Origin of the sequence: Tistrella bauzanensis (genome assembly GCF_014636235.1) — a bacterium.
GTDB lineage: Bacteria > Pseudomonadota > Alphaproteobacteria > Tistrellales > Tistrellaceae > Tistrella > Tistrella bauzanensis.
Map to the genome: position 1 here is coordinate 1 of NZ_BMDZ01000008.1, position 56,485 is coordinate 56,485.

The 56,485-nt window shown below is 66.8% G+C and carries 55 protein-coding genes and 1 pseudogene (1 of these 56 cut by a window edge); 25 read left to right on the forward strand and 31 right to left on the reverse strand.

The genetic code is table 11. The features are described 5' to 3' along the window. Positions 1–78: 78 nt before the first annotated feature. The 4 genes and pseudogenes from IEW15_RS05270 to IEW15_RS05285 form a co-directional block, all read right to left on the reverse strand. Positions 79–1,002: pseudogene (locus IEW15_RS05270) on the reverse strand (ATP-dependent nuclease); the annotation flags it as partial. 7 nt (positions 1,003–1,009) lie between these two features. Beyond that, entirely contained in the window at positions 1,010–1,693 is a 684-nt protein-coding gene (locus IEW15_RS05275; RefSeq protein WP_188575676.1) for a DUF4391 domain-containing protein, read from the reverse strand. Then, entirely contained in the window at positions 1,690–4,980 is a 3,291-nt protein-coding gene (locus IEW15_RS05280) for a helicase-related protein (RefSeq protein WP_188575678.1), read from the reverse strand. The genes IEW15_RS05275 and IEW15_RS05280 overlap by 4 nt, the downstream gene beginning before the upstream one ends. A gap of 10 nt (positions 4,981–4,990) precedes the next feature. After that, on the reverse strand, positions 4,991–6,037 hold the full coding sequence (locus IEW15_RS05285; RefSeq protein ID WP_003146062.1) for a Fic family protein: 1,047 nt from the start codon (positions 6,035–6,037) through the stop codon (positions 4,991–4,993). Positions 6,038–6,077: 40 nt separating this feature from the next. On the opposite strand from IEW15_RS05285, the gene IEW15_RS05290 reads away from it, so the two are divergent. After that, complete coding sequence (locus IEW15_RS05290) at positions 6,078–6,440, forward strand: hypothetical protein (RefSeq protein WP_188575680.1); 363 nt, start codon at positions 6,078–6,080, stop codon at positions 6,438–6,440. Here IEW15_RS05290 and IEW15_RS05295 read toward each other — a convergent pair. From IEW15_RS05295 to lgt, 11 genes are all read right to left on the reverse strand, one after another. After that, on the reverse strand, positions 6,404–7,615 hold the full coding sequence (locus IEW15_RS05295; protein WP_188575681.1) for a tyrosine-type recombinase/integrase: 1,212 nt from the start codon (positions 7,613–7,615) through the stop codon (positions 6,404–6,406). The two genes, IEW15_RS05290 and IEW15_RS05295, sit on opposite strands and share 37 nt — an antisense overlap. A 196-nt stretch (positions 7,616–7,811) precedes the next feature. Beyond that, positions 7,812–8,912, reverse strand: a complete 1,101-nt coding sequence (gene ychF / locus IEW15_RS05300; protein WP_188575683.1) for a redox-regulated ATPase YchF — start codon at positions 8,910–8,912, stop codon at positions 7,812–7,814. Positions 8,913–8,916: 4 nt separating this feature from the next. Further along, positions 8,917–9,567, reverse strand: coding sequence for an aminoacyl-tRNA hydrolase (gene pth / locus IEW15_RS05305; RefSeq protein ID WP_188575685.1), 651 nt, complete (start codon positions 9,565–9,567; stop codon positions 8,917–8,919). Between the two features lie 6 nt (positions 9,568–9,573). After that, entirely contained in the window at positions 9,574–10,188 is a 615-nt protein-coding gene (locus IEW15_RS05310; protein ID WP_188575687.1) for a 50S ribosomal protein L25/general stress protein Ctc, read from the reverse strand. A 145-nt stretch (positions 10,189–10,333) separates the two neighbouring features. Continuing rightward, positions 10,334–11,266 (reverse strand): ribose-phosphate pyrophosphokinase, encoded by a 933-nt coding sequence (locus IEW15_RS05315; protein ID WP_188575689.1) that lies wholly within the window; start codon positions 11,264–11,266, stop codon positions 10,334–10,336. A gap of 383 nt (positions 11,267–11,649) precedes the next feature. Beyond that, the gene (locus tag IEW15_RS05320; protein ID WP_188575832.1) at positions 11,650–12,138 is read right to left on the reverse strand and encodes a DUF2165 family protein; all 489 of its coding nucleotides are present in this window, start codon (positions 12,136–12,138) and stop codon (positions 11,650–11,652) included. Between the two features lie 56 nt (positions 12,139–12,194). Beyond that, positions 12,195–12,338, reverse strand: coding sequence for a hypothetical protein (locus IEW15_RS05325; RefSeq protein ID WP_188575691.1), 144 nt, complete (start codon positions 12,336–12,338; stop codon positions 12,195–12,197). After that, on the reverse strand, positions 12,307–14,034 hold the full coding sequence (ade, locus tag IEW15_RS05330; RefSeq protein ID WP_188575693.1) for an adenine deaminase: 1,728 nt from the start codon (positions 14,032–14,034) through the stop codon (positions 12,307–12,309). Before ade ends, IEW15_RS05325 begins: the two co-directional genes overlap by 32 nt. Before the next feature lie 100 nt (positions 14,035–14,134). Further along, positions 14,135–14,947, reverse strand: coding sequence for a peptidoglycan editing factor PgeF (gene pgeF, locus IEW15_RS05335; protein ID WP_188575695.1), 813 nt, complete (start codon positions 14,945–14,947; stop codon positions 14,135–14,137). 64 nt (positions 14,948–15,011) lie between these two features. Next, the gene (locus tag IEW15_RS05340; RefSeq protein WP_188575698.1) at positions 15,012–16,217 is read right to left on the reverse strand and encodes a class I SAM-dependent methyltransferase; all 1,206 of its coding nucleotides are present in this window, start codon (positions 16,215–16,217) and stop codon (positions 15,012–15,014) included. Between the two features lie 5 nt (positions 16,218–16,222). After that, positions 16,223–17,044, reverse strand: coding sequence for a prolipoprotein diacylglyceryl transferase (lgt, locus tag IEW15_RS05345; protein WP_188575700.1), 822 nt, complete (start codon positions 17,042–17,044; stop codon positions 16,223–16,225). Positions 17,045–17,419: 375 nt separating this feature from the next. Between lgt and IEW15_RS05350 the strand changes: the two genes are divergently transcribed. The 5 genes from IEW15_RS05350 to IEW15_RS05370 all read left to right on the forward strand — a co-directional run bounded on the left by IEW15_RS05350 (position 17,420) and on the right by IEW15_RS05370 (position 21,022). Continuing rightward, entirely contained in the window at positions 17,420–17,737 is a 318-nt protein-coding gene (locus IEW15_RS05350) for an accessory factor UbiK family protein (RefSeq protein WP_188575701.1), read from the forward strand. Next, positions 17,734–18,660: a DMT family transporter gene (locus IEW15_RS05355; RefSeq protein WP_188575704.1), complete on the forward strand. Its 927-nt coding sequence runs from the start codon at positions 17,734–17,736 to the stop codon at positions 18,658–18,660. Before IEW15_RS05350 ends, IEW15_RS05355 begins: the two co-directional genes overlap by 4 nt. A gap of 148 nt (positions 18,661–18,808) precedes the next feature. After that, a complete protein-coding gene (locus IEW15_RS05360) occupies positions 18,809–19,630 on the forward strand; it encodes an ArsR/SmtB family transcription factor (RefSeq protein WP_188575705.1) in 822 nt (273 codons plus the stop codon). A gap of 267 nt (positions 19,631–19,897) precedes the next feature. Next, entirely contained in the window at positions 19,898–20,209 is a 312-nt protein-coding gene (gene rpmB / locus IEW15_RS05365; protein ID WP_188575707.1) for a 50S ribosomal protein L28, read from the forward strand. Positions 20,210–20,452: 243 nt separating this feature from the next. Further along, complete coding sequence (locus tag IEW15_RS05370; protein ID WP_188575710.1) at positions 20,453–21,022, forward strand: queuosine precursor transporter; 570 nt, start codon at positions 20,453–20,455, stop codon at positions 21,020–21,022. 1 nt (position 21,023) lies between these two features. Here the strand turns inward: IEW15_RS05370 and IEW15_RS05375 are convergent, their stop codons facing one another. Then, on the reverse strand, positions 21,024–23,009 hold the full coding sequence (locus IEW15_RS05375; RefSeq protein WP_188575711.1) for a sigma 54-interacting transcriptional regulator: 1,986 nt from the start codon (positions 23,007–23,009) through the stop codon (positions 21,024–21,026). A gap of 288 nt (positions 23,010–23,297) precedes the next feature. On the opposite strand from IEW15_RS05375, the gene IEW15_RS05380 reads away from it, so the two are divergent. The 4 genes from IEW15_RS05380 to cynS all read left to right on the forward strand — a co-directional run bounded on the left by IEW15_RS05380 (position 23,298) and on the right by cynS (position 27,039). Continuing rightward, a complete protein-coding gene (locus IEW15_RS05380; RefSeq protein ID WP_188575713.1) occupies positions 23,298–24,701 on the forward strand; it encodes a CmpA/NrtA family ABC transporter substrate-binding protein in 1,404 nt (467 codons plus the stop codon). Positions 24,702–24,710: 9 nt separating this feature from the next. After that, positions 24,711–25,538, forward strand: coding sequence for a nitrate ABC transporter permease (ntrB, locus tag IEW15_RS05385; protein ID WP_188575715.1), 828 nt, complete (start codon positions 24,711–24,713; stop codon positions 25,536–25,538). Between the two features lie 12 nt (positions 25,539–25,550). Continuing rightward, entirely contained in the window at positions 25,551–26,510 is a 960-nt protein-coding gene (locus IEW15_RS05390; protein WP_188575717.1) for an ABC transporter ATP-binding protein, read from the forward strand. 70 nt (positions 26,511–26,580) lie between these two features. Further along, positions 26,581–27,039, forward strand: coding sequence for a cyanase (gene cynS, locus IEW15_RS05395; protein WP_188575718.1), 459 nt, complete (start codon positions 26,581–26,583; stop codon positions 27,037–27,039). On the opposite strand, the gene IEW15_RS05400 is transcribed toward cynS, so the two are convergent. Further along, the gene (locus tag IEW15_RS05400) at positions 27,024–28,022 is read right to left on the reverse strand and encodes a MerR family transcriptional regulator (RefSeq protein WP_188575720.1); all 999 of its coding nucleotides are present in this window, start codon (positions 28,020–28,022) and stop codon (positions 27,024–27,026) included. The two genes, cynS and IEW15_RS05400, sit on opposite strands and share 16 nt — an antisense overlap. Before the next feature lie 191 nt (positions 28,023–28,213). On the opposite strand from IEW15_RS05400, the gene IEW15_RS05405 reads away from it, so the two are divergent. The 9 genes from IEW15_RS05405 to IEW15_RS05445 all read left to right on the forward strand — a co-directional run bounded on the left by IEW15_RS05405 (position 28,214) and on the right by IEW15_RS05445 (position 36,502). Beyond that, a complete protein-coding gene (locus IEW15_RS05405; protein ID WP_229707843.1) occupies positions 28,214–28,876 on the forward strand; it encodes a TetR/AcrR family transcriptional regulator in 663 nt (220 codons plus the stop codon). A gap of 146 nt (positions 28,877–29,022) precedes the next feature. Next, on the forward strand, positions 29,023–30,270 hold the full coding sequence (locus tag IEW15_RS05410; RefSeq protein WP_229707844.1) for an ABC transporter substrate-binding protein: 1,248 nt from the start codon (positions 29,023–29,025) through the stop codon (positions 30,268–30,270). 83 nt (positions 30,271–30,353) lie between these two features. Continuing rightward, positions 30,354–31,226, forward strand: coding sequence for a branched-chain amino acid ABC transporter permease (locus IEW15_RS05415; RefSeq protein WP_188575722.1), 873 nt, complete (start codon positions 30,354–30,356; stop codon positions 31,224–31,226). A gap of 32 nt (positions 31,227–31,258) precedes the next feature. After that, positions 31,259–32,152, forward strand: a complete 894-nt coding sequence (locus IEW15_RS05420; RefSeq protein ID WP_188575724.1) for a branched-chain amino acid ABC transporter permease — start codon at positions 31,259–31,261, stop codon at positions 32,150–32,152. 18 nt (positions 32,153–32,170) lie between these two features. Further along, complete coding sequence (locus IEW15_RS05425) at positions 32,171–32,974, forward strand: ABC transporter ATP-binding protein (protein WP_188575726.1); 804 nt, start codon at positions 32,171–32,173, stop codon at positions 32,972–32,974. Further along, positions 32,971–33,672 carry an ABC transporter ATP-binding protein gene (locus IEW15_RS05430; RefSeq protein WP_188575729.1) on the forward strand — a complete coding sequence of 234 codons (702 nt, stop codon included), beginning with the start codon at positions 32,971–32,973 and terminating at the stop codon, positions 33,670–33,672. Before IEW15_RS05425 ends, IEW15_RS05430 begins: the two co-directional genes overlap by 4 nt. 45 nt (positions 33,673–33,717) lie before the next feature. Further along, positions 33,718–34,947 (forward strand): metal-dependent hydrolase family protein, encoded by a 1,230-nt coding sequence (locus IEW15_RS05435; RefSeq protein WP_188575731.1) that lies wholly within the window; start codon positions 33,718–33,720, stop codon positions 34,945–34,947. 45 nt (positions 34,948–34,992) lie between these two features. Then, the gene (locus IEW15_RS05440) at positions 34,993–35,628 is read left to right on the forward strand and encodes a LysE family translocator (protein ID WP_188575734.1); all 636 of its coding nucleotides are present in this window, start codon (positions 34,993–34,995) and stop codon (positions 35,626–35,628) included. Positions 35,629–35,743: 115 nt separating this feature from the next. Continuing rightward, on the forward strand, positions 35,744–36,502 hold the full coding sequence (locus IEW15_RS05445; protein ID WP_188575736.1) for an SDR family NAD(P)-dependent oxidoreductase: 759 nt from the start codon (positions 35,744–35,746) through the stop codon (positions 36,500–36,502). A 92-nt stretch (positions 36,503–36,594) separates the two neighbouring features. Here the strand turns inward: IEW15_RS05445 and cobT are convergent, their stop codons facing one another. From cobT to IEW15_RS05465, 4 genes are all read right to left on the reverse strand, one after another. Further along, the gene (gene cobT, locus IEW15_RS05450; RefSeq protein WP_188575738.1) at positions 36,595–38,463 is read right to left on the reverse strand and encodes a cobaltochelatase subunit CobT; all 1,869 of its coding nucleotides are present in this window, start codon (positions 38,461–38,463) and stop codon (positions 36,595–36,597) included. Positions 38,464–38,468: 5 nt separating this feature from the next. Next, positions 38,469–39,467: a cobaltochelatase subunit CobS gene (gene cobS / locus IEW15_RS05455; RefSeq protein WP_188575740.1), complete on the reverse strand. Its 999-nt coding sequence runs from the start codon at positions 39,465–39,467 to the stop codon at positions 38,469–38,471. Between the two features lie 189 nt (positions 39,468–39,656). After that, positions 39,657–40,268: a J domain-containing protein gene (locus IEW15_RS05460; RefSeq protein WP_188575741.1), complete on the reverse strand. Its 612-nt coding sequence runs from the start codon at positions 40,266–40,268 to the stop codon at positions 39,657–39,659. Positions 40,269–40,447: 179 nt separating this feature from the next. Then, positions 40,448–40,816: a helix-turn-helix domain-containing protein gene (locus tag IEW15_RS05465; protein WP_014743857.1), complete on the reverse strand. Its 369-nt coding sequence runs from the start codon at positions 40,814–40,816 to the stop codon at positions 40,448–40,450. A gap of 567 nt (positions 40,817–41,383) precedes the next feature. On the opposite strand from IEW15_RS05465, the gene IEW15_RS05470 reads away from it, so the two are divergent. Further along, positions 41,384–41,665 (forward strand): BolA family protein, encoded by a 282-nt coding sequence (locus IEW15_RS05470; RefSeq protein ID WP_188575743.1) that lies wholly within the window; start codon positions 41,384–41,386, stop codon positions 41,663–41,665. A 163-nt stretch (positions 41,666–41,828) separates the two neighbouring features. Further along, on the forward strand, positions 41,829–42,215 hold the full coding sequence (locus IEW15_RS05475; RefSeq protein WP_188575745.1) for a ribbon-helix-helix domain-containing protein: 387 nt from the start codon (positions 41,829–41,831) through the stop codon (positions 42,213–42,215). On the opposite strand, the gene IEW15_RS05480 is transcribed toward IEW15_RS05475, so the two are convergent. The 5 genes from IEW15_RS05480 to IEW15_RS05500 all read right to left on the reverse strand — a co-directional run bounded on the left by IEW15_RS05480 (position 42,178) and on the right by IEW15_RS05500 (position 47,338). After that, the gene (locus IEW15_RS05480) at positions 42,178–42,798 is read right to left on the reverse strand and encodes a DUF2889 domain-containing protein (protein WP_188575747.1); all 621 of its coding nucleotides are present in this window, start codon (positions 42,796–42,798) and stop codon (positions 42,178–42,180) included. The genes IEW15_RS05475 and IEW15_RS05480 overlap by 38 nt on opposite strands. 160 nt (positions 42,799–42,958) lie before the next feature. Continuing rightward, the gene (locus IEW15_RS05485; RefSeq protein WP_188575749.1) at positions 42,959–43,858 is read right to left on the reverse strand and encodes an AEC family transporter; all 900 of its coding nucleotides are present in this window, start codon (positions 43,856–43,858) and stop codon (positions 42,959–42,961) included. A 31-nt stretch (positions 43,859–43,889) separates the two neighbouring features. Then, positions 43,890–45,209: an HlyC/CorC family transporter gene (locus IEW15_RS05490; protein WP_188575751.1), complete on the reverse strand. Its 1,320-nt coding sequence runs from the start codon at positions 45,207–45,209 to the stop codon at positions 43,890–43,892. A 40-nt stretch (positions 45,210–45,249) separates the two neighbouring features. Continuing rightward, positions 45,250–46,485 carry a 3-dehydroquinate synthase gene (aroB, locus tag IEW15_RS05495; protein WP_188575753.1) on the reverse strand — a complete coding sequence of 412 codons (1,236 nt, stop codon included), beginning with the start codon at positions 46,483–46,485 and terminating at the stop codon, positions 45,250–45,252. Between the two features lie 58 nt (positions 46,486–46,543). Then, a complete protein-coding gene (locus tag IEW15_RS05500; RefSeq protein ID WP_229707845.1) occupies positions 46,544–47,338 on the reverse strand; it encodes a shikimate kinase in 795 nt (264 codons plus the stop codon). Positions 47,339–47,660: 322 nt separating this feature from the next. On the opposite strand from IEW15_RS05500, the gene IEW15_RS26310 reads away from it, so the two are divergent. The 3 genes from IEW15_RS26310 to IEW15_RS05510 all read left to right on the forward strand — a co-directional run bounded on the left by IEW15_RS26310 (position 47,661) and on the right by IEW15_RS05510 (position 50,852). After that, positions 47,661–47,795 (forward strand): hypothetical protein, encoded by a 135-nt coding sequence (locus IEW15_RS26310; RefSeq protein ID WP_268237138.1) that lies wholly within the window; start codon positions 47,661–47,663, stop codon positions 47,793–47,795. Between the two features lie 442 nt (positions 47,796–48,237). Then, positions 48,238–49,821: a hypothetical protein gene (locus IEW15_RS05505; protein WP_188575755.1), complete on the forward strand. Its 1,584-nt coding sequence runs from the start codon at positions 48,238–48,240 to the stop codon at positions 49,819–49,821. 2 nt (positions 49,822–49,823) lie between these two features. Then, positions 49,824–50,852 (forward strand): tyrosine recombinase, encoded by a 1,029-nt coding sequence (locus IEW15_RS05510; protein ID WP_188575841.1) that lies wholly within the window; start codon positions 49,824–49,826, stop codon positions 50,850–50,852. Positions 50,853–50,883: 31 nt separating this feature from the next. Here the strand turns inward: IEW15_RS05510 and IEW15_RS05515 are convergent, their stop codons facing one another. The 5 genes from IEW15_RS05515 to IEW15_RS05535 all read right to left on the reverse strand — a co-directional run bounded on the left by IEW15_RS05515 (position 50,884) and on the right by IEW15_RS05535 (position 55,959). Next, positions 50,884–51,492 (reverse strand): SAM-dependent methyltransferase, encoded by a 609-nt coding sequence (locus IEW15_RS05515; RefSeq protein ID WP_188575757.1) that lies wholly within the window; start codon positions 51,490–51,492, stop codon positions 50,884–50,886. Further along, positions 51,489–52,283: a PIG-L deacetylase family protein gene (locus IEW15_RS05520; RefSeq protein ID WP_188575758.1), complete on the reverse strand. Its 795-nt coding sequence runs from the start codon at positions 52,281–52,283 to the stop codon at positions 51,489–51,491. Before IEW15_RS05520 ends, IEW15_RS05515 begins: the two co-directional genes overlap by 4 nt. Next, positions 52,280–53,461: a hypothetical protein gene (locus tag IEW15_RS05525; protein WP_229707847.1), complete on the reverse strand. Its 1,182-nt coding sequence runs from the start codon at positions 53,459–53,461 to the stop codon at positions 52,280–52,282. Before IEW15_RS05525 ends, IEW15_RS05520 begins: the two co-directional genes overlap by 4 nt. Next, entirely contained in the window at positions 53,458–54,534 is a 1,077-nt protein-coding gene (locus IEW15_RS05530; RefSeq protein ID WP_188575760.1) for a glycosyltransferase, read from the reverse strand. The genes IEW15_RS05525 and IEW15_RS05530 overlap by 4 nt, the downstream gene beginning before the upstream one ends. Before the next feature lie 681 nt (positions 54,535–55,215). Beyond that, entirely contained in the window at positions 55,216–55,959 is a 744-nt protein-coding gene (locus IEW15_RS05535; RefSeq protein ID WP_229707848.1) for an IclR family transcriptional regulator, read from the reverse strand. A gap of 194 nt (positions 55,960–56,153) precedes the next feature. Between IEW15_RS05535 and IEW15_RS05540 the strand changes: the two genes are divergently transcribed. Then, positions 56,154–56,485: the start of an HpcH/HpaI aldolase/citrate lyase family protein gene (locus tag IEW15_RS05540; RefSeq protein ID WP_188575764.1), read on the forward strand. Its footprint extends 652 nt past the window's final position; the window shows 332 of its 984 coding nt (coding positions 1–332); its start codon is at positions 56,154–56,156; its stop codon lies off the right edge, out of view.

The window sequence follows — 56,485 nt, forward strand, 5'->3', positions numbered from 1 at the left end:
AGGAGGACGGGCCGCCTCACGCCGTCCCAGGCGACGGTGACGCTCTAAACCAGCCCGCCGCGCTCATTGCGCGACAGCCTCTACAGCAGTCTCGGTTGCGCCATCAAGTACAGCTACTTCGAATGTCGTCTTAGGGGCCTTAAGCTCTACGTCTGCGGGAGAAACGGTAACGGAGCGCCCCGGCGAATACGACGCGACAACCTCATTTAGCTGAGTCGTGATGGCATCAAGCTGTTCTTTGAACTTCTCTTCATAGACTTGCTGTTGCTTGGCACGCGACTCTTCGACAATTTTCGCAATTTCCTCGTCTGCGGCAGCACGATCAACTGAACGCTCAAGAATTCTGCCAATGATGCTCGACTTGCCATCGATCGACTCTTCGCTTGCGCGAAGGTCGGCAGTAACAAGGACGAAGTCGAAGAGGCCGCTCATCTTGCCACCGCTGTTGAAACCAAAGAAGTTGGTTTGCAGTGCTTCAGGAGCATCGATCAATTGATCCGTGTGAGCGGCTTCCCATGCTGTCATTGCCTGTTCAATAGCAGTAGCCGTATTAGCCGATGGCAAACCCAATTCCGGATTATCTGTACGCAGCTTGGAATAAAGTTCTTTCTTGGCAGCAGCACCGCTAGCCGCCTTGATTGCATTGAATTCTGGAAACCCTTTTGCATTAGCGGAGAGAACATCGGAACCGTCTGATGAACGGCGCTTCCATGCAGTGAACGTAACCGCCCCTTCTGGGGTGTACTTTCCAAGCGCCTCTCGATCCTTTTCAGTGAGATCGGCGAATGTGATCTGAACCTCGATATCTTCGTCAATCGCTCCAAAAGAGCAGTCTTTCTCTGTCAGTGAGCCAGGCTTACCGTTGAAGAACCAATCAAGCGCACGAAGCACAGTGGACTTACCAGCCCCGTTCGGCCCGATGAAGGTCGTGACGGAGTCGAAGGGAATCGTAACGTCTTTCAACGTGCGGAAGTTTTTGATGCGGGCGGATTGGATCTTCATTTCGGTTTCAACTCCTTGAACCTGTTATCTGCTTTTTGAGTTCGTCCAGCTCTATTTTCAGCTTCCGCAGTTCGGCATTGATCTCCACCTTGCGATTGAACTGCTTTTCCTTGGCCAGCCGCGCCGTGGTCTTATCCAGCTCGCGCTGCTTGGCTTGTGCCTGTTCAACGCGCGCCACCAGCTCGGCCAGTGTTTCCTGTGGCCGCGCTGACAGCGGGATTAAGCGGTGCAGCAATTGCTCGTACATGCCACCCAGATGCAAGGCCACGGGCATTGCGGTGCGTTCGCTATCCATTGGCAGCCAGTCCGATGCAAAGTAGTCCGAGAGCACCCAGCGGCTGGCGTCGGCTTCGTTCGGGCGCTTGTAGGCGGCAGTCACCTGAGTTCTACCGTCGAAGGTCAGCTCGAACACGATGGGAAACGGGATGGCCCCGTCGATGCAGCGCAGCACATCGGCGTGCAATTCGGCCGTCTTGAGCTGAATGATGAAAATCTGGATTTCCGGTACGCCGTGGCGCGCAGGGAGATGGAGCGTCTCCGGGGCCAGCTTGTACTGCCAGACGATCTGTTCCACCTGTTTGACGAACAGGTCTTTGAGCCGGGTGTTGGCTCCGCTGTGCTCGTAGATCTTGCTCTTGGGCAGAACGCGTCCAAAGGCGGCCTGCTTGGGGTAGGCGATCAGCGCACTCATCCAACCTCCTGAATCACGAGGAAGCTGATGAGTTCGAAGTCGTCCAGGCCGGAGATGGTTCCCGTGAGCGCCGTGGTCTTGCCAACGGTGAACAGGCTGTCCAGATCCCTTTCTTCCTTCACCTCGATCATTGAACGAATGGATTGGCCCAGCAGATCGGAGTAGGACTGCATCTTGCGGCCATCCGATGTTTCCTGATTGAAGCGCTGGCAAGCCTCAATCATGGGCTTGTCCCGCCCTTTGCAGCATGTGCGCGCCAGGTCGAGCAGGCGCTTGACCTCGGTGTGGTCGTGGATCACCTCGCCCTCGCGGTTGATGTAGACGAGGTAGTACGGGTGCAGGCGGTTGTGCTGGTTGAGGTTGACGCCTGAATTGCGATTGCGCAGCGTGAAGATCACCCCTGGGCGCAGCCCCATCTCAGGCTGGGCGGGCACGACGGCGTGCATCCCGTTGGGCACATTGCTCAGTTCGCCGTGGGCCTTGACGTAGTTGAGCAAGTCCATGCGGAAGTCGTTGAGGCCTAGATCGGTGATGGAGACACCGGTCTTCAAATCTTCCAGCTCGATGACTTCCTCCTGCAGGCGGCGCAGTTGCTCCTTGCGGTACGACACGTCGTTGGCTTGTGCGGACAGCACGTTGTCGTCGCCGGTGGCGGTAACGTCGGCGATCATCATCCGGCTCTCGACGCGCTCTTTGAGGTTGATGTACTCGTCGAGCGAAATGTCGGGCCAGTAGTTGACCAACTGGATGCTGGTATTAGGCGAGCCGATGCGATCCACCCGACCAAAGCGCTGGATGATGCGCACCGGGTTCCAGTGAATGTCGTAGTTGATCAGGTAATCGCAGTCTTGCAGGTTCTGGCCTTCGGAAATGCAGTCGGTGCCGATCAGCAGGTCGACTTCGTGCGGCTCGTCCGGCAGCACTACAGCCTTCTCTTTCGAGCGAGGGGAGAACAGGGTGAGCAGTTCCTGGAAGTCGTAGTTGCGCTTGTGTGTGCCGCTCTTGATGGTGGACTGCGGCGCGCCCTTGCCGGTGACCTTGGCGGTTTGGATGGCGTCCCTGGCCAGTAGCTCCGGCGCAAGATTGGCGTACAGGTAATCGGCGGTGTCGGCAAAGGCGGTGAAGATCAGCACCTTCCTGTTGCCGGGGTTGATGGGGTTGTCGATCTTGCCGAGCAGTTGCGCCTTGAGGTGCTGCAACTTGGCGTCGTCCTGCGGGGTGATCTTGTTCATTGAGGCCAGCAGAGCGTCGATAACCTGCAAGTCCACCTTGAGCTCGTGCTCCCAGGATGGCAAGTCCATGTCGGCGAGGCTGATCTTGATCTTCCCGCCGATCTCGCCGCCCTCATCACTGGGCATTGGCAGGTCGTCGTCCTCGGCATCCAGCCCCTCCAGCACTTCCGTAAGGTCACCCACTGTCGCCGCGCCACCGGATTGGTTGAACGCGGCAATTTTGGCCAGCGTCGCTTCGTTGTTGGCGCGCAGCGATTGCAGGGTGAGTCGGAATGACTGTACCGAGCTTTCGAGGCGCTTGAGCAGGTTGACGGTCATCAGGGCCTGCAGGCTCTTTTCGCGGTCAGCTTGGCGCAGCGTGCCTTTGCCGCCAACCTTGGTGTCGTAGATGTCTTCGTACTTTTTCAGGCGGCTGGGCAGGATGTAGCTGATGGGGGCGTACACGGCCAGCTTGAGCAGGGAGAGCTGCTCGAAGATCTCGTTGAAACCCAGCACGTCCGACCGCGCGGTCAATGGGCAGTGGAACGACAGCGGCTTGCGACGTTCGGGAAATTGGCCGATATCCTTGGTGTCGTAGAAGGTCTGGATGTGCTTGCGCGATCGAGCAATGGTGACGCTGTCGAGCAGCTCGAAAAAGTCAAAATCCAGCAAATCAAGGATTGCTCGCGCGGTGCGTTCTTCCGGTGGCAGCTTTGACCATGTGTTGAAGACTGCCTGAGCATTGCGAAAAACTTCTTCCACCGACTTGCTGGTGCGGAGTTTCTTGCTGAGGCTTTCCGAGTCGCCTTCGTAAGCCAGCGCAAGCTGGTTGCGCAGGTCGTTGAAGCGATTGTTGACTGGTGTAGCCGATAGCATCAGCACCTTGGTCTTCACCCCTTCCTGAATGACCTTGCGCATCAGCTTTTGATAGCGCGTTTCCTTGTCCTTGTAGGCGTCGTTGTTACGGAAGTTGTGCGACTCGTCGATGACGACCAGATCGTAGTTGCCCCAGTTGATGCGGTTGAGCGGTGTGCCGAAGGATTCGCCGCTGGTGCGCGAAAGATCCGTGTGACACAGCACGTCGTAGCTGAACCGGTCGCGGGCGAAGATATTGGTCTTGAGGTTGCGGTTGTAGTTGAGCCAGTTGTCGGCCAGCTTCTTGGGGCAAAGTACCAACACGGATTTGTTCCGCAACTCGTAGTACTTGACTACAGCCAGCGCGGTGAAGGTCTTGCCGAGGCCGACGCTGTCGGCCAGGATGCAACCGCTGTAGGTTTCCAGCTTGTTGATGATGCCGGTGGCCGCATCCTTCTGGTAGTTGAAGAGCTTGTTCCAGATCAGCGTGTCCTGATAGCCCGTGCGATCGTTGGGCAACACGTCTTCGTCGATGTCGTCGAGGAACTCGTTGAAGATGTTGTAGAGCATCAGGAAGTAGATGTTCTCGGGCGAGTTCTCCTGATAGACCGAGGCGATGTGCTCGCAGATCTGCTCAGTCACGTCCTCCAGTTTTTCGGAGTCGTTCCAAATCTGGTCGAACAGACTGAGGTAGGTGGCAGAAAAGGGGGCCTCGTCCATCTTGTTGACAAGGTTGGACACCGCATTGCCTTGCTGGTAGCCGAGATCGACAGCGGTGAAGCCATGCAGGGGCATGTACGCCGTGTCGGTGCCGCCAGCCCACACGCAGGCGAATTGCTGCATGGGCGCTTTAGTACGGTTGCTGCGAAACGAGGCCTTGCGCCGTATCCAGTCGGCACATTCCTTGGCCACTGCCCGCTGGGTGAGCTTGTTGCGAAGCTGGATTTCAAACTCGCTGCCGTAGAGGCTGCGCTCGCGGTCGAGTTTGGGTATGTGGAACTCCTTGCGTTCCTTGCGAATTTTGTCGGTGACCTCGTTGGCCACAAAGGTGGGCGAGGTGAAGATGAAGTTCAGCTCGTCGATCTTTTCCAACTCGGCTTTCAGCGCCTCGAAGGCGTACATCGAAAAGCACGAGGCTGCGATCTTCAGGCGCGCGCCGGGCCTGAGGGTCTGCTTGAGATCGTCGCCCAGCAAGCGGCTGATGTTGTCGATCAGTTCCATCGTGCTCCCCTTACGCTCGCTTGATCCATTTCGCGCCTCGCCCCTTGCCCGTTGATTCGATCAACCCCTCTGATTTCATTGCCCGCAGCACCAATCGCACCATGTCCCGGCTCACGCCTGGGCAGGCTTCTTCGATATCGGAAATAGAAAACGGTAAGGTGCGTCCCTGGACTTCCGCGCGCACGCGGTCACCTTTGCTGCCGCGGCCACGCTCGATGGTGCCGACACGCTCCTCGAACTCACGGTAGGCCCGCAACAAGGCGCCCCAGAAGTAGTCGAGCCAGGGTTTGACGTCGTGCTGCCCCTGGTGCCAACCCCGCGAGCTGGCTTCCAGCGTTTCGTAATAGCCTTCCTTGGTATCTTCGAAGATGCGTTCCAAACTGATGTAGCGACCCACGGCATAGTCGAAGTGGTAGAGCAGCAGCAAGGTCAACAAGCGGGACATGCGACCGTTGCCGTCCGGGAAAGGGTGGATGCACAGCAAGTCGAGCATCGCCAGCGGCACCAGTACCAGCGGGTCGGCCAGGTGCTGATCCAGCGCGGTGGCGTAGCGCCCGGTCAGATCGGACATGGCCATGGGCGTGAGGTGCGCAGCGACTGGCTGGAAGCGCAGACGCGAAGTGCCATCCGGGTGACGCTCGATGATGTCGTTGTTGGTAGCCTTCCAGCGCCCGCCCGCCTGCGGCATATAGCGGTACAGCAGGGTGTGCAGTTGCAGTACCACGCCCTCGCTGAAGGGCATGTGCGCGGCCGATTCGTGGATCAGCGCCAGGGCGTCACGGTAGCCGGCGATCTCCTGTTCGGAACGACTCTTTGGCGTTGCGTTGCGGATGACCAGAGACTTCAGCCGCGAGGGTGCGACGACAACGCCTTCCAGGCGGTTGGATGACTCGGTGGATTCGACTACCGCGATCTGGCGTAGCCCTTTGAGGGCTTCGGGCGACTGCGCGGCGTAGAGTTGCTGCTTGCCCTGGTACTCGCCCAGTGTGCGCAACGTGGCGGCCTGGGTGCCATCGAAGCGAAGCGCGGCGAGGTACTCGGGTGTGAGCGAGTGCATGGAAATGTAAGCCCAGGATGTCTAAATGGGGTAATCATAGATGTTAAATGGGGTATTTTCTATAGAAATGCCTCATTATCAGTGTTTGACTACCCCATTTCCTGAACATTGGACCGGTCGCGAGGAGCTGGCATGGCTGACCGGGGAGGAAATGGGTGACATGAATCCAAAAAAACGGGGCAATAAATTAAAAATTGCCCCATTTATTTCATTGCCTACCCATTACAAGCGCCCAGCCTTCGGCAAAGGCAAAAGCAAAGGCAAAGGCAAAGGCAAGGGAATGGCACTCAAAGGGATAACGGCCCTATCCAGAAAAGGAAAAGACAGCCCTGTCCATTCGTTCTGCAACATCCAGCCAACTCTTCTCTATGCTGTGCCGCTGCCCTCCGCAGCACTCAGATAGTCCGCCCAGTCCTGCAACAGCGTCCTTCTCTGATCCAGCAGCAACGCCTTGTTGTACGTGGCCCGCACCTTGTTGCTTTCCACGTGAGCAAGCTGCCGCTCAATCGCATCAGGCCGGTATCCATTCTCATTCGCCCAAGTTGAAAAGGTCGTCCGCCAGCAATGCGGCGTCGTACCCCGGCCCAGGTTCATGTCGCGCATCGCGTAGGTGAGCCGATTGGGCGTAGTGAAGCCCTTTCCGCTCCGGTGCGGAAACAGATAGCGCCCGCCGCACGTGATGTGCTGCAAGTCTTTCAGCACCGCGATGGCCTGCGTGGACAACGGACTGACATGGTCACGCCGCGCCTTCATCTTCGCCGCAGGCCGACGCCACAGTGCATCCTCAAAGTCGAACTCGTCCCACTCGGCATCCGCCGCTTCCCCTGGACGGCAGGCGGTCAGGGCAATCAACCGCAGACACAAAGAGGTTTCCGGATAGCCCCGGTAGCCGCGCAACTCCTGGTAGAACCTCTGGATTTGCTCTCGCGTCATCGCCGCCTTGCTCTCGCTGAACGGCACGCGCAGCAGCCCACGGAGACTGGGAATTGGATTTGCCTCGACCAGCCCCCGCACCACCGCAAACTCAAAGATCGCCGAAAGATCACCTTTGACATGGATGGCCGCCCACGCGCCGTGGGCCTTGCATTCCTCCAGCAGCGGGCGAATCTGCTTCACGCCAATGTCGCTCATCGGCATCCCGTCGAATTTGGGCGACAGGTACTTCCTGATGCGGGATTCTTTCGTTCGGTAGGAGCTGAGCGCAAAGACTGGCTTGATCTCGGCCAGGTACGCCTGCGCCACCTTGGCGAACGAGCTTTCCTTTGCGCGCTTGCGTTCCTCCAGCACTTCCAAGTTGCGCTGCCTGACCTGCTGCCGCTCATGGGCAGGATGGATGCCTTGCTTGACCAAGGCACGCGCTTTCTCTCGGGCCGCACGCGCCTCCGCAAGGCTTACTTGAGGAAAGCCGCCGATAGCAAAGAGGTTCTCCTTGCCTTGCAGGCGGTACTTCCACCGCCAGAGCTTGCCGCCGGTGGGCTTGACCAGCAGGAACAAGCCCCCGCCGTCTGAAAGTTTCCAGTCTCGATCAGTCGATTTGGCCGACCTGACCTTGAGGTCGGTGAGTAGATTCTCGGGCATCGTTGGACTCCACTGCGGGGAGATGTACCCCCACGGTTGAACACGAGTACCCCCAACGCTACCCCCGAATTTTCTGGACCTCGATGAACAATAGGAACGCTCAGCAGACCGTATTGTTTACGCAACCCATTGATTTCAAATGAGCTAATCCGTCCACCAAGCGCTACTGTGCGCCATCGAGATCCAGCAAAAATCGTCAGACGTTGAACAGGAAGTGGAAGACGTCGCCGTCGCGGACCACGTATTCCTTGCCTTCCATGCGCAGCTTGCCGGCGGCGCGGGCTTCGCTTTCACCACCGCAGGTGATGTAGTCGTCGTAGGCGATGGTTTCGGCGCGGATGAAGCCGCGCTCGAAATCGGTATGGATGGCGCCGGCGGCCTGGGGGGCGGTGGCGCCCTTGCGGACCGTCCAGGCGCGGGCCTCCTTGGGGCCGACCGTGAAGAAGGTCAGCAGCTCAAGCAGGCTGTATCCGGCGCGGATGACCCGGGTGAGGCCGGTTTCCTCAAGCCCCAGCGCTTCCAGGAAATCACGCTTCTCGGCTTCGTCCGAGAGCATGGCGACCTCGCTCTCGATCTTGGCCGAAACCACCACCGCGGCGGCACCCTCGGCTTCGGCGCGGGCGAAGACCCGGGCCGACAGGTCATTGCCGTCGGCGGCGGCGCCCTCGTCGACATTGCAGACATAGAGCACGGGCTTGGCGGTCAGCAACTGCAGTAGCTGGAAGGCGCGGCGTTCCTCGGCATCGATCTTCACGGTCCGGGCGGGGCGGCCGGCCTGAAGGGCGGTCAGCACCCGGCCCATCAGCTCCACCTGGGCCTTGGCGTCCTTATCGCCGCCCTTTGCCCGCTTCTCGATGCCGGCCATGCGCTTCTCAAGGCTCTCAAGATCGGCCAGCATCAGCTCGGTCTCGATGGTCTCGGCATCGCGTAAGGGGTCGACGCCACCCTCGACATGGGTGATGTCGTCATCCTCGAAGCAGCGCAACACATGGGCGATGGCGTCGACTTCGCGGATATGGGCCAGGAACTGGTTGCCCAGACCCTCGCCCCGGCTGGCGCCGCGCACCAGACCCGCGATGTCGACGAAGTCGAGCTGGGTGGGGATGATCTGCTTCGATCCCGCAGCCGCGGCCAGCTTGTCGAGGCGCGGATCGGGCACCATCACCCGGCCGGAATTCGGCTCGATGGTGCAGAACGGATAGTTGGCAGCCTCGGCCGCGGCCGTGCTGGTGAGCGCATTGAACAGGGTCGACTTGCCGATATTCGGCATGCCGACGATGCCGCACTTGAAGCCCATGGGATCACTCCTCGGCGCCGGTGCCGCCCACAGGGTTCGTCCCCGCAGCGTCCGGCTTCGCAGGCCTTGGCGGCCGTGGTGGCTTGGGCGGACGCACGGCGTCCGCGACCTTGCTCATGAAATCGCTTGCGGCACCTGAGAGCAGCAACGGCACATGCGCCGCCACCGCGTCGATCAGGTCGCGCAGCCAGGCCTGATCGGCCTTGGCGAAGTCGCTCAACACCCAGCCATGGACGCGGGCCTTGTCGCCCGGATGACCGATGCCCAGGCGCACGCGCACGAAATCGGCGCCCAGATGGGCGGTGATGTCGCGCAGCCCGTTATGGCCGGCATGGCCGCCGCCGGTCTTGATCCGTAGCTTCGATGGCGCCAGGTCCAGTTCGTCGTGGAACACGATGATCCGGGCGGGCGGGATCTTGTGGAAGCGGGCCGCCTCGGCGACCGAACGGCCGCTGGCATTCATATAGGTGAGCGGTTTCAGCAGGATGACGCGTTCATCGCCGATCCGGCCTTCCGATATCTCGCCCTGGAACTTCCGCCGCCAGGGCGGAAGCCCATGGCGGCGGACGATCTCGTCCACCGCCATGAAGCCGATATTGTGGCGATGGCCGGCATATTCGGGGCCGGGATTGCCCAGACCGACCAGCAACCACATGACCGGTCAGGCCTCGCTGCCGCCTTCGGCCGCGTCTTCCTCATCAGCCAGACCCGCGGGGGCCGCGATGGTGGCGATGGTGAAGTCACGGTCGGTGATCGCGGGGCGGACACCCTTGGGCAGTTCCACGGCGCTGATGTGGATGCTGTCGCCGATTTCGGCGGCCGCCAGATCGACCGTGATCGACTGCGGGATGGCGTCGGGGGCGCAGATCATCTCGATCTCGTGGCGCACGACGTTCAGCACGCCGCCCTTCTTCACGCCGGGGCAGGTCGCCTCGTTCAGGAAGTGGACAGCGACGTCGACGCGGACTTCCTGATCGCCCGACAGGCGCAGCAGGTCGACATGCAGCGGCATGTCGGTCACCGGATGGAGCTGCACGTCGCGGGCGAGAACGCGGACGCTGTCGTCACCGATCTTCACCTCCAGCACGGTCGACAGGAAGTCAGCGGTGCGGCTGTGAAGCAGGTTGAACTCGCGGGCGTTGAACGAGATCATCGTGGCCGGCTGCTTGCCGCCATAGATGACACCGGGAACGAGGCCGTCGCGGCGGGCCTGACGCGCGGCCCCCTTACCGCCGCGGTCACGCACCGTCGCGTTCAGCACGGGCTGGGTGGTCATGATGGTATGCTCCTGCATGTGCCGGCGGTTCACGATCAGAAACACGCCGACGGTTGATGCCCGGTCGCTGACGGGTTGGTCCGGAAAAGCGGCAGGGCGGGCCTCCAGGGGTGCCCGCCCTTTTGAACGCTTGTGATCCGGGATGTCAGTCGAACAGGCTGGACACGGAACTTTCATCGGCAATCCGGCGCATCGCCTCGCCGATCAGCGGCGCGATGGTCAGGCTGCGAATATTGCGGGAGACGCGCATCGCCTCGGTGGCGGCGATCGAGTCGGTGACGATCAGTTCCTCCAGCGCCGACGAGGTGACGCGGGCAACCGCACCGCCCGACAGCACGCCGTGGCTGACATAGGCCTTCACCGATCGGGCGCCATTGGCCATCAGGGCGGCGGCGGCGTTGCACAGCGTGCCGGCGCTGTCGACGATGTCGTCGATCAGGATACAGTCGCGATCCTCGACATCACCGATGATGTTCATCACCTCGGACACACCGGCGCGTTCGCGCCGCTTGTCGACGATGGCGAGATCGGCATCGATGCGCTTGGCGACCGCGCGGGCCCGGACCACACCGCCCACATCGGGCGAGATGACCATCAGGCTGCGACCGCTCGACGTTTCCTGAATGTCGCGCACGATCACCGGTGCTGCATACAGGTTATCGACCGGAATGTCGAAGAAACCCTGGATCTGGCCGGCATGCAGGTCCAGCGTCAGCACCCGGTCGGCGCCGGCGGTGGTGATCAGGTTGGCGACCAGCTTGGCCGAAATCGGTGTGCGCGGGCCGGGCTTGCGGTCCTGGCGGGCATAGCCGAAATAGGGAATGACGGCGGTGATGCGGCGGGCGGAAGCGCGCTTCAGCGCATCCAGCGTCACCAGCAGTTCCATCAGATTGTCGTTGGCGGGGTGGCTCGTCGACTGGATGACGAACACGTCCTCGCCGCGGACGTTTTCAAGGATCTCGACGAACACTTCCATATCCGAAAACCGGCGGATGTTCGCCTTGGTCAGCGGAAGGTTGAGAAACGTCGCGATCGCTTCGGCCAGTGGCCGGTTGCTGTTGCAAGCGATAACCTTCATCGACACTGCCCCGCGATGATCTGTCCGACTGCCGGATGATGAGGTGATGGACGCACGCCACCCGCGGGATCGGCTCCCGAGGCTTCGATGCCGTAGGTTGACTCAACCATAGGTCGCGTCGACCGTCCGTGCGAACTGTGCGAGAAAAGGTCAGGGGCCGCAAGACGTTGTTGCGGGCCCGCCCGACCTGTCGACGCGGGCGCAAAATAGCAAGGCGTCTCGAAGCTGTAAACATGCAGGCGGCGAAGACCGACCGTCCGCACCACGCATGGCACGGCGGTGCATGGCCCAGGGGCAACACCCGAAGGCTTTCGAACGTGGGATCAGCCGTCGATCGGGGCGATATGCCAGTCCGGATCGGGATGCCAGTCCGGATCGGGAGGTCAGTCCGGATCGGGCAGGCTGACATAGATCAGCACGCCCAGAATGGTCATATAGAAGCGGAAGGCCGCCTCCTGGCCGTTCCAGACGCTGGACTGCCACATGGCGAACCATTCGCCGCCGACAACCATGAAGCCCACGAACCAGACCAGAAACCCCGTCGCGGCACCGTAATGGACCAGCCGCTTGGCCCGCGCGAAGCCGGATGCGGGTGCCGAGAGCGTGCGGAACATGGCGACCGCCGCCGCCAGGAACAGGACACCGGTCACCCCCTCGCCGGCGATGATCAGCCAGTATCCGACATGCCACAGGGTCGGATCGGTGATCGCACGCCACAGCAGGGCATTGTCGGGGAAGGTATCGTCCATCGACAGCACATGCGTGACGAAGGCGAAGTTCGACCCGTAATCGGTGATGTTGTTGACCGTGACGAGGATGGCGAAGGCGGCGAGCCCCAGAACCATCAGGGTCTTGGCGATGCGTGGTGCCAGCATGCCCGTGCTCCAGACCGATGCGGTGCCCGATCCCGCGCCGGCGCGGGCGGCCATCACATCATGATACAGCTTGCCATCATGCCCAGAACCAGCAGCAGCGTGAAGATGATCAGATGGGGCATGGCGATGGCATCCTCGGCGGGCAGTGCGGCGGGGTCGTGGCGATCATGCCGCCAGAAGCTTGAAATGATCCACATCGACCAGCCCGAAATCGGTGATCTTGAGATGCGGGATCACCGGCAGTGGCAGGAAGGCGAGCTGCAGGAAGGGTTCCGCCAGGCGGCAGCCCAGTGCGCGGGCGGCATGGCGCAGTTCGATCAGCCGGTCGTGGACATGGGCGGCGTCGCGGTCGCTCATCAGGCCGGCGACCGGCAGGGCCAGTTCGGCCAGAACCCGGCCGTCACGGACCACCACGAAGCCGCCGCCAAGCGTGATCAGCCGGTTCACCGCCACCGCCATGTCGGCATCACAGGCCCCCACCACGCAGAGATTATGGCTGTCATGGCCGACCGACGATGCGATGGCCCCGGCGGGGAAGCCGAAGCCCTTCACGAAGCCGCGCCCGACATTGCGGTTGCTGCCATGGCGGGCCAGCACCGCCACCTTCAGCGCATCCTGGGACGGATCGGCGCGGCGTTCGCCCTGAACATAGGGCAGGGTCAGGGTCAGATGATCGGTGATCAGACTGCCGGGGCGGATGCCGATCACCGGCGCGCCCGGCCCGACGGCGGGCATGCGGAAGATGTCGGACGTGACGGCCGGCAGCTTCACCGACCCGAACCCCACCTGCGCCGGCATGCCGGCATGATCGAAGATGCCCTCGTCCACCACCCGGCCGTCGCGGATGACGGTGGCGACGGCGCAGGTCTCAAGGTCGTCCAGCACCACCAGATCGGCACGCCGTCCAGGGGCGACCAGGCCGCGATCCTTCAGCCCGAAACCCTGGGCCGCCGACCAGGTGGCGGCGCGATAGACGGCCCCCACCGGCGCCCCGGCCCGGATCGCCGCCCGGATCAGGTGATCCATATGGCCTTCCTCGGCGATGTCGAGCGGGTTGCGGTCGTCGGTGCAGAAGGCGAAGAACGGCGAATTGCGCCAGTCGAGCAGCGGCGCCAGCGTCGCCACATCCTTCGACACGCTGCCATCGCGGATCAGCACCTGCATGCCCTTGCCGATCTTCTCCAGCGCCTCGGCGCGTTCGGTGCATTCATGGCAGTTGCGGATGCCGCAGGCCAGATAGGCATCCAGCTCGCGCCCCGACAGCAGCGGCGAATGGCCGTCGATATGGGCACCGTCGAAGGCGGCCAGCTTGTCGAGCACCTCGTCATCGAGATTGAGCACGCCCGGCACGTTCATGAACTCGGCCAGCCCGATCACCGAGGGATGGTCGCGAAAGGCCACAAGATCGTCGGCGGTCAGCCGGGCGCCGGCGGTCTCAAGCGCCGTCGACGGCACGCAGGACGACAATTGCACCCGCAGATCCATGGCGGTATGGCGGCTCGATTCCAGAAAGAACTCAAGCCCGGGCACGCCCAGCACGTTGCAGATCTCGTGCGGATCGGAAATCGCGGTGGTCGTGCCGCGCGTCAGCGCCAGCCGGTCGAATTCGGCCGGGGTCACCAGGGTGCTTTCCACATGGACATGGGTATCGATGAAGCCCGGCACCACCACGCGGTTGCGGGCGTCCACCTCGACCCGGCCACGATAGCCAGGGCCGACACCAACGATATGGTCGCCGCAGATCGCGACATCGGCGAGGTCGAGCGCGCCGGTCGCCAGATTGAGCACCCGGCCGCCGCGCACCACCAGATCGGCGGCATCGCGGCCCAGCGCCTGATCGATGCGGCGCTTCAGGGTGGCTTTGGCGCGGTCGCGGCTGGCGGCGCTGGTCATGCGGGTGTCTCCGGGGGCGGGTGGCCGGGCGGTGTTCTTGGCCTCTTGCCTGATGTGGTGGCTGGGCGATGCAGCGGCAAGCATGCGGGGGTGGGCGATGCTAGGCCAGAAGCGTGATCGCCGAGACCTGGCGGCCGTAATCGGGCTCGCCGCGATGGGTGGTGCGGCGATACGAGAACAGGGTCGCCTCGTTGACATAGGTGTCGATACCAAGCGACGCGGCGGTGATACCGCTCTGCCGCAGCCGGTCGAGCAGATAGCCGGGCAGATCGAACTGCAACCGGTCGGCGCGGCCGGGGGTGAAGAAGCCGGCGGCGGCGGGATCGGCGGCGATCGCGGCGGCGCGTAATTCCGGCCCCACCTCATAGCTGGCGGCGGCGATGCACGGACCGATGACCGCACGGATCAACGCGCGGCGGGCGCCGGCCGCTTCCATGGCCGCGATCACGGCATCGGTGACGCCCCCCACGGCGCCCTTCCAGCCGGCATGGGCGGCACCGATCACCCGCGCCTCGGGATCGGCGAACAGGACCGGCGCGCAATCGGCGGCAAGCGCGCCCAGAACCACGCCCGGGCGGGTTGCGATCATGCCATCGGCCTGCGGCCTGCTGGTGGCGCCGTGACCTGCTTCCGGATAGAGGGTGAAACCATGGCCATCCACCGTGACCACCGCCTGGCCATGGACCTGATGATTGGTGATCAGCGGCGCAGCACCACCAGCGGTGAGGGCGGTGGCGACCCGGGCGCGATTGGTGGCCACGGCCATGGCCTCGTCATCGCTGCCCGGCCCGCAATTCAAACTGGCATGGATGCCGGCCGAGACGCCGCCCCGGCGACCGAAGAAGCCGTGGGCGATGCCGGGCAGGTCGAGCAGGGGATGGCGGTCATGCGGCGGTGGGTTCGGGGCGGTCATGACGGCGAGATCCTTCACGCGGGGAACACATAAGTCATGGGGCGGCGCCCGGCGGAGGCGGTGATCAGGCGTCGTCGAAGCCGGGCACGGGCGCAAAGCCGGGGGGCGGGGTCGTGGCCGGGGTCAATGCCAGCACCTTGAACAGCGTGCCCATCTGGTCGGGCGCCGTCAGCCGGCGCAAGGCGGTGGCGATGGCGGCCCGCGCCGTGCCGTCGGGTGCGGCGCGGGCCAGCCGTTCGGCCCTGGCGCCGATGCCCAGCCGGCCAAGGAAGCGGCCCTGACCGACCGGGCCATGGGCGATGGCGCCGGCGGCGGTGGCGGCAGCCGCCAGCCGTTCGAAATCGACATGCACGGTCAGATCGGCCAGTCCCGGCCCGATCAGCGGATCGGCATGGGCATGGGCGCGCATTGCCTGGAAGGTGTCGCCGGGGGCGCTAAGGCCGTGGCCGTAATCGACGATCAGCGCGGCCCCGCCATTGGCGGCGATCCGCGCCGCCACCCGGCCGGCAATGGCGATGGCGGCCGGCTGAACCTCGGCCAGACTGCCGGGCGGCACGGCCGCCAGCGGTGCGCCGGCGATCCGCTGGGTCAACAACTGCGCCGTGGGGCTTGGATCGGGCGACAGGCCATAGCGGAAATGGCCGGGGCGATCGGGATCGAGGTCGATCATCCGTTCCGACCACAGGCCGTCGGGGCGACGGACCAGTTGCTGCACCGGCAGGGCATCGAAGAACTCATTGGCGATCAGCAGCACCGGCCGGTCGGCGGGCAGGTCGTCGATGTCGTCATGCCAGGTGACCGGCCGCGGCAGACCGCATCGCGACAGCATCGCCGCCTGCGCCGCTTTCAGCCGCGGGCTCTGTTCCACCAGGTGCACGTCGGCCATGTCGAGCAGGCCGGGCAGCATACGCATGGCGCGGAGACTGTCGGCCATCAGCGTGCCGCGGCCGGGGCCGAGTTCAACCAGCAGCGGCCGTGCCGGCCGGCCGGCCTCGTCCCAGGCCACGGCCAGCCACAGCCCGACCAGCTCGCCGAACATCTGGCTGATTTCAGGCGCGGTGACGAAATCGCCGCCGGCGCCGAACGGCTCGCGGGCGGTGTAATAGCCATGGACGGGATGGCCCAGCGCCAGGGCCATGTAGCTGCCGACCATCATCGGCCCGTCATGGGCGATACGGCCGGCGATGATGCGGCCGATCGGTGTATCGGCCGGCAGGGGCGCGCCGGGGGTGTCGGATGGCTGCGGGGCGGGATCTCCGGTGGGGGCCATGAGGGTCAGCCCGCCCGGCGGCCGGTGCCGGCGCCGGTGTCGCGGCCACGGGCCTGCAGCACCAGATAGACCCCGATCAGGAACATCGGCAGCGACAGAAGCTGGCCCATGGTCAGCCCGGCGGCCAGGAAGCCCAGGAAGGCGTCGGGCATGCGGAACAGCTCGGCGATGGACCGGGTGATCGCATAGCCGATCAGGAAGATGCCGGCCAGAAGCCCCGGCCGCGCCCAGGTCGACGGCTTGCGGGCGATGACCCACAGCACCGCGAACAGCAGCGCGCCTTCCAGCAGGGCTTCATAGATCTGGCTGGGATGACGCGGTTCCGGGCCGCCCATCGGAAAGATGATCCCCCAGGGCAGATCGGTGGGCCGGCCCCACAACTCGCCATTGATGAAATTGGCGATGCGGCCGAAGAACAGGCCGATCGGCGCCGCCGCCGCCACCAGATCGCCCACCGTCAACGGTGCCACACCCTTGGCGCGGGCGAAGAGATACATCGACACGGCAACACCCAGCAGCCCGCCATGGAAGGACATGCCGCCCTTCCAGACCATCGGGATTTCAAGCAGGTGATCGACATAGTAATCGGGCCGGTAGAACAGGACATACCCGAAGCGCCCGCCCAGGATCACACCGAAGGTGACCCAGACCAGCAGATCGTCGATGGCGCGTTCGTCCAGGCCCAGCGGATGGCGCCGGGCCAGCGCGACCACATACCGCCAGCCCAGCAGCAGGCCCGCGATATAGGCAAGCGCGTACCAGCGGATCGCGATCGGGCCGATGGCGATGGCCACCGGGTCGATATCGGGGAAGGGCAGGCCGGTCATCGGCAGCGGGCCTCATCAGAACAGGGCAGGGCGGGAGATTGCGGGGCAGCGTGAACGCAGCGTGGATGCGGGGCAGGACGGGCGTGGACGGTGCGACGAGCCCCGGGCTGGCCGGCAGTCTACGAGCGGGCGGGACGCCGCTCAAGCGCCGCCGGCCGGGACGGATCATCGCCTGGCCACCCACCATATATGCAGGATGCGCCAGCCAATGTGACACTGTTAACGATCTGGCAGGCATGTTATGCATCCGGCTTGTCATGCGGCCGTGCATGAACAGTCCGTTTCCGTCATGCACACTTGCCAACATGGTCCTGTTACCTTTCCGCCGCCGCGGAGGGATCGGGCATCAGCCTTGGACGCTGTGGGAGCTTGCCGATGCAGAGCAACAACCCGTTCTTCGACGATATGGCCCGTATGGCCAGTGGTGCCATGAGCGGCTTTGCCGGTCTCCGCCAGGAGATCGACCAGCTGGTGCGCCAGCGGGTGGAGCGCATGCTGGCCGAGATGGGGGCCGTGACCCGCGACGAGGCCGATGCGCTGCGCGCGCTGGCGGCGGGTCAGGCGGAACGCATTGCAGCACTGGAAGCCCGGGTGGCGGCGCTGGAGACGCCGGTGGCCGACACCACGGGGGATGCCACGGCAACCGACGCCTCCGGGGATCAGCCGGGCGCCGACGGATCCTCGGGATCTTGAGCGGGTCCACCGGCGCCGGACCGGTGCCGGCACGACCCGGCTTTGCCATCATCGCGCTCTGGCTGGGCGTGCTGGCGGTATCGACCGGTGCAATCTTCGCCCGCATGGCCGACGCCCCGGCGCTGGTCATCGCCACCGGCCGTATGGTGATCGCAAGCCTGGTGCTGCTGCCGTTGATCGGCCTGCGGCACCGGACGGCGATCCGTGGCCTGTCGGTGCGACATCTGGCGCTCGCGGGTGTGGCGGGCACCTTTCTGGCGCTGCATTTCGCAACCTGGATCAGTTCCCTCAGCTATACCTCGATCGCCAATTCGGTGCTGCTGGTCAACACGGTGCCGGTCTGGGTGGCGCTGGCCGGGCCGCTGGTCGGGCTGGACCGCCTGGACCGTCGGGGCTGGATCGCGGTGACATTGGCCTTCGCCGGGGCGGCGGTGGTGTCGGCACCGTCGGTCAGCCTGGAAGGTGACGGCCTGCTCGGCAATCTGCTGGCGGTGGCCGGCGCCGTTGCGATGGCCGCGTATCTGCTGTGCGGACGTGCGCTCAGGGCACGGCTTGACCTGGTCCCCTATATCATGCTGGCTTATGGCGTTGCCGCAATCATCCTGCTTCTGGCGACGCTGGCAGCCGGTCTGCCGCTTCTTGGACACGGGACAGCCACATATCTGGCCCTTGTCGCGATGGCACTTATCCCCCAACTAATTGGTCACAGCACCTATAACTGGTCGCTGAAAGCTCTGCCGGCGACGGCGGTGTCGATCTCGCTTCTGGGCGAGGCCGTCTTTGCAAGTCTGTGGGGATGGTTGTTCTTCGCCGAGGGTCTGCCGCCGTCCACGCTGGCCGGTGGCGCCCTGGTTCTGGCCGGCATCGTGCTGGCCCAGACCAGCCTCGACCGAACGCGACACGCAGGGGCCGGTCAGGCCTGAGCACAAGATCCGTTGCCAACGGATATCGTGTCCTGGTCCCGACCCAACCTGCGGAAACCGCCGGCCGCGCTCTTCACCTGAGGTGGTCGTAACTTTGCCCCCTTATTGACACTTGTTCCCACAGGGTCTCGGACCCACGATCGAGCTCATGGACGACGATCTCATCTGGAAAGCGCTCTCGGACCCCAGCCGCAGGCGCATCATCGAACTTCTTCACGCGCAACCGCGTCGCACCGGCGACCTTGCGGCCTGCTTCGAGGTAACCCGCTTTGCGGTCATGAAGCATCTCGACCTTCTGGTCGAGGCAGGTCTGGTCTCGGTGGAACGTCGCGGTCGCGAGCGGTGGAACCGGCTGGCGCTCGAACGCCTCACGCCGACGGTCGCAGGCTGGCTTGCCCAGTTCGCGGTCGGGACCGAGGCCGAACAGGGCAATCTGCCCGGTGCGGTCGAGGCCATGGCGATCGAGGCGGCTGTCGAGATCGACCTGCCGCGCCGACGTGCCTATCAGCTTTTCGTCGAACAGGCGGAAAACTGGTGGCCGCGTGAAGGAGAGGGCCGTGTACGGCTCGAAGCCGCAACCGGCGGCTGGCTTTATCTCGACCGCGGTCCCGGCCGCCCCCAGATGATCTGGGCGGTGATCGGCGATGCCCGGGCACCTGCAGCCGTCGAGTTGATCGGCGCCTGCGGACAGAAGGGTGTCGAAAGCGCCCGAACGCGCCTCGCCTTCGAGAAAGCCGGTAAAGGCCGCACAGTGGTGCATCTGCGCACCGATGCCCTCGTCACCCTGGATCAGGGCGGCAGGGAACGGTATCGCAGTTTCTGGCGCCGACTGTTAACCGATGCCTTCGCAACCTATGCCGACAGCCAGACCACGCCCGGCGACGCCGACCTCGACATCGAGGACGACGAGCATGGCGAGGCCCAGGCGGGCAGCACCGGCTGGCGCCGCGCCGTCAACGACGACGCCTGACGCCGGCCAGCCCCCGACACCACACGCGCCGGAGCCCGGAGATGACCCGGCTCCGGCGTGTGTGTGTCCGGACGGACGGATGACAGCCGGAGGGATGAGGACGGTCGGGCCCCATCGCTCCGGCGGCTTTTTCCTTGACGATTGCCACGCCCTCCCCTAAAGAGACGACTTCCAAAAGGCACCCGTCCGGGGTGCCGCCATCGACGACGCCGGCGCGGCGCATCGTCTGAGGGTTTCACGAAGCGTCCGCCCGCTGAAGGTTTCATCATGGCCCGTCGTTGCGAGCTTACCGGTAAGCGTTACATGGCAGGCAACAATGTCAGCCATGCGCACAACAAGTCCCGTCGCCGTTTCAACCCGAATGTTCAGGACACCTCGGTGTATTCCGATGTCCTCGGCCGCTCGGTGCGTCTGAAGGTGGCGGTCTCGACCCTGCGCTCGATCGAGCGTCGTGGCGGTCTGGACACGTTCCTGGCCGACGCGGCCGAGGTCGACCTGTCGCTTCCCGCCCGTCGGCTGAAGAAGCTGATCGGCGACAAGCGTGCGGTCCAGGCTGCGGAGCGTGCCGCCGCGGAGTGATCCGCGACGCCAGCGACCGATTGCCGGCGCAAGCTGCCAGTTGCATGATGAACCCGCGCCGGTCACCGGTCGCGGGTTCATCTGCGTCTGGGGCCTGATCCAACGACACCCCGATCTTTGACCAGCCAACCCGGGAGGCGCATTTCGTGCCGCTCCGGATTATCCGATGGCCTGTGCCGCCGTCTGGACGTCGGGCCCCGCTCAAGCTGGCCCGTGGCGTCCCTTTCAGGGAAAAGCCGCCTGATGATCATCGAACAACCGTCCCGTGCCGCCCCGCTCAGCCGCCTGTGGCTGCCGGTGCTGGCGATGACCGCCGCCATCGTGGTGTCCAACATCCTGGTCGGCTTTCCGATCAATGACTGGCTGACCTGGGGCGCCTTCAGCTATCCGCTGGCCTTCCTGGTCACAGACCTCACCAACCGTCGCTTCGGCACCGCATCGGCCCGCCGGGTGGTCTATGCCGGATTCGCGATCGCCGTGGTGATGTCGCTGTGGCTCGCCGATCCGCGGATCGCGATCGCGTCCGGTGCTGCCTTCCTGGTGTCGCAACTGATGGATGTGGCGGTGTTCGACCGGCTGCGGCGCCGGCCCTGGTGGCAGGCGCCGCTGGTATCGTCGTCGCTGGCCTCGGCTTTCGATACGGTGCTGTTCTTCACCATCGCTTTCCTTGGCACCGGCCTGCCCTGGATCAGCTGGGCGGTGGGCGACTGGGCCGTGAAGATGGCCATGGCGCTGGCTATGCTGGTGCCTTACCGCGCGCTGATGCGGGTGCTGCTGCCGGCACCGGATGTCGAGGTCCGGCGCGCCGGTTGAATCAGCCGCCGGCGGGCGTCTTGAACCGCCGGGCGTCGATCCTCAGGGCGCGCAGGCGCGAGGCAAGGGTGGTGGGCGGCAGGTCGAGCAGCGCCGCCGCTCCCGCAGGGCCATAGATCCGTCCGCCACACCGGCTGAGGGCGGCCTCGATCGCCTGGCGATCGCGGTTGCGGCGTTCGGTCTCGGTGATGATGGCGGCACTCTCGGCGGTGGCCGTCTCGGCGGCCCCGGCCATGGGGGCGATCGCCACCGGTGATGCCGGTCCCGGTATGGCCGGCGGCGGATCCCGCATCTCCAGGTCGAAGCGCAGGCGACCCCCGGATGCCAGGATCGCCGCCCGTTCGATCACGTTTTCCAGCTCGCGGACATTGCCCGGCCAGTCATAGCCGGTCAGCCGCTCGACATCGCCGCGGGTCAGCTTCAGGGCGGGAATGTTCAGGCGCCGGCAGGTCTGGGCCAGGAAATGGGCGGCCAGCAGCGGCACGTCGTCCAGCCGCTCGCGCAGCGGCACGCTCTCGATCGGGAACACGTTCAGGCGGAAATACAGATCCTCGCGGAACCGGCCGCGGCGGACCTCATCCTTCAGGTCGCGATTGGTCGCGGCCACGATCCGGACATCGACCGCGCGGGTGCGTTCCTCGCCCACCCGCTCGAAATGTCCCTCCTGAAGCACGCGCAACAGCTTGCCCTGCAATTCCAGCGGGATTTCGCCGACCTCGTCCAGAAACAACGTGCCGCCATCGGCCAGTTCGAACCGGCCCACCCGGTCGCGGACGGCGCCGGTGAAGGCGCCGCGGACATGGCCGAAGAATTCGCTTTCGAACAGCTCACGCGGGATCGCCGCGCAATTGACCCGGATCAGCGGCCGGTGCGACCGTCGGCCGGCTTCATGAATGGCGCGGGCGATCAGTTCCTTGCCGGTACCGCTTTCGCCGGTGATCAGCACATTGGCATCGGTCGGCGCCACCAGATCGATCTGCTGGGCGATCTTCTGGATGGCGGCATTGCGGCCGATGATGTGGTGGTGGTTGACCTCGGTGCGGATCTCTTCCAGCAGATAGGCGTTTTCGCGCTCCAGCCGTTCGCGCAGGGCATCCACCTCGGCCAGCGCCGCATGCAGCCGTTCCTCGGCCTCGCGCCGGCTGGTGACGTCGCGAAACACGATCACCGCCCCCACCACCATGCCGCGATCGCGGATCGGCGTGCTGGTATATTCAACCCGGATCGGCCGGCCGTCGCGGCACCAGAACACCTCATCCTCGACATGGCGGATCTCGCCCTCGCGGAAGGCGGCATAGATCGGGCATTCATGCTCAGGATAATGGCTGCCATCGGCATGGGTGTGGTGAACCATGCCATGCATGTCGTGTCCGACCAGTTCCTCGGCCCGCCAGCCCAGCAGCCGCTCGGCCGCCGGATTGACGAAGGTAGTGTGGCCATCGGCATTGATGCCGTAGATGCCCTCGCCGGCGGCGCGCAGGATCAACTGGTTCTGGCGCTCGACATCGCGGAAGAACCGCTCCACCCGCCGCCATTCGGCGATGCCGCTTTTCAGATAGGCATCGGCCTCGGCATCGACATCGCGGCGGTGGCGGTCGTCCTGGTCGGTGGCAACCAGCAGGATCAGGGTGCCGCCCGCATCGGGCGGCAGGCGGGTACCGTCATACTCCGCCACGACGTCGCTGCCATCGGGGCGGGTGATCGCCATGCCCCGGGTCCAGGCATGGCCCTTGTCGAGCACCGCTTCGGTAAACACCACCAGCGCCGGCATCTGGCCGGCATGCAGCTCGCTCATCCGAAGCGCGGCCAGGGTGTCGGCCGGCATGCCATACAGCCGCCCCGCCGCCGGATTGGCCAGCAGGATGCGGTCGGCGATCGGGTCGAAGACCAGCATCGGCTGTGCCGCGGCCTGGAACAGCAGCCGATGCAGCCCGGCGGCAAGCGGCACCGGCGGGCGGTTGACACGGGTGGCGGATGTGTCGGGCATGAACGATCCCCGGAACGGCGGGTGACGGACGGTCTGGTCGCGGGGGTATGCGCAGCCTAGCACGATGTGCCGGTGGATCACGAGATATCGTGACAAACGCCCACGGAAACTCGTTGATCACGAGATATCGTGGTGACGGGCGCCATGTGGCACCGCGTTAAATACCATTCTGTTTCAGTAACTTGATGTCCGATCCACTGGTTGGCCCGCCGGTTGCACTACAGAGGTCCATCCAAGGTGGTGCCCCCGCCCGCCGATCGCCGACCGACCATGTGCTGGGAGTGCCTCATGACCATCAAGAGCCTGGGCGATGCCTTCAACCCGGATGTCGATCTGACCCATGGCGCGGCCTGCGCCTGTGCTGCCTGCATCCCGGCCGGCCGGCGCTTCACGGCTGCGGCCGTCGAGCCGGCGGTGCCCGCGGATACCGAGGCGCTGGTCGACCGGATGGTCGAGAATGCGGTGGTCCGATCGGTGTTCGGCGGCAACGAGATCGCGCGCCGGTCGTTTCTGAAGACGATCGGTGCCGGCGCCTTCGCGGCGGCCCTGGCCGGCATCATTCCGCTCGATCGGGTGAAGGCGGCGGTGAAGGACGGGATGGGCGGCGGCGGGCCGCTTGAGAAGACCCGGCTGAATATCGGCTTCGTGCCGATCACCTGCGCCACCCCGATCATCATGGCCCATCCGATGGGGTTCTATGAACGCCAGGGTCTGGACGTGCAGGTGATCAAGACCGCCGGCTGGGCGGTGGCGCGCGACAAATCGCTGAACAAGGAATATGACGCGGCCCATATGCTGACGCCGATGCCGCTGGCCATCACCATGGGGGCGGGATCGACCGCCCAGCCCTTCGTGATGCCTGCGGTTGAAAACATCAATGGTCAGGCGATCGTGCTGCATGTCGGTCACAAGGACAAGCGCGACCCGAAGCAGTGGAAGGGCTTCAAGTTCGGCGTGCCCTTCGAATACTCCATGCACAATTTCCTGCTGCGCTATTACGTCGCGGAACACGGCCTCGATCCGGATCAGGACATTCAGATCCGCGTCGTGCCGCCGCCTGAGATGGTCGCCAATCTGCGTGCCGGCAATCTGGACGGCTATCTGTCGCCCGACCCGTTCAATCAGCGCGCGGTGTGGGAGAAGGTCGGCTTCATCCATCTGCTGACCAAGGAGATCTGGGAAGGCCATCCCTGCTGTGCCTTCGCCTGCTCCAAGGCCTTTGCCGACGAGCTGCCCAACACCTATGGCGCGCTGATGATGGCGCTGCTGGAAGCCACCGCCTATGCCGCCGATCCGGCCAACCGCAAGGAAATCTCGGCGGCGATCGCGCCGGCCAACTATCTGAACCAGCCGGTGCCGGTGATCGAACAGGTGCTGACCGGCCGCTTCGCCGACGGGCTGGGCGCGGTGCAGGACGTGCCCGACCGGATCGATTTCGATCCCTTCCCCTGGCATTCGATGGGGGTGTGGATCCTGACCCAGATGAAGCGCTGGGGCTATGTTTCCGGTGATCTGGACTATAGGGCGATCGCCGAACAGGTCTATCTGGCGACCGAGACCGGGGAGCGGATGAAGGCGATGGGCCAGACCCCGCCCGAGACCACCTATCGGACCCACACGATCATGGGCAAGGTCTTCGATCCGGCCGATCCGGAAGGCTATTTGTCCAGCTTCGCGATCCGGCGGGGGTGACGGATGGGCATGCCATCGCTTCGCATCCGTGCGGCCCTGCTGTCGCTCGCGGTCCTGGCCGTGATCCTCGGGGTGTGGGAGCTGTCGAACCCGGCGCCGGTCGCCGATGCCGCGCAGGATGAATATGCCCGGCTGATGGGCGGCGCCGATACTCAGGCGCGCCTGCCGGCGCCATCCGACATCCTGGGGCGCGCCTGGGAGGAACTCAGCGACCCGTTCTATGATGCCGGCCCGAACGACAAGGGCATCGGCATCCAGATCGGCTATTCGCTGTACCGGGTCGGGCTTGGCTATATCGCGGCGGCCGCCATCGCCCTGCCGCTCGGCTTCCTGATCGGCATGTCGCCGCTGGCTTACAAGGCGCTGGATCCGTTCATCCAGGTGCTGAGGCCGATATCGCCGCTGGCCTGGATGCCGCTGGCGCTGTTCGTGATCAAGGACAGTCAGGCCTCGGCGATCTTCGTCATCTTCATCTGCTCGATCTGGCCGATGCTGCTGAACACCGCCTTCGGCGTCGCCAATGTCCGCAAGGACTGGGTGAACGTGGCGCGGACCCATGAACTGGGCGCGCTCGCCACCGCCTTCCGGGTGATCCTGCCTGCGGCGGCGCCGACGATCGTCACCGGTATGCGGATCTCGATCGGCATCGCCTGGCTGGTGATCGTGGCGGCCGAGATGCTCGTCGGCGGCACCGGCATCGGCTATTACGTCTGGAACGAGTGGAACAATCTCGACCTGACCAGCGTGGTGTTCTCGATCCTGATCATCGGGATGGTGGGCATGGCGCTGGACATGATCCTGGGCGCGCTCGCCCGTGCCGTCGCCTATGCCGATTGAGGGGGCGATCCGATGACCACCGGCACCGACACAACCCCATCCGCGACCGCGACCCGGCCGTTTCTTGAAGTCAGCGGCCTTGCCCGTCGCTTCCCCGCCCGGGGCGGCGGCACGGTGACGGTGTTCGAGCATGTCGACTTCACCATGGATCGCGGCGAATTCGTCTGTGTGATCGGCCATTCCGGCTGCGGCAAGTCGACCATCCTCAACATCCTGGCCGGGCTCGACACCGCCTCGACCGGGGCGCTGGTGATGGATGGCCACGAAATCAGCGGCCCGGGCCTGGATCGCGGCGTGGTGTTCCAGAATTACAGCCTGCTACCCTGGGCCAGCGCGCTCGATAACGTCATCTTCGGCGTCCGCGCCCGTCACCGGTCGTGGTCCAGAGCGCAGATCCGCGCCCATGCCCTGGCCCATCTGGCCAAGGTGGGCCTGACCGGCGGCGCCGAGCACCGCAAGCCGTCGGAATTGTCGGGCGGCATGCGCCAGCGGGTCAGCATCGCCCGCGCCTTCGCGATCGAACCCCGGCTGCTGCTGCTGGATGAACCCTTCGGCGCGCTCGACGCCCTGACCCGCGGCACCATCCAGGACGAGTTGATCCGGATCTGGTCGGGCACCGATCAGAGCGTGTTCATGATCACCCACGACGTCGATGAGGCGATCCTGCTGGCCGACCGCATCCTGCTGATGACCAACGGCCCCCGCGCGCGCATCGCCGAAAGCGTGGTGATCGACATTCCCCGGCCGCGTGCCCGCGACACCATCCTGCATGACCCGGCCTATTACGCGATCCGCAACCATCTGGTCGAGTTCCTGACCCGGCGATCGCGTGAACTGGCCGGCGGCGACGCCGCGGACGGCGCCACCCATCCGCCCGCCTCGCGCACCATCCGCTTCGCCCGCAACCCGGCCGAGGCCGGATCGAGCGGGCCGGATGGCGAGATCGTGCCGCTGATCCGTGCGGCGCGCTGAACGGCCGCATCCCCCGAAACCACTGCCTCTGTCCGCCCCCCATGTTGATATTCCGGAAGGATCGACGATCATGACCGCGGAAACCCCCCCGTCGAAGAGCGATGCCACAGCCCTGATCCTGGCCGCCAAGGCCGCGAAGGGCCTGAGCTGGGAGGCCATCGCCGAGGCCGTCGGCATGTCGCCGGTCTGGACCACATCGGCGGCGCTGGGCATGAACAGCATGAGCCCCGCCACCGCCGAAGCGCTGGTCGCGGTGCTGGACCTGCCGGCGGCGGTGGTGCCGGCGCTGGTGGCCTTCCCGACCAAGGTCTGGGATCAGACGGTGCCGACCGACCCCGCGATCTATCGGCTGTACGAAATCGTCGGCGTCTATGGTCCGACTCTGAAAGAGGTCATCCAGGAGAAATTCGGCGACGGCATCATGAGCGCCATCGACTTCACCATGGAGGTCGAGAAGGTTGAGGATCCGAAGGGGGATCGGGTGAAGGTGACGATGATCGGCAAGTTCCTGCCCTATAAGGCCTGGTGATCCGGGCGCCAGGCGATGACCCCCGCGGTTCTGGCCCGCACCGCGGGGGTGGCGAGGCAGGTGGCGACCGCCTCATAGCCCGGTGTGCCGGAATATGGTTCGACCCGCATCGGCGGGCTGTGATTGGCCGGGCAGAGGATGATCGCCTCGTCCGGCCCCATCGCCGCCAGATCCAGGATCGCCGATGATCGGGTGAGCATGATCAGCGGCCGGCCCTCCGGCCCCCGGCGGCGCAGATACGCGATCAGCGCCTGCTGGCTTGCCGGGTCCAGCCCCTGTTCCACCATATCGATGACCAGAACCGCCGGGCTGGCGGCGTCGATCGCGGCCATCAGCACGCGCAGCGCATCGGACAGCGTGGCGCCCTCGTCGGCCAGCCAGTCGAGCGCCTCGGCCGTCGCCGTGCCGGCATCGATCACCCGATCGAGGCCGAGAAAGCCCGCATCGGGCAGGGCCTCGGCCAGACAGCGGGCCAGACGGGTCTTGCCGCTGCCGAGCGGGCCGGTGATATAGGTCAGCGCCGGGATGTCGCGGAACATGAAGCGCTCGCCGCCCCAGGGCCAGGGCAGGTCGACCGTCACCTGAAGGCCGGCAGGCGGGCGCAGCATATCGGCAAGATCGGCCGGGGCCGGTGCTCTGCCCCGGGCGAGATCGGCCCTGAGCGCGCCGATCCGGGCGATGGTCGCGGCAAGATCGCCGGCCTGACGCGCCAGTACCGCCTGATGGCGGGCCAGCACCGGCGCCAGATCGCGCGCATCGCCATCCAGAACCCGCGCGACCTGGGTCAGACTGAGGCCCAGCGCCCGCAGGGCCACGATGTCGGCCGCCCGCGCCATCGCATCGGGACCATAGGCCCGCCATCCCGCCGCCGTGCGTGCCGGGGTGACCAGCCCCCGCTGTTCATACAGCCTGAGCGCCTTGGGCGACACGCCAAGCCGGGCGGCGGCTTGTGATGGTGACAGGGCCGGGCTGGATGGTGGCATCGGGTGTCTCCTGAGTGTGGGCGGGCTCAAATGGTCGGACCGTCCACCTCTCTTATCGGCCCGACCCTTGGGGCCGGGTCAAGGGCATGATGTCGTCGCAATACTGTGGATAAAAACATTCAGTCTTGACTGTTTGTTAATGGACGCACACTCTTGTCATCAGAGGCGAGGCATCCGGCTGGGAGGCGGGCATGACGCAGCAGACAGGCGCCGCCATGCCGGCCAGGGCGCGGCGGACGCAGGAAATGCGCAGCGCCGAGATGCGCGACAAGCTGCTCTACGCCACCCTCGACGTGCTGATGGAAGCAGGCTATGGCCGTCTGGCGACACAGGCGGTGTGCGAACGCGCTGGCGTGTCGCGCGGGGCTTTGCTGCATCACTACCCGACCCGCGCCGATCTGCTGGCGGCGGCGATCGAACGGCTGCTGGACGACGAGATCGTCGAGATTCGCGGCATGGCGGCATCGGTGCGGTCCGGCGCCATCGGGCTGGATGCCTTCGTCGACGATCTGTGGCGGCGGTTCTCGGGCCGGCTGTTCTATATCACGCTGGAGCATATCACCGCCGCCCGCACCGATCCGGACCTGCGCGATGTGCTGCTGCCGATCGTGAAGCGCTTCCATGTGGCGCTGGACCAGATGTGGACCGAGTTCTTCGCGGCGCGCGGCACGGCCGACCGCGCCACCACCACCGTGCTGAACCTGACGCTGTGCCTGTTGCGGGGCATGGGCGCGCAGACGGTGCTGAAGCCCGATCCGGACTATTACCAGGAGCTGTTGCGCGCCTGGAAAACGATCCTGGCGACCCTTGTCGAAGGGCGCGGGACAGGCGGCATGCCGCATCTGCCCGCGTGAGGCGATGCGGCTTGCGGGAGACGCGCGACCGACCGGCCCCATGCACGCAGACCCGTGCGACAGAAGGGCCGGCGGCGGCCCCGGATATCCGGCGAGACCGGCATTCGGGATGGCGCGGATGACAGGGATGGCAAGGAGTGTCAGGGATGACAGACAAGACCGGATCGACCATGCGCCGGCTGCTGGCGGGTGGATCACTGGCGGTATTAACGGTGGCGATGGCGGCGACCGCGCCGGGCATGGCCCGGGCCGACGACACGCCGTTCCGGATCGGGGCGTTGAACCCGGTGACCGGCGCCGGCAGCCCCTACGGGCCGGGCATGCAGAAGGCGATCGTGATGGCGGCGGACGAGGTCAACCAGACCGGCGGCGTCTGCGGCCGCATGCTGGAGGTGACCGCCGAAGACACCCAGACCTCGCCCGATGCGGCGGTGCTGGCGGTGAAGAAGCTGATCGAGGTGAACGGCGCCCAGGTGATCATGGGCACCTGGTCGTCGGGTGTGACGCTGGCGGTGATGCCGATCACCGCCGCCGCCGGCATTCCGGAGCTGAACACCTCGGGTGCGCCGGCGATTTCGATGGAAGACAAGGACGACATGGTCTGGCGCTTCCAGGCCACCAATGACCGCTTCGGTCAGGCCTTCGCCAAGATCGCCACCATGCGTGGCTTCAAGCGCCCGGCGACCATGGCCTATAACAACGCCTCCGGCATCGGCAACACCGAGGGCTTCACCAAGGCCTGGACCGCGGATGGCGGCGCGGTGGTGAGCGCCGTGGTCTATGAGCCCAAGCGGCCCAGCTATCGTTCCGAATTACAGCAGATCCTGGCCGCCAACCCGGATGTGGTGGTGATGGGATCCTATCTTCAGGACACGACCGTGATCCTGCGGGAATGGTTCCAGAGCGGCCAGAGTCCCGACCTGCAATGGATCATTCCGGGCTGGGCCGCGAACCAGCAGTTGATCGACGCGCTGGGCCCCGAGGTCGCGGCCAGCATCATCTCGGTCGACAGCATCAGCAACGAGACCGCCCCCAGCTATGACCATTTCGCGGCAGCCTATCAGGCCGCGACCGGCAGCCCGGCATCGGGCAATGTCTATGCGGCGATGACCTATGACATGGTCATCTCGTGGGGACTGGCCATGCAGGCCGCCTGCCCCGACACGGCCCCCAAGGCGATCAACGCGGCGATCCGCAGCATCGACAGCGCCGACGGCACGCCGGTCTATACCTTCGCCGAGGGCAAGGCCGCGATCGAGGCCGGAAAGACCGTGAACTATGAAGGTGCGTCCAGCCGGCTGTCCTTCGACCAGTATGGCGACGTGACCCCCGATTTCAGCCTGTCCGAGATCGAGGGCACCAGCTTCGTGCGCAAGGACGTCGTCAAGTTCTGACGCTCGGCGCCGGTCCGGCGGTGTCCCGCTGCCGGACCGGCCACGCACACCCCTTGCATCACGTCCTTCGTGGAAACCCGCCAATGGACACCGCCTATTACCTCAACCTCGCCTTCAACGGGGTTGTCGAAGGCTCGATCTATGCCCTGGGCGCGCTGTCGATCACGCTGGTGTTCGGCATCGCCCGCTTTCCCAATGCCGCGACCGGCGATGTCATGACGGTCGGTGCCTTCGGCGGCCTTGCCGGCACCACGCTGGGCGGCGGTGTGATCGGCGCGATCCTGGCCGGCGTTGCCGCGTCGGCGGCGGTGACGGTGGCGTTCTATTACCTGCTGTTCCGGGCGCTGGCGAAACGCTCGGCGGTGGCATCGATGATCGCCTCGATCGGTCTCGCCTTTTTCCTGCGCGCAGCACTCGGCTTCTTCATGGGGCATGATCAGCGGGTCTATGACCTGCCGCTGGCCCGCGCGACGCTGGTGGGGCCGCTGCGGGTCCAGCCGGCGGATGTGCAGGTGATGGCGGCGGCGGCGGCGGCGCTGGCCGTCACCTTCGGGCTGCTGCACCTGACGCCGATCGGCCGGCGGATGCGCGCGGTGGCCGACAACCCCGATCTTGCCCGCGCCAGCGGCATCAACGCCGGCCGGGTGATGGTGGTGATGTGGCTGATGGCCGGGGCGCTTGCCGGGCTTGCCGGTGTGCTGCTGGGGGTGAAGACGGTGGTGACGCCCGATATGGGCTGGGATCTGCTGCTGCCGGCCTTCGCCGCCACCATCCTCGGCACCATCGGTAACCCGGTGGGGGCGGTTCTTGGGGGCTTGCTGATCGGCGTGGCACAAGAGCTGTCGACCCCTTTCGTCGGCTTCACCTACAAGATCGGGGTCGGTTTCGCGGTGCTGCTGCTGATGCTGATGATCCGCCCGCAGGGCCTGTTCGCCCGCAACGCGCTGGTGCGCTGATCTATCCCAGGCCCGGCAAGAGAGATCGACCGATGGATATCTACCTGCTCGCGGTCGCGGTCGTCACGCTCACCTACATGCTGATGACCTTCGGCCTCAATCTTCAATATGGCTTCACCGGGCTGATCAATTTCGGCCTGGTCGGTTTCTTCGCCATCGGCGCCTATACCAGCGCCCTGCTGGTGATGGCGGGGGTGCCGCTGCTGCTGGGCTTCGCCGCGGCCGCCCTGCTGGCGGCCCTTGCCGCCTGGCCGGTGGCGCTGCTGTCGCTGCGGCTGCGGATCGAGTATTTCGCGATCGTGATGCTGGGCTTTTCCGAAACCATCCGGCTGATCATCACCAATGAACGCTGGCTGACCGGCGGTGTGCAGGGCATTCCCGGCATCCCGTCCGCGGCCGCCGCCCTGGGCATCACCGGTGTCGATCCCAATCTGGTGACGCTGGCGCTGCTGGTGGTGGCGGTCGGTCTGGTGCTGGCGATCAACTGGCGGCTGGTGAACAGCCCCTTCGGCCGGATGATCCAGGCGATCCGCGACGATGAGGAGGCGGTGCGGTCGCTGGGCAAGCAGCCGGGCCGGTTCAAGGTAGCGGTGTTCATGGTCGGCAGCGCCTTTGCCGGCCTGTCCGGCGCCTTCTATGCCCATTACATCACCTACATCACGCCCGAACAATTCGTGCCGCTGCTGACCTTCTATGTCTGGGTGGCGATGATCTTCGGCGGGTCTGGTCGGGTGAGCGGTGCCGCCATCGGCACTATCGTACTGATCGGCTTTCTGGAAGGATCGCGGTTTCTGCGCGACGTGGTGCCGGGGATTTCCGAGGTCGAGATGGCAAGCCTCAGGCTGGGCGTGGTGGGCGTGGCGCTGATGCTGCTGATGCGTTTCCGGCCTGATGGCATTCTGGGCGCCAGGGCGGGGAGGGCGTAGGCGATGCAGGACAGATTGATGACGGGCAGCCCGCCCGGTGCAGCAGACCATCGCCGCTCCGTCGACCAACTGATCGTCGAGGGCATCTCCAAGAGCTTCGGCGGCGTGCGGGTGCTGACCGATGTGGGCTTCAGCGTGCCGGTGGGCGGGTTGTCGGGTCTGATCGGCCCGAACGGTGCCGGCAAGAGCACGCTGTTTTCGGTGATCAGCGGCTTTCAGTCCGGCGATGCCGGCCGGGTGGGCTTTGCCGGCCGTGACCTGACAGGGCTGTCGGCGGTGGACAGGGTGCGGGCGGGGATGGGCCGCACCTTCCAGGTGCCAAGGGTTTTCGCCAGCCTGACCGTGCGCCAGAATCTGGCGGCGGCGGCGCCGGGGCAGGCCGGGGAACATCTGATCGACGTATTTTTCAGGCCCGGCCGCATCCGGCGCCAGGAAGCCGATATCGCCGCCCGCGCCGATGAGATCCTGGGCTTTCTGAACCTTGCGCGGGTGGCGGACACGCTGGCCGGCGGGTTGTCGGGCGGCCAGCGCAAGCTGCTGGAGCTGGGCCGGGCGCTGATGGTCCGGCCCCGGATGATCCTGCTGGACGAGCCCTTCGCCGGGGTGAACCCGGTGCTGATCGACGAGATCGCCGTGCGCATCCGCGAGATCGCCGCCGGCGGCATCGGCTTCCTGATCGTGGAGCACAATCTGCCATCGCTGTCGGCGCTGGTGGAGCGGATGATCGTGATCGATCGCGGCCGGTTGCTGGCCCAGGGCACGCCGGCCGAGGTGCTGGCTGATCCGGTGGTGCGCGAAGCCTATATGGGTGGGGCGGTATGAGCCTGTTGACCGTGAACGACCTGTGTGCCGGCTATGGCGATGTCGATATCGTCACCGGCATCTCGCTGCATGTCGATCCGCTTGAGATCGTGACCATCGCCGGCACCAATGGGTCGGGCAAATCCACCCTGGTCAAGGCGTTGATGGGGCTGCTGACCCGGGTGCGGGGCGAGATGCGGATCGACGGCACCTCGCTCGAACGGGTGGCGAGCGAGAAGCGCATCGGCCTTGGCATCGTCTATGTGCCCCAGGTGGAAAATGTGTTTCCCACCCTGACCGTCACCGAGAACCTGCAGGTGGTGGAGGGGGTGGCCGACCGGCGCCGGCGGATCGATGAGATGTTCGACCGCTTCCCGGCCCTGGCCGAGCGCCGCCGCACCCGTGCCGGCAGCCTGTCGGGTGGCGAGCGCCAGCAACTGGCCTTCGCCCGCGCGCTGATGCCACAGCCCCGGCTGATGATCCTCGACGAGCCGACGGCGGCGCTGTCGCCGGCGCTGGTGCACGAGGTACTGGCGCTGATCCAGGGCCTGCCGGCGCTGGGGGTATCGGCCTTGCTGGTGGAACAGCGCGCGCGCCAGGCGCTGGCGATCAGCGATCGCGGCTATATCCTCGACACCGGCCGGGTGGTGATCGACGACACCGCGCCGCGGTTGCTGGCCGATGAGCGGATGGCCGATCTGTATCTGGGCACCCATTGATCTTTGCACCCCGCCCGTTGAAGACCCGATAGAAGGTTTCTGTTCATGACCGAGACGATATTCCGCAACGCCCGCGTGCTGGACGTGGTGGCCGGTGCCTATGTCGACGGCCTGTCGGTGCTGGTTGCCAATGGCCGGATCAAGGCTGTGGCCCCGGATGTCCATCGCATGGCCGCTGCCGATGCGGTGGAGATCGACGTGGCCGGCAGGGTGCTGATGCCGGGCCTGTGCGACGCCCATGTCCATGTGACCGCGATCATCCCCAACTTCGCCGAACTGGGCCAGATGGCGCCAAGCTATGTGACCGTGCACACGGCCGACGTGCTGAAGGGCATGCTGGGGCGCGGCTTCACCACCGTGCGCGATGCCGGCGGCGCCGATTGGGGGCTGGCGCGCGCGATCGCCGAAGGCTCGCTGCCGGGGCCGCGGCTGCTGTATTGCGGCAAGGCGCTGTCGCAGACCGGCGGCCATGCCGATATGCGCGGACCCGGACAACAGGAGCTGGGCGAGTGCTTCTGCTGCGCGGGGCTGGGCAAGGTTTGCGATGGTGTGCCCGAGATGCGCCGTGCCTGCCGCGACCTGATCCGCACCGGTGCCACCCATCTGAAGCTGATGGTCTCAGGCGGAGTCGCCTCGCCCACCGACCGCATCGACAGCACCCAGTTCGCGATGGAGGAATTGCGGGCGGCGGTGGAGGAGGCCGAGGCCGCGAACATCCCGGTGATGGGCCATGCCTATACCGCCCGCGCCATCAACCGGGCGCTGGAAGCCGGGCTGACCTCGATCGAGCATGGCAATCTGCTGGATCAGAGTTCGGTGGATCTGTTCGTGGCGAAGGACCGCTTCCTGGTGCCGACGCTGGCCACCTATCGCGCGTTGGCCGATGAGGGGCTGGAAGCCGGCATGCCGGCGCCCCTGCACCGCAAGGTCTATGACGTGCTGGATGCCGGCATGGATGCCCTGAGGCTGGCCCATCGGGGCGGCGTGAACATCGCCTTCGGCACCGATCTTCTGGGCATCATGCATCGTCGGCAGTTGACCGAGTTCGCGCTCAGGGCCGAGGTGCAGGCGCCGATCGACATCCTGCGTTCGGCGACCGTCGTGGCGGCACGGCTGTTCCGGATGCAGGATCAGATCGGTCAGGTGGCCGAAGGCTTCCGCGCCGATCTGATCATGGTCGATGGCGACGTGCTGCATGATGTGGCAGCCTGGGCAACGCCCGAGACATCGATCCGGCTGGTGATGAAGGATGGCGCGGTGATGGTGGCCCGCTAGCCCCGCCCACCCTGCCCCACCCGCCCTGCCTGTGGGAGACCCCCGGTGTTCGATTACGACCTCGCCCACTGGGGCGCCTTTTTCCTGGCGGCGCTGTTGCTGAACCTGTCTCCCGGTCCCGACATCGCCTATATCCTGGGCCATACCATCCGTGGTGGCCGGCGCGCCGGCTTTGCCGCCATGTTCGGCATCTGGACCGGCGCCATGGGCCATGTGCTGATGGCGGCGGCGGGACTGTCGGCGATCCTCGCCACCTCGGCCGGTGTGTTCACGGCGGTGAAGTGGCTGGGGGCGGCCTATCTGATCTGGCTGGGCATAAGGGCTCTGCGGTCGGGCGGTGGTGGCTTCACCGCCGATGAGGGCGCCGGATCGGCCAGCGGCATCGGCATTCTGCGACAGGGCGCGCTGATCGATCTGCTGAACCCCAAGGTCGCGATCTTCTTTCTGGCCTTCCTGCCGCAATTCGTGGTCGATGGCGCCGGCCCCGCCTGGGCGCAGTTGCTGCTGCATGGCGTGCTGGTGATCGCGGTGGCGGGCCTGGTTGAACCGCCGATGATCCTGGCCGGCGCGCGGCTGACCCGCCATCTGCACGCCCGCCCGCGCATCGGCCTGTGGCTGGACCGGGGGCTTGGCGCGCTGTTCATCGCTCTGGGGATCAGGCTGGCGCTGGTGCAGCGATAGCAGCCCACCGCAATGGTGGAGTTGACGGCGTTTGCACTGCTATGCTGCGCCGCCGGCCCTTTATCCGTGCCGCAGATCTGCGGCCGATGCGGGTGGCCGCGATGGGAGACCTGGAATGCCCGAACAGAACGAACCGCTCAGCGCCCGCAAGACGATGCTGCTGACCGGCGCCAGCCGCGGGATCGGCCATGCCACCGTGAAGCTGTTCTATCAGAATGGATGGCGCGTGCTGACCGTGTCGCGGGCGTCCTTCGATGCCGACTGCCCCTGGCCCGGCGGGCGGGAAAGCCATATCCAGGCCGATCTGTCCGATCCGGCGAGCTATGCCACGATGGCCGACGAGGTGCGCAAGCGCCTGGGCGGCGGGGGATTGAGCGCCCTGGTCAACAATGCCGCCATCTCCCCGAAGCGGCCCGGTGGCGCGCGGGCGGGGGTGGCCGAGACCGATTACGAGACCTGGCTGTCTGTGTTCAACGTCAACCTGTTCTCGGCGGCCATGCTCTCGCGGCTTCTGCTGCCGGAACTGAGTGGCGCCGGCGGCACCATCGTCAACGTCACCTCGATCGCCGGATCGCGGGTTCATCCCTTCGCCGGCGCGGCCTATGCCTGTTCCAAGGCGGCGCTGGCGGCGCTGACCCGTGAACAGGCCTTCGATTTCGGCCGGCTGGGGGTGCGGGTCAACGCGATCGCGCCCGGCGAGATCGACACCTCGATCCTGTCGCCGGGCACCGAGGAGATCGTCAAGACCCAGATCCCGATGCGCCGGCTGGGCGACCCCAAGGAGGTGGCCCGCACCATCCTGTTCCTGTGCTCGTCGGATGCCTCGTATATCAATGGCGCGGAAGTGCACATCAATGGCGGCCAGCACGTCTGACCCGTCGGTTGCGCCGATATGATCAGGGGGCGGACATGGTGATGTCCGCCCCCTGTTCTTTTCTGACGTGGCCGTCGCCCGGACGCTCCGGATCAGTGCCGCATGCGGCCGCGCGGGCCGGTGTCGTCCTCGAACAGCTCGGCCAGCTGGTTCATCACCGTGCCGCCAAGCTGCTCGGCATCGACGATGGTGACCGCCCGCTTGTAATAGCGGGTGACGTCGTGGCCGATGCCGATCGCCACCAGATCGACCGGCGAGCGGGTCTCGATCCAGTCGATCACCTGGCGCAGATGCCGGTCCAGATAGTTCGAGGTGTTGACCGACAGGGTGCTGTCGTCGACCGGCGCGCCATCCGAGATCACCATCAGGATGCGGCGGTTCTCGTGGCGGGCCAGCAGGCGGTTATGCGCCCACAGGATCGCCTCGCCGTCGATATTCTCTTTCAGCAGGCCTTCGCGCAGCATCAGGCCCAGATTCTTTCGCGCCCGCCGCCACGGCCAGTCGGCCGATTTATAGACGATGTGACGCAGATCGTTGAGCCGCCCCGGCGTTGGCTGCTTGCCGCTGTCGAGCCATTTCTTGCGCGACTGGCCCCCCTTCCAGTCACGGGTGGTGAAGCCCAGAATCTCGACCTTCACGCCGCAGCGTTCCAGCGTCCGCGCCAGGATGTCGGCGCTCATCGCCGCCACCGAGATCGGCCGGCCGCGCATCGAGCCGGAATTGTCGATCAGCAGAGTGACGACGGTGTCGCGGAAATCGGTTTCGCGCTCGCGCTTATAGGTCTGACTGTAGAGCGGCTGGACCACCACACGGGCCAGTTTGGAGCTGTCGAGCAGGCCTTCGTCCAGGTCGAATTCCCAGCCGCGCGACTGCTTGGCCAGCAGGCGGCGCTGCAGACGGTTGGCGAGCTTGGTGATCACGCCGTGCAGATGGGTGAGCTGCTGGTCCAGAAGGCCGCGCAGGCGGTTCAGTTCATCGTCGGTCGCAAGATCGGTCGCTTCCACCACCTCGTCGAATTCGGTGGTGTAGGGGCGATAGAGGTCGGCTGCGGATTCGTTTTCGTTGCTGCCCGGCGGCACCCAGGGCCGGACCCGCGACGAGCTGTCCTCGCCGCCGGCGCCGCTTTCGGCATCGGGGTCGGTCTCGGCGGCCTCGGCATCGGCCTCGCCATCGCCGGTCTCGGGCGATCCGTCGCTGGACTGGCCGCTGTCGTCGCCATCCTCGGATTTGTCGCCGCCCTCGCCATCGGGTTGGTCCTGGGCTTCGGCTTCGGCCTGATCATCGGATTCGTCGGGCTCGCGATCCTCGTCGAGTTCGCCCTCGGCTTCGGTCTCGATGTCCAGATCGGCCAGCAATTCGCGGATGCCGTCGGCGAAGCGGCGCTGGTCGCCGAGCACATCGGGCAGGCGCTCAAGATCGGGGCCGGCCTTCGACTCGATCACCGGGCGCCAATGCTCGACCAGCGCCTCGGCGACCTCCGGCGTCTTCACGCCGGTCAACCGTTCACGCAGCATCAGCATCGCCGCCTCGCACAGCGATTCCGGGCTGTCATCGACCATCAGCCGCTGCGGCTGCTCGCGCAGATGATCTTCCTGAAGCCGGGCCAGATTGCCGCGCACGCCCTCCATGGAGCGGCTGCCCAGCGCCTCGATGCGCAACTGCTCGCAGGCCTCGTATAACCGCCGCGACAGGTCGCCCTGGGGCTGGCGGGCCATATGGACCCGGGCATCGTGATGGCGCACGCGCAGCGCGATCTGGTCGGCCTCGCCACGGATGCGCGTCACCTGCTGCTCGGGCAGGTTGCGCATCGGCGCGCGCAAGTTCACCCGCTCGCCGCGCAGGCGGGGCGGTTCGAAGGTGAAGCCGACTTCGAGCTGCGGCGTGCCCGCCATCGCCTTGACGGTACTGGTCAGGGCACGCTTGAACTGCTCGACCGACTGCGGATCGTTGCGCTTGCGCATGGTCCTCAGCCCAGATGGCGGATGCCGGGAACGTGCAGCTCGGTGCCGAAGCAGCGCTGATAATACTCAGCGATCAGCGGCCGCTCCACCTCGTCGCATTTGTTGAGGAAGGTGAAACGGAAGGCGAGCTGGATGTCCTTGAAGATCCGATAGTTCTCGGCCCAGGTCAGCACGGTGCGCGGCGACATGACGGTCGAGATGTCGCCATTGATGAAGGCGCTGCGGGTCAGATCGGCCAGGGCCACCATCGACCGCACGGTCTTCTGGCCCTCGGCATTGTCGAAATCGGGCAGCTTCGACAGCACGATCGCGGATTCTTCCTCGGCCGCCAGATAGTTCAGCGTCACCACCACGTTCCAGCGGTCCATCTGGCCCTGGTTGATCTGCTGGGTGCCGTGATACAGCCCGGTGGTGTCGCCGAGACCCACGGTGTTGGCGGTGGCGAACAGGCGGAAATAGGGGTTCGGGCGGATCACCCGGTTCTGTTCCACCAGGGTCAGCTTGCCCTCATTCTCAAGCACCCGCTGGATGACGAACATCACGTCGGCGCGGCCGGCATCGTATTCGTCGAAGACCAGCGCGGTCGGACGCTGAAGGCAGAACGGCAGGATGCCTTCCTTGTACTCGGTCACCTGCTTGCCATCACGGAGAACGATGGCGTCCTTGCCGATCAGGTCGATGCGGCTGATATGGCTGTCCAGGTTGACGCGGACACAAGGCCAGTTCAGCCGGGCCGCGACCTGCTCGATATGGGTCGACTTGCCGGTGCCGTGATAGCCCTGGATCATCACGCGGCGGTTATAGGCGAAGCCGGCCAGGATGGCGAGGGTGACATCGGGCTGAAACCGATAGGTCAGGTCCAGATCCGGCACGTGTTCGCTGCGCTCGCTGAACGCCGGCACCACCATGTCGCTGTCGATGCCGAAGACCTGTCGCACAGACACCTCGATATCCGGCATCGACTGGGTGTTCATGGTGGGGGCGGCCAGGGTCTCGGAAGCCATGGGAAGGAAATCTCCGCTGGGGCAGGTGGATGCGGTCGGCCTGTGGGGTCAGGGTCGATCTGCGGTTCAGATGAGGATGGCGCGCCGGGACAGATCCGGCTTCCATCGGCATCGCCAGGCTGCGGTGGGGAGGCCGCATGCCGGACGCCCGGCACACGAACACCCCTCCGGATGTGTATCGGCGCCGGCTCAGGTCCAGTCTGACGCGCGGTGCATCAAAAAGGAATAGGCCTGGTTGACGGTTTTCATCCGTTCCTCGGATGCGGCGTCGCCCCCGGTGACGTCCGGGTGAAGCCGTTTGGCAAGTTTCTTGTAGTGGTCCTTGATCTGTGGCAGGTCGCGGGTCGGATCGATACCAAGCGTTTTGAAGGCGTGGCGTTCCTCCTGGGTGAAGCGCGCCTCGGCCATCACCCGCACCCGCTCGGCGGCGCGGTTGGCGGCACCGAACATGCCGAACGGGTCGCGGGTCTGGCCGTTGCGCAGCAGTTCCGCCGCCGTCCTGGCGATTTCGTCGGCCTGATCGCGGTCGGCGCTGGCGAACGGCCAGCTCGGCCGGTGCCAGGTCATGTCGTCATGCAGATGGCGGTCGATCTCGGCCGAACTCAGGCCCTTGAAGTAGTCCCAGCCCTTGTTGTAGGCGCGGACATGCTCCATGCAGAAAAAATGATAGTCCCGCAACCGGTCGCGCGATTTTGGTGCCCGGAATGCTCCCGCCTCGCCGCAGCCCTCGCAGTCGCAGAGCCGGGTTCCGTCGGGGGCATAGGCAGCGCTACGCCGGATGCTGAAAAGCTCGATCGCCATGACGGCAGAATATGCGTTACGCGTGGCGGTGCGGCAAGTGGGGCGCCCCTGCCGGCTGCTCTAAAACCGACCGATGCCTCAAAAAGCCGAACGCCCGCGCAATCCGCAAGGCGGGATCGCACGGGCGTTTCGATGCCGGGTCGCGGCCGGCCGGGCCGCGAGCGTCACCGGACCGTCGCTCAGGAGGCGTCGGCCAGGCTGCGAGCCAGGGTGCTCAGCGCTTCCTGATGCTTGCCGTTCTGGATCATCGAGAAGTTGCGTGCCAGTTCCAGGCACATGCGCTGACGGGGGGTCATCTCGACCTGGCCGCCCTGCTCCAGACCTTCAAAGAAGTAGGAGATGGTGACGCCCAGCGCCTGCGCGATGTCATAGAGGCGGCCGGCCGCGATGCGGTTGATGCCACGCTCGTACTTATGCGCCTGCTGATAGGTGACGCCGATCATGTCGGCCAGCTGCTGCTGGGTCAGGCCCAGCATGATGCGGCGCTCGCGGATCCGCGCGCCGACATAACGATCAACTTCCTGAGCCCGGCTCTTGGTGGTCTTCATGGGGACGCTCCCTTCTTCGGAGGGTGTTGCAACTGCAGAGGGGGTTGTCATTGTTTTCCGCACCTTCGTGATGACGTGACGACGGAGCGGGTGGGTTCCCGTTTTGGCCGCCCTCGGCTTCCGCCTGAATAGAAAGCAATCGGTGTGCCAGTTTGGTTGTTCCACTCGAAAATTGCGCGCTGGTGGCATGCCACGCGGCCGGAAAGGTACCGCGACGCCCGGTTGGGTGCGGTTTTGGCGCCCGCGTACCAGGATCATCAGCGTCCGGCTTAATGTGCGCTTAACGTTTGCGGGTGGATTGGCTGCATCCTGGTCCACTTGGTTGGAAAAGCGCTTCCCATCCTGTGTTTCAACGGCATCATCGCTGTGCGGCTGTGTTCGCCAAGCTGTTTGATCGTGAAACGCTTGTCCCGATATGGCACAAATTGTCCCGCATTGATACTCAGGGGAGAGGCAGGCCGGGGCGGTGCGCGCAATAGGCTTGGGGTTTCGCGCAAACCGCGCGCGGCATAGCCAAATGGGGTATCATCGGGATATGATCCCAGGAATACGGAGGCCTGTACCAAAATGACCATGAAGCAGCGGATCGAAAGCAAGCTCGCCCAGGCATTCGCGCCCGAGCGGCTGGAGATCGTCGACGAGAGCGACCAGCATGCTGGCCATGCGGGGCATCGCCCAGGCGGCGAAACCCATTTCCGGGTCGATATCGTCGCTGCCGCATTCGAGGGCGAGACCCGCGTCGCGCGTCAGAGGCGGGTCTATCAGGTGCTGGCTGAGGAACTTGCCGATCGCGTTCATGCACTTGCGCTGTCGACGAGAACGCCGGAGGAAGCGCGGCGCGTGGGTTGAAAATACGCCGGCCCGCGGCACAGCGGCATGCGATTGCCCTTTGAAACGCGTTCGGGTTGTGTTAATACAACCTTAAATAAAAAAATAAGCAGGTTATCGCGCAAGGGTGTCGTCGGGGGAACAGCCGGCCGGGGGGCCGGACCGAAGGGGGGCGATAGGCACAATGTCCAGTTCACTGATCAATCGCAATGTCGTGGTCGATGGCCGCCGGACCAGCATCCGGCTGGAAGCCGATATGTGGGATGCGCTGACCGAAATCTGTCAGCGTGAAGGCTGCCGGATCCACGAGCTGGCGACCATGGTCAACAGCACACGTCGTGAGTCGACCCTGACCGCGGCGATCCGGGTGTTCATCATGAACTACTATCGCGCCGCCGCGACCGAGCAGGGCCATGCCCGTTCCGGTCACGGCAAGGCGCTGCGTCCGGGCCGCGCCGATCGCAGCGCGATCCAGCGCCGTCTGGAGCGTCTGGCCACCGGCCGTGGCGGCGAAGACCGCGCGGCCCAGCCGGTCAGCCGCCCGTATACCACTCAGGATAATGCTGCCTGACAACCTCGCCATTGGCATTGAGCGCGTAGCAGGTGTTCAGATGTGCAGGTGGTTTCGGCGTCGGCTGCCGTGGTGTGGCCGACGCCGCATCCTGCGTGTTGGCATCGGCGCGTTGGGCATCGGCGAGCTGGGCATCGGCCTGGCGACGCTTGCGTTCCAGTGCCGGATACAGGGTCTGGAAGGCCACGGTGCCGAGCGGGCGCATCAGCTCGACCAGATGGGTGCAGCCATGCACCCCGCCCACGCGGGCGCGGATCGCCTTGGTCCAGCCCGGCACGATCTTCAGCCCGACCAGTTTCTGGAAATTCGCGGCGATATCGCCGCAGATCGAATAGGGCGTGCTGTCCATCACAGCCTCGATCGCCTTGATCTCGAACCCGATGTCGATGGTCAGCCGCACCCACATGTCATGGATGGGTGTGCCGGGATCGAGCTGGCCGCGCCAGCGATTGTCGATCGGATAGGTCTTTACGTCGGTCAGATGGGCTTCGATATCCCACAGGCCATCGTCGCGTTCATAACCGCGAAGGTCGATCTGGCGGGTATGGATGTGCTGGCGGGATGCTGGCGCTGACAGCGGCATGAGGGTGGGGTCTCCTGAACAGTGCCGGGATTTGGCGCGGAAACACGGGATGTCCGACGGGAGCCTGAGACAAACGTTCGACCCAGATCTATCTCGGCCGGAGTATAGGTGTTGTCGCCGCGTTCGTCATCCGTTGCAACGCAGGTGCGAAAAGATCGGTTCAGCCACCACCTGAGAGATGTATCGCGACCCACAGCAAGCCGGGCAGAAACAGGAAGGCCAGAAGGGTGGAGGTCACCACAAGCGAGGCAATATCCTCAGGTGACCGGTTATAGCGCTGGGCGAACAGATAATTGAACACCGCCACCGGCATCGATGCCTCGACCAGCAGCACGCCCAGCGCCACGCCCTCGAAGCCGAACACCACCCGGCCCAGAAACAGGGCGATCAGGAAGCCGCCGCCGCTGCGCAGCACTGCCAGGCCCAGCGTGCCCAGCGGCCGGGTCGCCTTCATCCGCGCCAGGCTGACACCCAGCGTGATCAGCATCAGGGGAATGGTGAAGCCGCCGATCAGATGGGTGGTGTTGGCCAGGAACAGCGGCGCGTGCAACTCGCCCAGCACGAAGATCAGCGCCACCACCACCGACCAGGGCGCCGGCTGGCGCAGCAGGAAGCGCCCGGCGCTCTGGCCCGACAGCACCCAGGCGCCGATGGTGAACTGGGACACGGCCGAGACCGCGAAGAAGCCGATGGCGAAGCCCAGGCCTTCCTTGCCGAAGGCGAACAGGCACAGCGGCAGCCCCATATTACCGGCATTGCCATAGATCATCGGCGTCAGATAGGTCCGCCAGGGCAGGCCGGCCATGCGCAGGATCGGCCAGGCCAGCAGCCCCATGCCGACCATGGTCAAGGCCGCCGCCAGCGCGAAGGCCCCGAAGGCGTCGGGCGCGATGGTGCCGTTGGTGAGGCTTGAGAAGATCAGCGACGGCACGCCGACATTGGTCACCAGATTGGTGATGAAGCCGGTGTCGTATGGCTGTTTGAACACCCGGATCCAGCTGAAGCCGATGGCGGCGCAGATCAGGATAGGGGCGATGATCGTCAGCAGTTCGCCGATCATCCAGGGCCTCGCTGTCGCTGATCGGGTGTGGTCATGACCGGTCGGGATGCCGGCCGGCGGGACGCTGGGCAAGGGCGGTTTCATCGGCCGCGTGCAGGCGCAGCTTGGTGATCCGGTTGCGGTGCCGGCGCAGCACCTCGGCCTCGATGCCGGCGATGCGGAAGCGCTGGCCGACCTCGGGGATCAGCATGGCCTCGTGAATGATCAGCCCGGCGATGGTGGCGGCCTCGTCATCGGGCAGGCGCCAGCCGGTCTCGCGGTTGATGTCGCGGATGGTCACCGTACCGTCGACCAGCAGGCTGTCATCGGGCTGGCGCTCCAGCCCCTCGATCGCGATGTCATGCTCGTCGACGATCTCGCCCACGATCTCTTCCAGGATGTCTTCCAGCGTCACCAGCCCCTGGATGGTGCCGTATTCGTCGATCACCAGCGCGAAATGGGCATGGCGCTGGCGGAAGGCGTGCAACTGGTCGTGCAGGGTGGTGCTGTCGGGAATGAACCAGGGTGTGCGGGCAAGGCTCGCCACGTCGATCCGCGCTGGGTCGCCCCCGGCCTGGGTCAAGGCCCGCAGCATGTCCTTGGCATGCAGCACGCCCACGATGTTGTCGGGCTCGCCGCGCCACATCGGCAGCCGGGTATGGGGGCTTGTTGTCACCTGGGAAAGGATGGCCGACGGTGCCAGATCGGCATCGATCGTGGTCATCTGGCGGCGATGCACCATGATCTCGCCCACGGTCAGGTCGGCCAGATCCAGGATGCTCGCCAGCATTTCCTTTTCGGTGCGGGTCTCGGCATCGGTGGCCTCGGGGTCGTCATACATCCGGATCGCGCCGCGCAGATCATCGGCCGACACCATCATCTTGTCGTTGTCGAGCCGGATGCCGAAGATCCGCGCGATGCCGCGCACCAGCAGGCCGATCACCCGTGAGAACGGCCCCAGCACCCGCACGGTCATCGTCAGCGGTCCCGACAAGGTCAGGGCCAGACGGTCGGGATAGTGCAGCGCGATGGTCTTGGGCAGGATCTCGGCGAAGATCAGCAGCAGCAGGGTCATGCCCAGCGTGGCGATGGCGACGCCGGCATCGCCGAACAGGGTGATCAGGGCGCTGGTGGCCAGAGACGAGGCCAGGATGTTGACGGCGTTGTTGCCGAGCAGGATCGACCCGATCAGCGTTTCGCGTTTCGCGGTCAGGGCCTCGACGCGGCGGGCGCGGATATCGCCCTCATCGGCCCGTTGGTGCATGCGGGTGCGCGAGGCTGCGGTCAGCGCGGTCTCGCTGCTGGAAAAGAACGCCGATGCGGCGATCAGAACCAGGATGGCGAGCAGGGACAGCCAGAGTTCGGCGGTCATCGGCGGGTGGGTCTCTCTCCCGGTCGGAACATCGGCCGGATCATCCGGCCGACACTATCTGGGGGCTGGCGTCTGACGTGTCTGCGTCCGTGCGGCCGGCCAGCACATCGCCGATCAGGGTCGCGACCTCGGCCGGCGCCACATCGTCGGCGATGAAGCTCCGGCCGATGCCGCGTGCCAGAATATAGCGCACACGGCCTTCGCGAGCCTTCTTGTCCTGGGCGATGGGGGCCATCAGCCCGTCGACCGTCCAGGTCACCCCGGTGACGTCCCGCGGGCGGACCGGCAGGCCGGCGGCGGCCAGATGCCGGGTCAGCCGCTCCAGATCGGCTGCCGGGCACAGGCCCCGGCGCACCGACAGCCGGAAGGCCAGAACCATGCCGATGGCCACCGCCTCGCCATGCAGCAGCCGGCCGTCATAGCCGGCGACCGCCTCGAAGGCATGGCCGAAGGTGTGCCCCAGATTGAGCAGGGCGCGCTGGCCGGTTTCGGTTTCGTCGGCGGCGACGATCCGCGCCTTGGCGGCGCAGGACCGGGCGACCGCCTGATCGCGGGCGCCGCCGGCCGTGCTCAGCACCTCGGTGCCCCGGGTCTCAAGCCAGTCGAAGAACGGCGCATCGTCGATGGCGCCGTATTTCACCACCTCGGCATAACCGGCGCGGAGTTCGCGGGCGGGCAGGGTGGACAGAAGATCGGTATCGGCAATCACCACCGCCGGCTGATGGAAGGCGCCGATCAGGTTCTTGCCATGGGGGGTATTGATGCCGGTCTTGCCGCCGACCGAGCTGTCGACCTGGGCCAGCAGGGTGGTCGGCACCTGTACGAAGCAGGTGCCGCGGCGCAGCACGGCGGCGGCGAAGCCCGACAGGTCGCCAACCACGCCGCCACCCAGCGCGATCACCGGCTGGCCACGCTCGATGCCGCTTGCCAGCAGCCGGTCCAGCAGGCGTTCCAGCTCGCCGAACCGTTTGGTGCCCTCGCCCGGCGGCAGGATGATCGCCTGATGGTCGATGCCGGCATCGTCGAGGGCGGTGCGCAAGCGGGCCAGATGATGGGTGGCCACCGTCTCGTCGGTCACCACCGCGGCGCGGCGGGCGCCGGTCAGATCGCGCACCAGCCGGCCGGTCGCGGCCAGCACGCCGCCGCCGACCATGATGTCATAGGCGCGGTCGCCCAGCGGCACATGCACCCGCCGCGCCGGCGCGGCGATGCCGGGGATCGTGACCAGATCACCGGTGGGTGGCAGAGAGGCGATGGCGGATGCGGCGGCGGTCATCGGCGGATCTGGCTCCGGGGTCGCGGGGTGAAGGCGGGGATGGTGGTCGGGCCGGGGATCATTGCGGCGCCGCCGGATCGGTATCGGGAGAGGTGGTGCTGGCGGCGCCCCCCTGCGGGCGGGGACGTTTGGTGGCGGTCAGGGCCGGCCAGGTCCTGGACAGCAGGGCGATGATGGCATCCACCGCCACCTCATGCGGTGCGTCGGTGCTGTCGATCGACAGGTCCGCCGTGGCATAGACCGGATGGCGTTCGGCCACCAGCCGTTCCAGAGTCGCCATGGCGTCGCCTTCAGCGATCAATGGCCGGGTGTGGCGGCGTTTCATCACCCGTCTGGCGATCACCGCCACATCCGCGCGCAGCCAGATCGACACGCCATCGGCGGCGATGCGGGCGCGGGTTTCCTCGTCCATGAAGGCCCCGCCGCCGGTGGCGACGATCCGCGGCTTTTCATCCAGCAGCCGGGCCAGCACGCGGCGTTCCCCGCGGCGGAATTCGGCTTCGCCATACAGCCTGAAGATCTCGGGGATCGGCAGCCCGGCCGCCTTTTCGATTTCCGTGTCGGCATCGACGAAATCGATGCCCAGTCGCTGGGCCAACCGGCGGCCGACACTGCTTTTGCCGACCCCCATCAGGCCGACCAGAACGATGGACCGGTTGATCAGCCGGCGGTCGAAGACCGGCCTGCCGGCGCGTCCGGGGTTGCCCGACCCGGTCGGCGTGGCGTCACGGTCATCCGGATTGGCATCGTCATCCGGATTGGCATCGTCATCCAGATCGGCATCGTCATCCGGGGTGACGTCGTCGTCCGCGGTGGCGGGGCTGTGGCTTGGCTGGCTGCTATCGTCGGTCAAGATGTCGAACCGGGTTCAATCAGGGGCGGGGCCGCGCCCGTTCTGGAAGGCTGACGGCGGCGGAACGGCAGGATGCCGACGAAGCGCCCCACCGGCGGACAGGGTGGGGATGCCGGCAGGCGGAGGCGATGCCACAGCACGACCGGCCACGGCCCTCCGGTGTCGAGTTGAAACCCGGATGGCGAACCGATAGGCTGCGGAACGCGCGGTGACACGCGGCCAGGCTGGAAATAAAGCACAGGTCCGGCCGTCGCGGCAATCGCGGAGGCCGGGGAGACGATCCCCGGCGGTCCCACTTCCCCCCCGATGCGAGGCGCCAGGCGTGCTGATCCGCTTCATTCTGATCCTGCTTCTCGTCGCCATCCTGGGTGGCGGCGCCTTCCTCATGACCTTCGACATGCCGGCGCCGGTGCGCTCGGTCGAGAAGGTCGTGCCCAATGACAAGCTTGTCCGCTGACCGGCGCCATCCCCGCCACCGCCCGCCGCTGAACCCGGCCGGGCGGCCCCTGCATGTGATCCTGGCCCTGTTGATGGCCGGTGGGGGGATGGCCGGGGGCGTGCTGGCGGCGATGCCTGTTGCGGCGCAGCCTCTGCGTCTGGTGCCGGACGCGCCCGCGGATGAACCGGCAGCCGACGGGCGGTCGGCGCCGCCCTCGCGCGCGATTTTGCCGGCACCATCGGTGCAGGTGCGCCCGCCTGCCCTGTCGGGAGCTCCGGTCGCGACACCGCCGCCGGTGACCCCGCCGCGCGTGCTTGCCACGCCGCCGCCGGCGCGACCGGCTGCACCGCCTCTTCCACCGCCTCCACCGCCACCTCCGCCACCGCCACCGCCACCGCCACCGCTTCCGCCACCCCCGGCGCCTCCCGCTGCGCCCGCCGCGCCGGTTGCGACCGAAACGGTGCCGGATGGTGATGATGATGGCGATCCGGTGCCGGCCGATCTGTGGCAGGGCAGCACTGCCGCGCGGATCGATGTCGCGCTGGCGGGGCTGACCGGTCAGGCGCCCTGGGCCACGGCGCGCGGGGTGCTGCGCGATCTGCTGGCGACGGAGGGGCCGGCCCCGGCCGGGGCAGATGCCGGCCGGTTCGCCGACCGCCGCGCCGCCGCTCTGCTGGCCCTGGGAGATGCGCGCGCGGCGGTGGCTGTGGCCGATGCGGCCGGCCATCCGCCCCCCGATGGCGCCCTGCTGCTGGCGGGCGACGAGGCGCGGGCCTGTGCGCCGGTGCTGCCTGCGACCGCAGCCGGCGGCGCGATCGCCATATCGACGGCGGCCGAGACCCGGCGCACGCCACCGGCTTCCGATGCGGAGGCGGCCGTGCTGGCCTGTCACCTGCTGTCGGCGGGTGATGCTGCCCTGCCGGCCGGGCTGGTGTCGGCCGCGGGTGCCATATCGGGCGTGGTTGCGCGGGCGGCCGTCACGGCCGGCCCGGTCGTGATCGACGATCTTGACCCGGCGATGCTGACCCCGGCGGATCTGGCTGTGCTGGCCCGGCGCGGGATCAGCGCCGATGCGTCGGCCGACGGCGTTGCCGCACTGGCGGCGGGGCTGGATGATGCCGGTCTGTTGCGGTTGGCCGGCGCCGGGACGGTATCGCCCTTCCACCGGCTGGTGCTGATCGAGGCGGCGGCGACGCGCGGGTTGATCGCGCCTGAGCGGCTGGCCGGCGGATGGCTCGCGGCGGCTGCGGCCGAACGCAGTGCCGCCCTGTCGGGTGCGGCCCGTGCCGGCGAGGCGCGGCCTGAACGGCTCCGGGCGCGGCAGTTCGCCGCCGCCGCCGCTGAGCGCAACCCGGCGGCGCGACTGTTCGGCATCGCCACGCTGGTGCGTGCCGCCGCCGGTGCCGATCCGCTGCTGACCGCCGCCGCCGCCGGCGCGACGGCGCCGCTGCTGGACCCGGCGGTGATCCGCAGGCTCGACCCCGACAGCCGGATCGACGCCGCACGGCTGGCGCTGGCGGGAGGCGCGGTCGATGCAGCGGCCGCGATGCTGGGGGCGGCGGAAGACCGGCCGGCGGCGCTGACGGCGGCGCTGACCGATGATGGCGAGTTCACCGCGCTGGCCTTGGTGGCCTTCGAGGATGCCGGCGCCGTGCTGGGGGTGGATGTTTCCCGCCTGGACATGGGCCCCTGGCTTGGCGGTCTGGCCGGGCCGGCGCGCGAGGTCGCGACCGCGGCCATCGGCTTGTTCGCACCCGAGGCCTTGCCGCTGCCGGCCCCTGATGCCGGGGTGATCGAGGGTGCGATGACCCCCGTGCCGGCGGTGTGGTTCGCGCTGCGTGCCGCGGCCGATGGCGGCCGGCTGGGCGAAACCGCCGCCCTGGCGCTGATGCTGCTGGAAGCGCGGCCCGAGGCCGGCGCCATCGGTATCGCTGGCGGGCTGGAAGGCCTGCGGCTGGCGGGGCTGGATACCGAGGCCCGCCGGCTGGCGGTGGAGATGATGATTGCGGCCGGCGCCATATCGGGCCTGGCGCCGGGGGTATGAGCATGCAGGCGCCGGATGACGGCCCGGAGGGCCCCGTTCCATCGGACGGCCCTCCCCCCACAGAGCCTCCCCCCACAGAGCCTTCCCCCACAGAGAAGCCTGCGCCGCTGGCCGCCGACCGGCTGCGGATCGAGGCCTTTCTTGAAATGCTGGGCGCGGAAGGCGGCGTCGCCGACAATACGCTGATCGCCTATGCGACCGATCTGGCCGATGCCGCGATCACCCTGAAACCCGAAGGGGGGCTTGCCACCGCCGGCGCCGACGGGCTGTCACGCTATCTGGCGGCGCTGGAAGCGCGCGGTCTGGCGCCCTGGACCCAGGCGCGGCGGCTATCGGCGCTGCGGCGGTTCTTCCGGTTCATGGTCAGCGATGGCCGCAGACCCGACCAGCCGACCGACCGGCTGGACGCGCCACGCCGCCACCGGCCGCTGCCACGGATGCTGTCGGAAGACGATGTCGACCGGCTGATCAATGCCGCCCATGCCATGGAAGGCCCGGAAGGCCGCCGGCTGGCCGCGATCGTGGAACTGCTCTATGCCACCGGCCTGCGGGTGTCGGAACTGGTGACGCTGCCGGCCGCTGCCCTGATCCGCGACCCGCGGGTGCTGATGGTGCGCGGCAAGGGCGGGCGCGACCGGATCGTGCCGCTGGGCGCGCCGGCCCGTGCGGCGGCGGCGGCCTATCTGGCGGTGCGTGGCGTGTTTCTGCCCGCCGATCGCAAGGCCCAGAGCTTTCTGTTCCCGTCCCGCGCCGCCGAGGGGCACCTGACCCGGCAGCGGATCGGCCAGTTGCTGAAGGCGCTGGCGCTGGATGCCGGCATCGCGCCCGAGCGGGTGTCGCCGCATGTCCTGCGCCACGCCTTTGCCAGCCATCTGTTGAGCGGCGGCGCCGATCTGCGGGTGGTGCAGCAATTGCTGGGCCATGCCGACATCACCACCACCCAGATCTATACCCATGTTCTGGATGCCGATCTGCGCCGGGCGATCGAGCGCGCCCATCCGCTGGCGGGCGCGGGCCGCCCGGGCGGGTAAGGACGGGCGGGTAAGGGCGGGCGGCAGGCCATTACGGGTCGCCGGGTGAGGGCGCCCCCAGACGGATGATGTCGATGCGATAGCCGTTGCCCGGCCGGGCGTCGAGGTTCTGCACGGCGATCTTGCCGGTGATGGCATCGATGAAGGCCGCCGCCGCCTCGGCGCCGGGCAGGCCGTCGGGGATCGGGCCCAGATAATTGACCAGCACGCAATCGCTGTGCGGCGCGGATCGGGCGATGTGGCCGGCGAGCTGCGTGATCTCGGCCCGGTCCAGATAATACAGCACCTCGGACAGCACGATCAGCTCGGCGGCGCGTTGTGGCCAGTCGCGGGGCAGGTCGGCCCGCTGGAAGCGCAGGCGCGGATCGGCGCCGTGATGCCGGCGCGCGAGCCGCAATGCGACCTCGGAGACATCCAGGCCGATCAGCCGGTCGCAGCGCCCGGCAAGCCGAGCCGACAGGGCGCCGATCGAACATCCGGCCTCGATGCCCAGGCGGTAATGCTGCCGGGGCAGGGCGTCCAGCGTCGCCTGATATTTGGCTCGCTCATAGGGCGAGGTTGCCACCTGCCACGGATCGGGATCGCGGCCGTACAGCCGGTCGAAGCGGGCGGCGCGGGTGAGGTTGCCATCGTCGGTCATGGCCGGCTGCCAATGAACCGGGTGCCGATGAACAGTTCGGGCGTGTCGATGAAGTGGTGCCGGGTGGCCGCATCCATCACGAAGCCCTGCGGGTCGCCGGTGATCAGACGGGTCATCTGCGAGCGGTGGCACATCACGGCCCGGGCCTTCACCCGCCGCAGCGCGGTGGTGTGGAAGCGGTATAGCCGATCATGCGGACCCGGGACGGTTTCCGTGAACCGGCCCCAGACCGGGAACTGCCAGAGCCGCAGCCCCGGCCGCGCGGCGGCAAGTCTGCGCGCGATCGCCGCCACCCGCTGATGGTCGATATGAGGGTCGCCCGCCCAGGTTGTCCACACGGCCCGCGCGCCCGTCTGGTCGATCAAGACGCCGATGCGGTCGTGCAGTGCCTGTGCCGCCGCATCACCGAGGGGGATCCCCTGATCGCGTTCGCCCAGCGCGACCACGCGCGCGGGCGCCCGCAGACGGCTGCCGGTGAGTGTCGCCACCGCCTTGCGCAGTTCACGCAGCCGCAGCGCCACCAGCCGTTCCGGCGGAAAGCCGGGCGCGTCGGGATGAGATCCCCGGCCATCGGTGACCACGGCCACAGTCACCGCCACACCCCGCCGGCTGGCGGCGGCGATGGCGGCGCCACAGCCCAGCGACTCGTCATCCGGGTGCGGGGTCAGCACCAGCACCGGCCCGCCATCGGTCAACCGGTCGATATGGATCATCGGTGCCGCCGGCGCCGCGCGCAGCAGATGGCCCTGAGCAAAGGGTGTTACCCCGCTGTCCGTGGACCGCGCCGTCACCACAGGCCCCGGCCATCGGCGGCGCGGGCGGCAAGGATCCGGCCCGCCGCCAGCAGCTTGGCATCCGGCGCTGCCTGACGGATGAACAGCGACAGGTCGCGGCGCAGCCGTTCGATATCGCTGCCCCGATCATGGGCCTGCATGCCCAGCGATGTCTCGGCCAGCGCCAGCACCGCCACGCACATCTCCTCGACCGTCTGGCGGGCGAGCAGGCAGCCGGCCACCGCATGGTCGACGACCGCGACCGGGCCGCCGGCCGCGGCCTCGGCCGCGATCGCAGCCTCGCGGACAGTGGCAAGCGATGCCCGACACAGCGCCACGGCGCGGGCGAACCGGGTGAGTTGCAGCGGATCGTCCAGGCGGCCTGCCGCCGCCAGCCGGTCGTGCCAGACGCTGATCAGCGCCTCGGCGCCACCGATATGGGCGGCACAATAGCGCCAGATCCCGCCCTCGAAATGCGGTTCGCGGCCATAGGCGCCGGGGGCGCCCAGCAGGTCGTCCGCGCCCAGCGTGACCCCGCCCAGATCGATGCGGCCCGAGACGGTGGCGCGCATGCCGGCGGCCGTCCAGGCGCCGGGATCGTGCCGCGCAGGATCGGTGACGTCGACCACCGCCAGACGGGGGGCGGCGGCCTCGGGGGCGGCTGCGTCGGGCGTGGGGCCGTCCGCCGGCCGCAGGCTGACCACTGCCAGCCCGACCAGCCCCAGCCCCGACGCGAAGCGCTTGCCGCCGGTGAGGGTGACACGGCCATCCGCGCCGACGGTGCCAGTCACGCCGACGGTGCCAGTCAACGGCGTGGCATCATCCGCCGCCCAGACCCCCATCAGGCAGCCATCGCGCACCGCGGCCGACACGCGCCCGATCATCGGGGCATCACCATAGAGCGCGACCAGCTTCACGGCGTTCATGTGGCCTTCGACCAGACGCGCCACCGGCAGACTGGCCCGGCCGATGCGGCGCAGCACGTCCACCGCCTCGACTGTGCCGGCGGCCGTCTGCCCTAGGCCCAGGGCGCGGCCCCCCTGATCGACGGGCAGGGGGCTGCGCAACACGCCGGCGGCGGCCAGCCGGTCGATATCGGGGCCGAGCCCCGCGGTGCCGGCATCGGCATCGGCGGCACGCGCGGCGATGGCGGTAAGCGCCGCGTCCAGCGCCGTCGGGACGGGTGCCGCGATCATGACGCCAACCGCCGGGCCGGAAGCCGGCTGTGGCCGCAGACCAGGGACGCGAACTGGGCAAGCTGTGGCAGATGGGCCTGAACCGTGCTCCAGCGCATCCGGGGATGGCGCAGCGCCGGGCTCGCCGCGTCCAGCGCCGCCCAGGCGGCGCCGAAGCCCGGCCGCTGTCCCCAATGGCGGCGCAGGATCGCCCGCATCGACACCCGGCGCAGCAGGATGGCGGGTGGGGCGAAATCCTCGTCCGACAGCGGGTCGGGCTGAGTGAGCGGTGCGGCCAGCGTTGCCGCCAGGCCGCCCGCCGCCCGTCCGGCCATGCGGCATGACGTGATGACCCGCACCCGGTCGGCATGGCGCACCGGCAGGTCATGGGCGGCCATGCGCCGGGCCAGGGCGCGATCTTCGGCCCAGGGCACCGCCGGCAGGCCGCCGACCCGGTCGTAATGACGCCCCCGCATCGCCAGACTGGCGCCACAGGCCATGCCGTGATGTGGCCAGGGATCGGCCGGATCGGGATCGATGGCCGTGGCGATGCGCAGCGACAACCGCCGGTACTGGCCTTCCACCACGGCCCGCCGGCGCACCGCCGCAGGCAGCGCCGCCCATTCGGCGGCATCGAATTGCAGCCGGCCGCAGACCAGCGCGGCGCCGGCATCAAGCGCGTGGCGGGTGGCTGTCAGCCAGTCGGGTGCCGGGCGGGTGTCGGCATCGGTGGTGGCCAGCACCCCGTCGGCCGAAAGGTGGGCGCGCGCCAGATCCATCGCCAGCCGCCGCGCCCCACCGGCATGGGCATGGGCCGGCGGTAGCGAGACATCGACCAGATCGAGCGCCGGGCCGTTGCGGGGCAGCCCGCGTGCCCAGGCGGTGGCGCGCGCCACGGTGTCGTCGGTGGCGTTGTTGACCAGAAGCAGGATGACGCCCCCGCCACCGGTGGCGTCCAGCGCGACACGGCAGGCATCGAGGCAGCCGGTGATCTGTGCTGCCTCGTCGCGCGCCGGAATGGCGATCGCATGACGGGGCCGCGCGGGGCGGCCGAACAACCATCGTCCGGTGATCCATGGGCCTGCCGCTGTCACCTTGCGCGTCCTCCTGAAAGTCATGGCCGCCCCTGAGGCGAGGGGTCAGGCATGCGGTATCGGCGATGACGCCGGCTTGAGGAAACTCTTCGGCGCCGGTTTTGTTCACCCTGAGAGGAGAGGTCACAGATCGACAGGAGAAGGATCGGGCCCATGTCCGAGACCGACCATGCCCCGTATGAAACGCGCAGAGAGGCCGTCGACCGGGCGGCAAGGCAGCGCAACCGGTTCGAATATCTGACGGGCGGGGCCGCGGCACTTCTGCTGGCGGCCTGTGCCATGGCGCTGCTCAGCCAGGGCGGCACCAGCGCCCGTCCGGCGGCCGACCGGATGATCGGCTGGGGATTCATCGCGCTGGCGCTGGGACTGGCGGTGGCCGGCGGGCTGTTGCACCGGCAGAGCCGCGCCGCCCGCAGGGTGGACCCGGCGCTGGCCGCGCATGATGCGTTGCTGGCACGGCTCGCGGCCGAGCGCGACCTGCTGCGCAGCGCCTGGCGCTGGTATGTGCTGCCCCTGATGCCGGGCTTTGTGCTGGTCTATGCCGGGGGTATGAGCGACCCCGATCCCGGCATGCTGTTCATGATCGCGGCAGCGGCGCTGACCGTGGCCCTGCTGGCCGCTATCGTGCTGCTGAACCGGCATGCGGCTGCGGTCTTCGACCGCGAGATCCGGGCGGTGCGGTCAGAGCGTCCGGCCGATATCGGCGGCGGCGTCGACCACCATCCGGCCCAGGGCGTCGAGCCGGTCGTCGGAGATCCGGGCGGTGGGGCCGCTGATCGACAGGGCGGCGATGGGTTGAAGCCCCCGCGGCGGTGAGATCGCGGCGGCCACGCAGCGCAGACCGATCGATTGTTCCTCGTCGTCCAGCGCCCAGCCACGGGCGGCGATGGCCGCCAGTTCGGCGGCAAGCCCCTCCGATCCGGTGCCCGTGGCTTGGACCGGCAGAGGCCGGCTGCCGGCGGCCAGCAGCGCCTTGCCGACCCCGGTCGAGATCATCGGCACCCGCGCGCCGGGCCGGGCGAAGGCCCGCATCATCTCGGCGCATTCCACCTGCGCCAGATACAACATGCGATCGTCGGCGCGGATCGCGAGATTGACGGTTTCGCCCGAGCGTTCCATCAGCCGCTGCATCACCGGCAGCGCTGCTGCCGCCAGATGCCGCGCCGGGTCGAAGGCCTGCCCGGTGATGAAGGCTTCAGGCCCCACCCGCCACAGATTGTGAGGGGCATCGAAGCTGGCCCAGCCGCGCGCGGCCAGTGTGTTCAGCAGCCGGTGGGCGGTGGATGCGGCGAGCCCCGCCTTGCGCGCGGCCGGCGACAGCCCGATACCGCCGGGCGTCTCTGCCAGGATCCGGAGCAGGTCGAGGGCGCGGGTCACCGCCTGCACCGATCCGGTCGCACCGGTGGCGGCCGTGGCGGCGGGCATGGGCATGTCGTCCGGGGTGTCATTCTGGCTCATGGTCCCTGCATAGCATGTCGGCCGGGCATTTTCCATAGAATGGAAAGCCATTCCGTTTCCTTGCGGGCAGGGCGGCGGTTTGCTATGGTGCGCCGCGACAAGAGACACCGAGAGCGCGGCCACGGAACCGGCACGCGCTGCCCAGACACCGGAGAGCGAGCATGAGCTTCACGATCGTCAAGGAGGCCACTCCGCGCCTCAACCGCAGCGAACTCGCGGTGCCGGGCTCCAGCCCCAAATTCTTCGAGAAGGCCGCCAAGGGCGACGCCGATGTGATCTTCCTGGATCTTGAGGATGCGGTCGCCCCCGACGACAAGCCGCAGGCCCGCAAGAACATCATCCAGGCTCTGAACGACATCGACTGGCGCGGCAACGGCAAGACGATGAGCGTGCGGATCAACGGCCTCGACACCCATTACATGTACCGCGACGTGGTGGATGTGGTGGAGCAGGCCGGTCACAATCTCGACCTGATCATGATCCCCAAGATCGG

Bases quoted from the DNA above. Each gene is read 5' to 3' on its own strand.
- IEW15_RS05275 (WP_188575676.1), bottom strand. From the start codon at position 1,693: ATGAGTGCGCTGATCGCCTACCCCAAGCAGGCCGCCTTTGGACGCGTT.
- IEW15_RS05280 (WP_188575678.1), bottom strand. From the start codon at position 4,980: ATGGAACTGATCGACAACATCAGCCGCTTGCTGGGCGACGATCTCAAG.
- IEW15_RS05285 (WP_003146062.1), bottom strand. From the start codon at position 6,037: ATGCACTCGCTCACACCCGAGTACCTCGCCGCGCTTCGCTTCGATGGC.
- IEW15_RS05290 (WP_188575680.1), top strand. From the start codon at position 6,078: ATGTTAAATGGGGTATTTTCTATAGAAATGCCTCATTATCAGTGTTTG.
- IEW15_RS05295 (WP_188575681.1), bottom strand. From the start codon at position 7,615: ATGCCCGAGAATCTACTCACCGACCTCAAGGTCAGGTCGGCCAAATCG.
- ychF (WP_188575683.1), bottom strand. From the start codon at position 8,912: ATGGGCTTCAAGTGCGGCATCGTCGGCATGCCGAATATCGGCAAGTCG.
- pth (WP_188575685.1), bottom strand. From the start codon at position 9,567: ATGTGGTTGCTGGTCGGTCTGGGCAATCCCGGCCCCGAATATGCCGGC.
- IEW15_RS05310 (WP_188575687.1), bottom strand. From the start codon at position 10,188: ATGACCACCCAGCCCGTGCTGAACGCGACGGTGCGTGACCGCGGCGGT.
- IEW15_RS05315 (WP_188575689.1), bottom strand. From the start codon at position 11,266: ATGAAGGTTATCGCTTGCAACAGCAACCGGCCACTGGCCGAAGCGATC.
- IEW15_RS05325 (WP_188575691.1), bottom strand. From the start codon at position 12,338: ATGTGGATCATTTCAAGCTTCTGGCGGCATGATCGCCACGACCCCGCC.
- ade (WP_188575693.1), bottom strand. From the start codon at position 14,034: ATGACCAGCGCCGCCAGCCGCGACCGCGCCAAAGCCACCCTGAAGCGC.
- pgeF (WP_188575695.1), bottom strand. From the start codon at position 14,947: ATGACCGCCCCGAACCCACCGCCGCATGACCGCCATCCCCTGCTCGAC.
- IEW15_RS05340 (WP_188575698.1), bottom strand. From the start codon at position 16,217: ATGGCCCCCACCGGAGATCCCGCCCCGCAGCCATCCGACACCCCCGGC.
- lgt (WP_188575700.1), bottom strand. From the start codon at position 17,044: ATGACCGGCCTGCCCTTCCCCGATATCGACCCGGTGGCCATCGCCATC.
- IEW15_RS05350 (WP_188575701.1), top strand. From the start codon at position 17,420: ATGCAGAGCAACAACCCGTTCTTCGACGATATGGCCCGTATGGCCAGT.
- IEW15_RS05360 (WP_188575705.1), top strand. From the start codon at position 18,809: ATGGACGACGATCTCATCTGGAAAGCGCTCTCGGACCCCAGCCGCAGG.
- rpmB (WP_188575707.1), top strand. From the start codon at position 19,898: ATGGCCCGTCGTTGCGAGCTTACCGGTAAGCGTTACATGGCAGGCAAC.
- IEW15_RS05370 (WP_188575710.1), top strand. From the start codon at position 20,453: ATGATCATCGAACAACCGTCCCGTGCCGCCCCGCTCAGCCGCCTGTGG.
- IEW15_RS05375 (WP_188575711.1), bottom strand. From the start codon at position 23,009: ATGCCCGACACATCCGCCACCCGTGTCAACCGCCCGCCGGTGCCGCTT.
- IEW15_RS05380 (WP_188575713.1), top strand. From the start codon at position 23,298: ATGACCATCAAGAGCCTGGGCGATGCCTTCAACCCGGATGTCGATCTG.
- ntrB (WP_188575715.1), top strand. From the start codon at position 24,711: ATGCCATCGCTTCGCATCCGTGCGGCCCTGCTGTCGCTCGCGGTCCTG.
- IEW15_RS05390 (WP_188575717.1), top strand. From the start codon at position 25,551: ATGACCACCGGCACCGACACAACCCCATCCGCGACCGCGACCCGGCCG.
- cynS (WP_188575718.1), top strand. From the start codon at position 26,581: ATGACCGCGGAAACCCCCCCGTCGAAGAGCGATGCCACAGCCCTGATC.
- IEW15_RS05400 (WP_188575720.1), bottom strand. From the start codon at position 28,022: ATGCCACCATCCAGCCCGGCCCTGTCACCATCACAAGCCGCCGCCCGG.
- IEW15_RS05405 (WP_229707843.1), top strand. From the start codon at position 28,214: ATGACGCAGCAGACAGGCGCCGCCATGCCGGCCAGGGCGCGGCGGACG.
- IEW15_RS05410 (WP_229707844.1), top strand. From the start codon at position 29,023: ATGACAGACAAGACCGGATCGACCATGCGCCGGCTGCTGGCGGGTGGA.
- IEW15_RS05415 (WP_188575722.1), top strand. From the start codon at position 30,354: ATGGACACCGCCTATTACCTCAACCTCGCCTTCAACGGGGTTGTCGAA.
- IEW15_RS05420 (WP_188575724.1), top strand. From the start codon at position 31,259: ATGGATATCTACCTGCTCGCGGTCGCGGTCGTCACGCTCACCTACATG.
- IEW15_RS05425 (WP_188575726.1), top strand. From the start codon at position 32,171: ATGACGGGCAGCCCGCCCGGTGCAGCAGACCATCGCCGCTCCGTCGAC.
- IEW15_RS05430 (WP_188575729.1), top strand. From the start codon at position 32,971: ATGAGCCTGTTGACCGTGAACGACCTGTGTGCCGGCTATGGCGATGTC.
- IEW15_RS05435 (WP_188575731.1), top strand. From the start codon at position 33,718: ATGACCGAGACGATATTCCGCAACGCCCGCGTGCTGGACGTGGTGGCC.
- IEW15_RS05445 (WP_188575736.1), top strand. From the start codon at position 35,744: ATGCCCGAACAGAACGAACCGCTCAGCGCCCGCAAGACGATGCTGCTG.
- cobT (WP_188575738.1), bottom strand. From the start codon at position 38,463: ATGCGCAAGCGCAACGATCCGCAGTCGGTCGAGCAGTTCAAGCGTGCC.
- cobS (WP_188575740.1), bottom strand. From the start codon at position 39,467: ATGGCTTCCGAGACCCTGGCCGCCCCCACCATGAACACCCAGTCGATG.
- IEW15_RS05460 (WP_188575741.1), bottom strand. From the start codon at position 40,268: ATGGCGATCGAGCTTTTCAGCATCCGGCGTAGCGCTGCCTATGCCCCC.
- IEW15_RS05465 (WP_014743857.1), bottom strand. From the start codon at position 40,816: ATGAAGACCACCAAGAGCCGGGCTCAGGAAGTTGATCGTTATGTCGGC.
- IEW15_RS05470 (WP_188575743.1), top strand. From the start codon at position 41,384: ATGACCATGAAGCAGCGGATCGAAAGCAAGCTCGCCCAGGCATTCGCG.
- IEW15_RS05475 (WP_188575745.1), top strand. From the start codon at position 41,829: ATGTCCAGTTCACTGATCAATCGCAATGTCGTGGTCGATGGCCGCCGG.
- IEW15_RS05480 (WP_188575747.1), bottom strand. From the start codon at position 42,798: ATGCCGCTGTCAGCGCCAGCATCCCGCCAGCACATCCATACCCGCCAG.
- IEW15_RS05485 (WP_188575749.1), bottom strand. From the start codon at position 43,858: ATGATCGGCGAACTGCTGACGATCATCGCCCCTATCCTGATCTGCGCC.
- IEW15_RS05490 (WP_188575751.1), bottom strand. From the start codon at position 45,209: ATGACCGCCGAACTCTGGCTGTCCCTGCTCGCCATCCTGGTTCTGATC.
- aroB (WP_188575753.1), bottom strand. From the start codon at position 46,485: ATGACCGCCGCCGCATCCGCCATCGCCTCTCTGCCACCCACCGGTGAT.
- IEW15_RS05510 (WP_188575841.1), top strand. From the start codon at position 49,824: ATGCAGGCGCCGGATGACGGCCCGGAGGGCCCCGTTCCATCGGACGGC.
- IEW15_RS05515 (WP_188575757.1), bottom strand. From the start codon at position 51,492: ATGACCGACGATGGCAACCTCACCCGCGCCGCCCGCTTCGACCGGCTG.
- IEW15_RS05525 (WP_229707847.1), bottom strand. From the start codon at position 53,461: ATGATCGCGGCACCCGTCCCGACGGCGCTGGACGCGGCGCTTACCGCC.
- IEW15_RS05535 (WP_229707848.1), bottom strand. From the start codon at position 55,959: ATGCCCGCCGCCACGGCCGCCACCGGTGCGACCGGATCGGTGCAGGCG.